The following is a 55628-nucleotide window of genomic DNA, read 5'->3' on the forward strand; positions in this document are numbered from 1 at the left end:
AACGATGTCTGGATTTAAGTCATACAGTTCATCCCAGCTTTTACTATTTAGGCCATTAATGGAATAACCACGGTTTGTTAATTGTTTAAGTGTATCAGGATGAACCTGTCCGCTCGGATGACTGCCTGCACTAAATGCTTCCAAACCGTCATTGCCGATAGAAGCTGTGATGCTTTGGGCTAGAATGCTGCGACAGGCATTATGCGTACAAAGAAAGAGTACTTTCATAATGTATTTCCCATGATTAGGCACAGCATGATTGGGCTCGTTGTGGACGATTCCCCATTTCCTCAAGTGCGATAATGTTATCCGCCAAGAAGTCTGGATTGTTTTGGAGTGTCTCAGACAAAACAGTGTGTATCCACTGAAAGAGCGCTTGATTGATGCTATAAAAAACCCATTGACCTTGTCGTCTGTCTGTAAGTAGTTCGCAATTTCGTAACTGAGCCAAGTGGCGAGAAATTTTGGGCTGACTTTCATTGAGAGCCTGCATAAGTTCACAGACACATAACTCTTTTTCTTGGTGAATCAGTAGGATGCATCGCAAACGTGTTTCGTCAGCGAGGCACTTGTAAAATGTTATAGGGTTCAAAGGATGCTCCTTTATGCTATGGGACCATAAGACAATTTAAGCTTTATGATATTGGCAATGCTAACATATATGTTTTTTAAAATATATGAAAATAAATATATATGAAAAAAAGATAAGATAGTGTTTTTGTCATCTTTCTGTCATGTACATCTTTCATTATGGACTTATTTAATTTTAAACAATCCACTTGTGAGGGTACTACTTATGAATAAAAGCAAACTTCTTATTGCCATGCTTTTAGGCGCCTCTTTAGCTGCCTGTGCTTCTACAGCGACAGAAACGTCTATGGCCGCCAAATACGATATCGACGGATTTAAAACACAAATTGAAGACGGTCGCCTTTGGGTGTTTGAGGACGGCTCTGAAGAATTGGCCTTCTTCAAAAAACACGGCGAGCCAGCAAAGCAGTTTACTAACATAGGTGCAGGCCCAGAAGGCATGACAGTGAAAGCAGCTAGCCAAGAAACCCTAGATAAGTATCTTTCTGCTTATAAAAAGTAAGTACAGGCATAGCGACTTCTTGGAAGATTGCTTGGCGTACAAAGACTAATAAGCCCCAACAGAACAAAATAGTTTTATTGGGGCATTTTTGTTTGAAGAAGAACTGGCGCATCATCAGCCCATCTCGCTAATAACCAAAAGCACCTTGATAGTCAAAGATCTAGATTTACTCACACAAATGGCAGCAAAAAAGCTAATCCATGTTGCGATCAATGTGACGACGCTAGATAACGATTTTTCACGTAGCACGACGCAAATATGGATTAGATGACAACAGATTAAGCTATCTGGATTGTCGTCATTTTGCGGTTCCGCCAAAAGAAGGCGATCAGATGGCGTTGTTTTAATTTAGTTAATCGCAGGGCAAAAAAATCCCCTAGACGAAAACGCCTAGGGGATGATTGAAACAACACATTCAGATTAGAGCTTGTTGTTAAATTGGCTTACCGCATCAACAACTTGCTTTGCGCCGACTTGGATATCGTTCATGACATCACCAGCGTCGTTAGACAGCTTTAGTGCTGTTTTCGCTTTTTCCATGCTTTCTTCGATCATGGATACGGCCTGTTCGGTGAGTTTTTTATTGTCACTTACCACTTTAATAATTTCTTCCGTAGCGGAACTGGTTCTGGACGCGAGCTGTCTGACTTCATCCGCAACAACAGCAAAGCCGCGACCTTGTTCACCCGCTCGTGCGGCTTCAATTGCTGCGTTAAGCGCAAGCAAGTTGGTTTGATCCGCTATACCGCGGATGCTTTCCACCAGTTCAGACACCTTCATGGACTGCGTATTTAACTCAAAAATACCCTGACCAGCAGTGCCCATTTGATGAGACAACTCATTCATTGTTTTAATGGTCGACTCAATAACCTGTTTCCCAGAGACCGCACTAGCATCGGTCTTCTTCTGAAATTTCGAAGGCAATTTCAGAGGTTTCTGAAATTGCAAACTCACGGTTCATTTGCTCAGTAATCACAGTCGCCAATTTAATGACCTTGTACAGTTTGCCACTGTCATCATGCACCGGATTGTATGACGCTTCTAGCCACACCACATTGCCACGACTATCAAAACGTTTAAATCGTTGGGACACGAACTTCCCAGATTTTAGCTGTTGCCAAAAATCCTTATAGGACTGTGACTCCGCTTCTTTAGGGTCACAGAACATTCTATGGTGCTGTCCAACGATCTGGCTTTTCGAATAGCCCATGCCTTTTAGAAAGTTGTCATTCGCATTTAAAATAATGCCATCTAAAGTAAACTCGATCACCGCAGAGGAACGGTGTAGTGCCGCTAACATGTCTTCTATTTCTTTAGATTGTGTAATGGTTTTGGTCAATTCAGCCGCATAGATTTCTAGTACGATGGAACCTTTTGACATTTTTTTAGGTTGAATTGTCGCGCGGTACCAAACCTCTTTTCCATTCTTATCTTCAATCTGTAAAGCACCATGCCAATGCTTCTTTTCGCTAATCGCCAACAACATGCTTTTACAGTGTTCTTTCTCTAACGACTTTTTATGAATCAGATCTTGAAGATGTTTGCCTATTATTTCAGTTTTAGCATAGCGACAGGATGCCAAGAATAATTCATTAACCTCTACGATTTTCCCTTCGGGTGAGGTCGAAAAATACAACATTTCTTGTCTAAGATCGGCTTGTGTTTCTTGAAATGAAGCAAGCTCTTCTTCTAACTCTGTAATTCGGGTCAATAATTTGTTGTTACCAAACAGCATTTGCTTCTTCCTTAGATATCTCATCAGAACTTTTTTAAAGGGTAGCGGATGTCATCGTAAAACACGAATATATTTCAACGATGGCTATAACTAAGTCGACCATAAGCACAAATATATCGCGTGTTTGGGTTACTCACAGTGCGGTCTTTTCTACGCTAATTTTAAGCTACTGTTCCGTCATATTTATGACAACCAACCCCATTCTGAAACAACCTCAAAATAATTGAAAAAAACGTTATGTAAATCACACATTACCGTTTATAAACATGTTTTAGTCCCCCCTATTTGGAACGTGTTTGCATGCCTAGTGATGACTTTATTGATGTACTGAAACTTCTTATTCGCGCCCCAAGTGTGGTGGGCGCCGAGCATTCGTTTTTCCGTGTGTTACAGCGCGAACTGGAAGAGCGAGGGGCAAAAGTCACTTGGTACGAAGGTTTGTTGGTTGCCCAAGGCAGCGACCCGTTTAGCACCATGTTTTCGGCGCACATAGATCGTCACGGTTTAGTGTGTACGGGCCCAAATGAATTCCAATACGCAGCGTTTGTGTCGGCAAACCGCACGGATTTATTGAATAACTCGGTTTCAGAAGAGTTGATGACAAAGGTCACCGAGCGCTTCAACCATGAAGAAATCTACGCTTATGAGCCTTGGTCAGGCGTTTACCGTGGCAAAGGCACCATCAAAAGCTCTTACGTTTGCGAATTCCGCAATAACTTAATTTTTGAAACCGAAGGATTAGAAGGCGTTGTTGCTGGAACGCCAATTGCGTTCAAAGATCAACTGCACATTGTCAACAATCGCCTAGAAGGTCAGCTTGATAACGTCATTTCAGCCGCCGCCTTGGTACATCTTTTTGATCATGGTTTTAAAGGCACCGCCTTTTTTACCGCCCAAGAAGAAGCGGGGAAAAGCTGGCGCTACTTACTAGAATGGTTCCGTCGTTTTGGTGGTTCAACCAACCGTCTATTCGTTGTTGATACCAGCCCCTTTCCAAATGTGAATTCAGCCAACGAGCAACTTCTTGTTCTTAGGGAAAAAGACGCCAACGCGACCTTCAACAAAGACAGCACCAAGCTTTTGGAAAAGCTGTGTGAAAAAAATAACATCAGTTACCTGTATAAAAACCGTTATGTGGAAAACGAAAACGCCAAACGTGCTGAGCAAGGCTTACCACCAAGCTCTCTTGGCAGTACAGAGCTTGGCCGCATTATCGCCGCATCGAATGGTTTGGTAGATGGCACAACGATTCAAATCCCAACCATTGGTTACCACACCATGCACGAATCTGCTGCAGTGGAATCGGTGGATGCGTTTCTGAATATGCTAAAAGTGGTGTCGAATATTTGATACGACCTTTTGGCATTAGCCAGCCACAGCAAAAGGAATAACAGGGCAATTGAGCACGATATCGGTTCGTTCGACAGTGACCAGGCCCTGATCTTCTGCCGTTAAGATAGCTTCTTCAGACGTCAGTTCTGTTGCCTTGCTTGGGTCTTTCCATACCACAACGTACATCAACCACAGTGGCGAGTAATGAGTGTCTTGGCTTTCATAACCTAATGGCTCTGGCACCGACGCAAACACGCTTTTCGACTGCTCGCCCTTAGGAAACGCATACACACGCTCCAAAACGGTTTTTACTTGCGGTGGTTTCGGGTAGATCGGCACCGCATCACGCAACCGCGGCGCGTAATTGGCATTTTTGGCCTTGGCAACGGCTTGATCAGATACATCGGTTGTTATGTAGAGAACTTCTTTATCATCATGCCAGCCATGCAACAATGGCAAACTTACGGTGGGCTGTTTAGGCACCGCACTACAAGCAGACAGTAAACTCACAATAACAACGGCCAAAACACTTTTCATTAACATGAATTTCTACATCCTTACTCAATTTAATACCTTAACTTTAGCCTAAATATTACTCTGCAGCGCCATCTTTCGCCGCGTATTTATAAACGGTATTGCGGCTAACACCGGCGGTTTTCGCGGTTTGCGATACATTGCCTTTAAACTCGCTCAATAGCCTTGGAATCAGCCGTTCTAACGGCCTCGATTTGATCCGACTGCGAGTTAGATTCTGTGAGATCAAACGATGGTGCAGCGTCTAGATCATCAAAAAAGTCGTCTGGCAAATGCCAATCTTCCAGCACGCTCTCATCCGCCATCGCCATGCCGACTTTGAGTACATGCGCAAGTTGGCGCATGTTGCCAGGCCATGGATGTCGCGCCAGCAAGGCCAGCATCTCCGGTGACAAAGCAGGACCAGGCTCTTCTTTTCGTAAACGCTCATGGAGGTATTGAATCAATTTCGCTTTGTCAGTTCGTTCACGCAAAGCGGGTAACTCTATGTTCAAACCAGAAATCCGGTAGTACAAATCTTGGCGAAAACGTCCTTCTTTTACTTCGTCTTTTAGGATGCGATTGGTGGCGGATATCAGTTTAATATCCACCGGAAACGCTTCAGTAGAACCCAACGGTGTGACTACTCTTTCTTGTAAAACACGCAATAAACGCGACTGCACAGCCATCGGCATTTCACCGATCTCATCGAGAAATAATGTACCACGATGGGCACGACGAATCAGGCCAATAGAGCCGCGATTTTGTGCGCCAGTAAAAGCGCCTTTTTCGTAACCAAAAAGTTCAGACTCAACTAGTTCTGCCGGAATCGCTGCGCAGTTTACTGCGACTAACATCTCTTTAGAACGAGAGCTATGATAGTGCAAACTGCGAACAAATATCTCTTTTCCCGCCCCTGTTTCACCATGAATCAAAATAGGAATGTCTTTTTCCATGATCTTATGAGCTTGACGAACAAGACGCTCTACACGCTCATCACCATGCTGCAATTCGGCTAAAGGAATCACATTATCGGGGATCTCAAGCGCGCCAATATCGTCTGTCTTTTTGACCTTTTCTGCTTTTTCAAGCTCTGGTTTTTTTTCATTCATAACAAGGGGTTCTGGCTGTATTGGTGCCACATAATCTGTGCGCCGACGGAAGTCAGGCACACGCATAATTTGTTGCACCGGCGGAATCACTTTGACGTAAAACTGATAGCGCCCCATGGCGATCAATTTCATGGGCAAACTGAATGGATGATGTTTGATTTCCCGCATTTGAATGTCAAACACTTGATTGATGTTCAGCAAAGCCAAATCGCGAGCCAAAACCACTTCGGCACGACGGTTAGCCGACACAATCGTGCCGTTTTCATCCAATACCAAAATACCCGACCAATGACTGTCCAAACTGACCACGTTGGTATTAAAGCTGAGAATAAAATGCTCTTGCTGAAAAGCCGAAAATATCAAGCGATTTTCCACGCTGAGCGACATGAGTTTCACCATGCCGAACGTGTGATCCTGTGGAAGGTACGCGTCTGAAGAAATGTCGAGCACGCCGACCAAATCGTTTTTTGTGTTGTAGATGGGCGAGGCCGAACCGACCATAAAACGGTTGGCGCGTAAAAAGTGTTCGTCGCGCCCCACTTGAATCGCTTCACCAGTGATCAAAGCGGTGCCAATGGCGTTGGTGCCGACGCCCATTTCAGTCCACTGATTGCCACCGATCAAGCCGTGTTCCGCAGCGCTGCCAAAGCGTGGTTGCCCCCATGTGTTCAACACGTGCCCTTGGCGATCCGCCAGAACAATCATGCAGGCGGAATTGCTGAGAATATTTTCATAGTAAGGCAGCACTTCGTTTTCAGTGGTTTCCAATAGGCTGCGATGCTGATCGATCAGATCCGTCAAAGTGCCTTTTGGCAAGGTTGCAAAGTCTGGACGGCTGCCATGCTCCAGACCAAATTGTTCACAACGATACCAAGACGCTTGGATTCGCTCTTTGTGTGACTGAGTTGTCATTGACTGCGGGTCTAGACTGCCGCGGCTCAGCTCGGCTTGTTGTTTTTGTTTTTCTTCGTCTTGCATTTCCAACTCCACAACAGCATGCAAAACCCCATACTGTGCACGAAATGTTCATTGTTTTAACGAACTGTAAACACTTTGAACACTCGTGAACAGCCCCTGTTCGAAAGTGAAAATCGCTTAAAAAGACCAGAAAACCAAAATAAGTCTATATTTTTCAATGGTTTAAATAAAACCAATCGTATAAAAATATTTTTGGCATGGCTTTTGTAATGTATTTACTCATCACGGTACGTTCGGTTTTGATCTTGTGCATGCCTGTTGGCGAATCACTTAAAAACAAACCCGGTCGTACACGAAAAAAATAACAACAAAAAAGGTACGTACAATGTCTCTGACGCTGCAGAATGTATCGCGCGTTGTTGAAGGCGAGACGTGGATCGACGATGTGAATTTGTCTCTCGAACCCGGCTCATTCAACGTTTTGCTTGGCCGCACGCTGTCTGGCAAAACCACGCTGATGCGCCTTATGGCCGGTCTTGATCGACCTACCAAAGGTAAAATCCTCATGAATGGGGTGGACGTAACAGGGGTGCCTGTTCGCGAACGCAACATTTCCATGGTGTATCAACAGTTCATCAATTACCCCAACCTCACGGTTTACGAAAACATCGCTTCGCCTCTTCGTTTGGCCAAAATGGATGAAAAAGAAGTCGACCGTCGTGTGCGTGAAACCGCCGAAATGTTACGCATCGATCCTTTCCTTGATCGTTTGCCATTACAACTGTCTGGTGGTCAGCAACAACGCACGGCGATGGCAAGAGCCTTGGTAAAAGACTCGCAAATCATCCTCTTTGATGAGCCTCTGGTGAACCTCGATTACAAACTGCGTGAAGAACTGCGCCAAGAACTGCGCGCCTTGTTCAAAGCCCGTAATTGCATCGCCATTTACGCCACAACCGAACCTAACGAAGCCTTGGCGTTGGGCGGTAACACCGCCGTTTTGAACGAAGGCCGCTTATTGCAAATGGGGCCAACCGCCGAAGTTTACCACCAGCCAAAAGACATCATTACCGCAGAAATGTTCTCTGAACCGCCCATTAACGTGGTTCCGGGCAAAGTCAGCGAAGAGGAAGTGACCTTCGATGACACCGTGCATTTTCGTTTAAACAGCGACTTGCGCCGTCTTGCGCCGGGCGATTATCAGTTTGGTGTACGCGCGTCTCACATTGGTTTGGTGCCACACTCTGACGACGATTTAGAGTTGCCAGTTCGTGTGGATTTAGCAGAGATCAGTGGCTCCGAAACCTTCCTACACGTGCACAATCCACACTTTGATTTAGTGCTTCATCTGTCTGGTGTTCATGCCTATCAAGTGGATCAAGAAATTAAGGTCTACTTCCCAACGCACAAGCTGTACGCCTTTGACGCTCAAGGCAAGATGGTGCATTCCCCAGCACGAATGAGGGATCAATAATCATGGCTTCTATAACCTTAAATGCCTTAGCGCATACCTATACCGACAATCCAACCAAACCCGAAGATTACGCCATTCGTGAAATGACGCATGTGTGGGAGCAAGGCGGCGCATTTGCTCTGCTAGGGCCATCTGGTTGCGGCAAATCCACACTGCTGAACATTATTTCGGGCTTATTGGAACCTTCCGATGGCGAAGTCTTGTTCGACGGCAAACGCGTCAATGAGCTGAAACCCGAAGAACGCAATATTGCGCAAGTTTTCCAGTTCCCAGTGGTGTACGACACCATGACGGTATTTGATAACTTGGCTTTCCCGCTGCGTAACATTGGCGTACCGGAATACAAGGTGAAGTCGAAAGTTTACGAAGTCGCCGAGATTCTTGAGCTGTCTGACCAACTGACACGCAAAGCCAAAGGTTTATCTGCGGATCAGAAACAAAAAGTCTCCATGGGCCGCGGTTTAGTACGCGACGATGTGTCGGCGATTTTGTTTGATGAACCACTCACCGTTATCGACCCTCAACTGAAATGGAAGCTGCGCCGTAAGCTCAAACAAATCCATGAACAGTTCAACATAACCATGGTGTATGTGACGCACGATCAGCTCGAAGCTTCTACTTTCGCGGACAAAATTGCCGTGATGTACAACGGGCAGATCGTCCAGTTCGGTACGCCACGAGAACTATTCGAAAACCCAGCGCACACCTTTGTTGGCTACTTTATTGGCAGCCCGGGGATGAACTTTTTTGACGCCGAGCTAAAAAGCCAAGGCGATCAAAAAGCGGCCTTGATGTTTGGCGATCATGAGATTTCCGTCAGCGATGCCATGCTAACCCGCTTACACGCCATGGGCGCAGACAAAGTCACCATGGGCATTCGCCCCGAGTTTGTGCATGTCTGGGACGGCAAAAACAACGACGCGTTCCCAGTGGATGTGGACTACGTGGAAGACCTTGGTACCTACAAAATTCTGTCTTTCTTATTCAACGGCCAAGTCATGAAGGCTCGCCTGAGCGAAGACCAGAAAGTGCCATCAGGTCAAATCTATGTGAGCTTTCCGGAACAATGGACCAAGGTCTACGTGGATGACTATTTGATCGACATCGCCGATCAAGCCGCTGTGAACGACACGGTTGAGGAGACTGACCATGCAAACTAAAGTTGAAAACAACAAGGCGTGGTTCCTTGTTCTGCCGGTTTTCTTGATCGTGGCGTTCTCTGCCATCATTCCATTAATGACGGTGGTGAACTATTCGGTACAAGATATTTTTGACCCTTACACGCGCTACTTTGTTGGCACGGAATGGTTCAAACAAGTCATGCTGGACAGCCGCTTGCACGAAGCATTACTGCGTCAATTCCTGTATTCCTTCACCATTTTGGCCATCGAAGTGCCATTGGGGATTTGCGTCGCCTTGATGATGCCGACCAAAGGCCGTGGCGCTTCGTTGTCGCTGATATTAGTGGCCATTCCTTTGCTGATTCCATGGAACGTGGTTGGGACTATTTGGCAAATTTTCGGCCGAGCAGACATCGGGTTGTTTGGTGCCTTTATGAGCGGCATCGGTGTCGATTATAACTATGCGTCAGACCCAACCGATGCTTGGTTAACCGTAGTGTTGATGGACGTGTGGCATTGGACGCCATTGGTTGCCTTATTGTGCTACTCCGGACTGCGCGCCATTCCAGAAGTGTATTACCAAGCGGCGCGTATTGATCAAGCGTCTCGTTGGGCAGTGTTCCGCTATATCCAGTTACCTAAGCTCACTAACGTATTGATTATTGGTGTGTTATTGCGCTTTATGGATTCTTTCATGATCTACACCGAGCCCTTCGTTCTCACCGGTGGCGGCCCTGGTAGTTCCACGACCTTTTTGAGTCAGTCCTTGGTACAGCAAGCCATCGGCCAGTTTGATCTTGGCCCTGCAGCGGCGTTCTCGTTGGTGTACTTCTTAATCATCTTGCTCGTGTGTTGGGTGTTCTACACCACCATCATGAACATGCAAAAAGACAAGTAGGAGCGGATTATGACTCAGTCATCTACAACACCTATCTCACACAATAAAGGCATTACCAAAGAGCAAGCCCCCGTGTATAGCCGTGCGGAACGAAAAGCACGCAATGCCAACCTTCGTGGTCGCTTTGGTTTGGTTCTGTACGTCGTTTTGTTGCTTTTACCCATCTATTGGTTGGTAAACATGTCCTTCAAAACCAACACCGAAATTCTCAGCGGATTGTCTTTCTTTCCGGCGGATTTCACCTTGGAGAACTACGCCAAAATCTTTGGTGACGCGACCTGGTACATGGGTTATGTGAACTCAATCTTTTACGTGTCCATGAACATGGTCATCAGTTTGATCGTTGCTTTACCGGCGGCGTACGCGTTCAGTCGCTATAAGTTCATTGGCGATAAGCACATGTTCTTTTGGTTACTGTCGAACCGTATGGCGCCACCAGCGGTGTTTTTATTGCCCTTCTTCCAGCTGTATTCGTCAGTGGGTTTGTTCGATACGCACATTGCTGTGGCCTTAGCACACTGCTTGTTCAACGTGCCATTGGCGGTGTGGATTTTGGAAGGATTTATGAGCGGCGTACCGCGCGAAATAGACGAAACCGCGTACATCGATGGTTATTCGTTCCCGAAATTTTTCATGCGTATCTTCATCCCCTTAATTCGCTCCGGTATCGGTGTGACGGCTTTCTTCTGCTTTATGTTCTCTTGGGTAGAGCTGTTGTTAGCGCGAACGTTAACGTCGGTCGATGCCAAGCCCATTGCGGCCATTATGACGCGAACCGTGTCGGCATCTGGGATGGATTGGGGGCTGCTCGCTGCGGCCGGTGTACTGACTATTCTTCCGGGTATGTTGGTCATTTATTTCGTTCGTAACCATGTGGCGAAGGGCTTTGCCCTTGGTCGAGTGTAAGGAGAATTACAATGGCTTGGATGTCTTGGACATTACCCACTGCTCTGTTTTTTATTGGTATTGCTGTGATTTTGGTCGGTATGACCACATGGCAAATACTCTCACCTTGTGTGGAACGTCGTGGCTTTTTGCCCTTGGCCACCACACGCGGTGATCGCTTATTCATTGGCCTGCTTAGCAGCGCTTTTATCCACCTTGCATTCGTTGCGTTAACGGATGTGAACATCGCGGTGGCAACCGCCCTGTGTGCATTTTGGATGATCATCCTGATGCGTTGGGGCTAGTCAGCGTCCTTATCAGTCGCGCTTATCAATAAGAACAATGGAATCTCTGGCAAGGAAGCCGCTTACAAAAACCAAAAAGAAACACCAAACTTAGTTGAGGTAAAACATGCACTACAATAAGAAAAAAATTGCACTCGCCGCCTTACCCTTTGCTGTTATGTTGCACTCTGCCAATATCTGGGCCGATGCATACTCCGACGCAGCAGAAAAGTGGGTAGACAGCGAATTCACCGTCTCCACACTGACCAAACAACAACAGCTTGATGAAATGCATTGGTTTACCGAAGCCGCGAAAAAATTCCGTGGCATGGAAATCAACGTCGCGTCTGAAACCTTAACGACTCACAAATACGAGTCTCAAGTGTTGGCAAAAGCCTTCCAAGAAATCACTGGCATCAAGGTCAATCATGACTTGATCCAAGAAGGTGACGTGGTCGAAAAATTGCAAACCCAAATGCAGTCTGGTCGTAATATTTACGATGCTTACGTGAACGATTCCGACTTGATCGGTACGCATTTCCGTTACGGTAAAGTCGTGCCTATCTCTGACATGATGGCTGGCGACGGTAAAAACTTTACCTCTCCTACGCTAGATCTTGCTGATTTCATTGGTTTGGATTTCACTACAGGGCCTGACGGCAAACTTTACCAATTGCCAACACAGCAGTTTGCCAACCTATATTGGTTCCGTGCCGATTGGTTTGCGCGCCCGGATTTAAAAGCTAAGTTCAAATCCATTTATGGCTATGAGCTGGGTGTACCAGTGAACTGGTCCGCTTACGAAGACATTGCTGAATTCTTCACTGACAAAGTGAAAAACATCGATGGCGAGCGTGTATACGGTCACATGGATTACGGCAAAAAAGACCCATCTCTAGGCTGGCGTTTCACGGATGCGTGGTTCTCTATGGCGGGTGCGGGCGACAAAGGCACGCCAAATGGATTACCCGTGGATGAATGGGGTATTCGTATCAAAGATGCGTGCTCACCAGTTGGTTCAAGCGTTTCTCGTGGCGGCGCAACCAACGGCCCTGCGGCCGTATACGCGACAACAAAATACGTTGAATGGTTGCGTAAGTACGCGCCACCAGAAGCACAAGGCATGACGTTCTCTGAATCTGGTCCAGTACCGGCTCAAGGCGGCGTGGCTCAGCAAATTTTCTGGTACACCGCCTTTACGGCTGACATGACAACCAAAGGCTTACCTGTTGTGAACGAAGATGGTTCACCAAAATGGCGCATGGCACCGTCCCCGGTTGGGCCATACTGGGAAGAAGGCATGAAGAAAGGGTATCAAGACGTGGGTGCTTGGACTTTCATGAACTCGACACCAGACGACCGTCGTCTAGCAGCCTGGTTGTACGCTCAGTTCACAACGGCAAAAACCGTTTCTTTGAAGAAAACACTCGTCGGTCTAACGCCGATTCGTGAGTCAGACATCAACTCTCCAGAAATGGCAGCAGCAGCGCCAAAATTGGGTGGTTTGGTTGAATTCTACAAAGGACCAGCGCGCAAACAGTGGTCACCAACAGGGATCAACGTGCCGGATTATCCTAAGTTAGCTCAGCTTTGGTGGCAGTACATTTCGCAAGCGGCAAGCGGCGAAGCCACTCCACAAGAAGCGCTTAACGGCCTAGCCGCCGCGCAGGATAAAGTAATGGAACGTCTAGAACGCGCTAACGTGCAACCTCTATGTGGACCAAAACTGAACAAACCGCGTGACGAAGCGTACTGGTTGGCACAACCAGGCGCTCCGAAAGCGAAATTGGCGAATGAAAAACCACAAGGCGTAACCGTCTCTTATGACGACCTACTGCGCTCTTGGGAATAATATTCGTTATGTGATTTTCCCAGCACTCTGAACGTTTGACCGGCCTTGGCCGGTCTTTTTTTGCTGTTAAGAAGCGGAAACGTCTGCGTCATACTGTCAATGTGTGGTGTGTTCGTCGTCCTTCATCAATGCTTTTAGCTCATCCTGTAAGCTTTCGATTTTTTCCGCCAATATATGCTGTTGTGATGAAGGGATTTGGGCTATGTCTTGAAGGGATACTTTTTCTAGATCTTCGAGCAGATTCACTAAACGTGCGATACTGTTATCTTTTCTGTTCATGCTGGTTCTCTCCATAGATGGCATGTGGAATGTCTAACAATAGACAATATTTTGGAAATTACTCTGTCATAAATAAGAAAATTTATGTAAAAAACGGAAAAACTCACCATAAAACTGACACGAAACAACTTCAATTCATGCCAGTTTACGTTAAACAATAGGGATTATGTTTATAGGTAAAGCTAACAGCCACCTTTTTTAGCTTGTCCTGGAGGGCAAAACTTACCCGAAGATCCGCTATCCTTGTGACCTTCATCACTCTTTGCTTCGATATCAATGCCAGCAAATTTCCCGCCCACTCGGTTTATCTCGCAACCGGTTAACGATACCAGACTGACTGCCATTATAAGTAAAGTGGCTTTCATTTTTATCTCCTCATTCTACGAATGGGCGAGCATAGCAAAGTACTTTTTTCTCAACTCCTAGCCTTACAAAGTCATGACTGTAATTTGCATTACCTAAAGATCGTTGACTGAATCCTTTCGAAGCCACCATCGATCAAACTAAAAGTTAATGAGTGGATCGAAAAAAACACTGCCTAATATCGGTCGCTAAAATAGGATAGGAATACCTACCAGAGCGCCTAATGGTATGATGGGTCTAAGAGACAAATCACAACGATGCTAACCCTGACAAGGACACCAATTCGATGACTGTACCTAAACAGGAAGACTTCCTAAACAAGGGTGTTCTTAAGCTCAACAATGTCATCGATGTTGAAAAGGTGGCTGATGTGCAAGCCCATTTTTGGCAGGAGGTTGACCGCAAGTTTGGCATTCAACTCGACGAGCCCAGTACATGGTTTTCCAATGCAAACAACCCTGTCGGAGACGCCCGTGCCAAACGGTTGAACGGCATGGGGTCGATAATGCGAGAGCTCAAAGCCTCGGGGAAATTAGACGATGTCGAGCGTGCGATCCAATCGGTTATCGATCAGGTATTTGTGGCTAATGCATGGCGTCCGTTAGATCTTTGGTATTCTTTGTTGAGTTTTCCTGGCTCAGAAGCGGTCTGGAATGTACCTCATAAGTCTTGGCACAGCGATGAGCCTTGTGTGGTTGGTGACGCTGAACCATGGAGCGTATTTGTCTTTGTGTTTCTAGATACTGTCACTGTAGACATGGGGCCAACAACCGTCATTTCTGGGTCTCATCGACGCGCGGAGCGTCTTGCAAAAACACTCGGGACATCCAATAACGAAGCATTAATAAACGCCTTTGAATCGGTGAACAGCGGATTGTTTGAGAATCCGAACGACGTAATCCTATTGCCTATGGATCAGGTGTTAGATCCCCTTGTTCAAGAAGACCCTTGGTTCCAAGCGCTGGTTAAAGAAGGCTCTCCTGATCAACGAATCCAACGATTCCTAGAAGAAGGCAATACGCTGCATGGCATCGAACAGAAAGCCATCCCATTGACCGGCGCAGCGGGCGACATCATCGTCATGGATCCACGCTGCCTTCACACCTTTTCTGCGAATGTGTCTAATCTTCCGAGACAAGTATTACGACTCGATTTTAGACGCCAATTATAATCTACCCTCCAAGGCTTTCATGACCACTATGACACGCAACGACAAACAGACAGATCAAACCGATGAGACGCTAGAGGCCGCAAGAAACGCGTTTGAAATCAGCGTATCTAACTTCTCTTCGGATCACACAGAAGTCGTTGAAAATATGCAAAAAGTAGTTGAAATATTACTGGCCAAAAAACAATTCGCCGAGGCGTTAAAAGAAATCGAGCAGTTAAAGACGCTGGCGACTTCGAACAAAAAGATCAAAATCGCCATGCTGGAAATGAAAGGACGCATTAAGCAGGTGGGCGCTAGATCCGGTTTTCGGTCTAGAGCCACCAAAAAATACGCAACGAAAAAACCTAAGAACGCTTAATCAAAGCGGAAACTAGAGGCTGTCCAGCCGCCAAAAAGCCCTTTATCGTGGTAGACGCACGTCGCTTTGCCTTTTTCAGCGGCACCAAGGGCAACCATGAGAGGAATCAAATGATCTTCTCGTGGATGACAAAGGCGGGCATAAGGGGCCTTGTCCCATTCCACTATGCTTGCACTGCGCTCAGCGGGCTCAGATTCTAATAAGGTTTCTTGCAACCACGCATCAAATTCCGTAGAGGGTTTGATGGCTTGTGGACCTCGTAACCCAAGGTTATGAAAACTCAATCCACTGCCGACAATTAAGACGCCTTCTTCACGTAAAGGCGCTAAAGCGCGACCTAACGCCATGTGTTCTTCTGGGTTTAGGTTCGATTTTAACGACAACTGAACCAATGGCATGTCAGCGTCAGGGTACATCACGGCCATAGGCGCAAACGCACCGTGGTCGAAGCCTTTTTTGTCATCCAGATCCACAGGAAATCCAGCACCTTTGATGAGTTCAGCGACGCGAGCCGCAACCTCTGGTGAACCCGGCGCTTGGTATTTGATCTCATAAGTATGCGCAGGAAAACCGTAATAGTCATATTCCATACCCGGTGCTGGATTGGACTGGACACCAAAGGTTTTGCGCTCCCAGTGACCAGAAATCATCAAAATGGCTTTGGGTTTCTCAGGCAATTCTTGTGTCATTCTGACCAAAGAGGCTTCAAGGTTTGCAAACATGGCGCGCATGTCTGTTATGTACGGCCAAGGGCCACCGCCATGGGAAATAAAATACGTGGGTAACATCATCATTCACCTCTAAAACTAGAATAATCCGCTATTTAGCAAGACGCTAAATACGCTTTATTTAATGCGATCAGTCTAGGTTGGTGACTTGGCTTGATCAATACGCATCCAGTTAACCCATCATTTCATTTTAATTAATAATTAAATCTGAAGTTTCATTTTTGTTTCTTTTAAATTAAAGAAATACCTATCATGACATCGCATTCAAATTTTAGTCTTGCGAAGAAACTTGCTGATTCAGCGGATAATCCGCAAAGCCCACCGCTAACACATCCAATGTCACGTTTTGAAAACGTTCCAGTAATAACGCTTCGGCTTCCATCAAGACATCGCTAATGGCTTGGTTTACCGCAATTTCAATAGGGCACGAGGTGTGTTCATCTGACAACCCAATGGTAAACACCGAGCTTTCGCCCAACGCATTATGAATATCCAACAGGGTGATCTCAGACAGAGGGGTCGATAATGTCCAACCGCCGCCGTGGCCTTTCACGGAGGTGACGTAACCCTTCTCTCGTAAACCCGCCATGGTTCGACGCACCACAACAGGGTTGGTATTGAGCATAGTGGCGATTTTATCGGAGGTGGCGGGCGCATCCAGCTGATCCATGTGAATCAACACGTGCAACATGCGGGACAAACGGCTGTCTTTTCTCATCAGTAATCTCATGGCGAATAACGATTGACGCATTCTAACTCAGTTTCTCACGAAACATTAAAAGTATCGTGAGTTGACTTTGGTATTTCATGTAACTTATGATGTTTCATATAAATCACCCACTTTCAAATGAAGGACTTATTCATGCCATTAGACGTTATTATCATTGGTGGAAGTTTTGCAGGATTATCAGCTGCGATGCAGTTGGCAAGAGGCCAAAGGCACGTCACCGTTATCGATGCTGGCGAGCCCAGAAACCGTTTCTCAGATGAATCCCATGGATTCTTTGGCCTAGACGGCGTCTCGCCTTTTGCCATTCAGCAAGAAGCCTACCGCCAATTACTTAACTACCCGACCGCCACCATAGTGCAAGGCAAAGCGACGACCGTCGAAAAACAGGCGCAAGGGTTCGATGTTACTCTGGAAGACGGCACACTTCTGAGCAGCAAAAAACTCATTCTCGCCACTGGGCTACGAGACGAAATTCCAGATATCCCCGGCCTGAAAGAGCGTTGGGGAGCGACGGTCATCCATTGCCCTTATTGCCACGGCTATGAAGTTCGCAACCAGCCACTTGGCGTTATCGCCACCAGCCCATTGTCCATTCATCAAGCTGGGATGATTCCCGATTGGGGGCCAACGACTTACTTTACCCAAGGCGAATTTGAGCCAGATGAAGAGCAACGAGCGTTTCTACTAAAACGCGGCGTTACCATTGAAAGCACGCCCGTGTTGGAAGTACTAGGGAGAGCGCCGGAGATGACATCAGTTTACCTTGCGGATGGTCGTACGGTACGCATTGCGGCGCTCTTTGTGGGGCCAAAAACACACATGTCGAGCCCCTTTGCCGAACAGCTAGGCTGCGAGTTTGAAGAAGGCCCAATGGGATTGGTCATCAAAACCGATGCGATGAAACACACCAGCGTCGACGGCGTATTTGCCGCTGGCGACGTGTCGAACCCAATGCAAAATGCCACGCTCGCCTCCGCGTCTGGCGTCATGGCCGGAGTGGGTGCGCATTTTTCGTTAATGCACGATTAGCCCTCTAAATCGAGTGAGGTGATCACACTGTTCACCTCACTTGCTTATTTCCAGCTAACGATTTTTCAAATGAAAACTTACTGTAATTAATGGCGTATTTTCTACACCCTTTGGTGTTCATTTGAGTGTTTCATTGCTGAGATACCGTCACATAAGTAAAGCTTACGTCATGATTGGGCAGAGGCGGTTCACGTCTATTTTTTTGCGCATTGTTGGCGGGGTTTTCAATCATAAAATTCCGCGTAATCTAACTAGCGAACAACACAACACTCTGTTCATTAGGAGAAAACAACATGATTACTTCTTTTAAAAAACGCACTTTATTCAGCGGCGCATTAATTGCTTCATCACTTGCCACTATGGCCTATGCAGAAACACCCAAACAAGGCATTACTTTTACACCCAGCATTGGCTACTACAACACAGATGGAAATCGACAAGCGGGCAACGACACCTCCTATTCCATTGGTGTCGGTTACCAAACCAACAGCCCTCTGGCATTGGAAGCGGTGTACTTACATTCAGACGCCAGCCGCAATGGCCGAGACAACGATTTAGATCAATATCGTGTGGACGGGCTCTACAGCCTACCTGCCTTCGACACCGTGAATTTAACACCTTACCTCGCGGCAGGTGTGGGCATAACGGATGTGGATGGAGACTCCAATAACTTACTGGTAAACGCCGGTGGTGGTGTGAAATACGCTATTAACAGCGACGTGGATCTTAGAGCAGACTTCCGTCTGGTGAAAGACATCGAAGACAACCATCTGGACAACGTAACGTCCATTGGTGTGCAGTACAGCTTTGGCATGCCGAATCAACAAACGACCAATTAATCGCACATGACATAATCGAATCATTCTCCCACATGGATGTGGTATTTTTTTGAACCGTCGATACAGACCAAAACGCCCAATGGTGACATTGAGCGTTTTGAGTTTTATCGATCAGGTTAAAAACTCACGGACACCCTGTGCGGCCAATCGGCCCGTCGCAAAACACGCCGTTAATAAATAGCCGCCCGTTGGCGCTTCCCAATCCAGCATCTCACCAGCACAAAACACACCGGGCATGGCTTTCAACATGAGTTTCTCATCGACACTGTTTTCACACACACCGCCCGCACTCGAGATCACTTCTTCAATGGGCTTGGTTTTGTAAAAACTTGCCGGCACGGCTTTTAAGCATCTCGCCAAAGTGTCAGGTGTCTGAAAGGCGTCTTTTGGAAATGCCTCGTACAGCAGCGCCGCTTTCACGCCGCTGATGCCCAAGGTGCGCTTCAAATACTTACTAAAGGATTCTTTTGGTTTCGTGTTACGCAGCTTTTGAATGACTTGCGCTTCACTTTGCAGAGGTAGGAAATCCATCAATAACGACGACCGACCGGACGCATTGATGCCGTCACGCAAATATTTAGAAAACGCATAAATCAGGCTGCCTTCCATGCCATCGCGGGTGACAATGCATTCGCCCTTTTTCGTCACGACACGTCCGTCTTCTAACGCAAAAGAAAACGCCACGTCTTTAAGAGGGCTGCCCGCAAACTTGGATTGTAAGTGCTCACTCCACTCGCTGTAAAAACCGCAATTGGCGCTTTGCAGAGGAGCGACATCAATGCCCTTTTCCGTCAACACCGGAAGCCAAGCACCGTCAGAACCCAACTTCGGCCAGCTCGCACCGCCCATTGCCAACACAATCGCATCCGCTTTTGCCGTCACGCTTTCACCAGCGTGATCAAAAACAACATCATTGACCGACAACGCGACCATTTTGTGGCGCATATGAAACTGCACACCCGCATCGCGTAAGCGTTTTAACCAGTTACGCAGTAATGGCGCGGCTTTCATGTCTTTGGGAAAAACGCGGCCAGAGGTACCAACAAAGGTTTCAATGCCTAACGCATGGATCCAATCGCATAAATCATCGGCATTGAAGTGACGAATCGACGTGTCCAGCCAATCGGCTTTGTCGTAGTAACGCTGAATGAATTCGGGGTACGCTTCGGAATGAGTGATGTTCATGCCACCCACACCCGCTAATAAAAACTTGCGGCACGCGCTGGGCTTAGCATCGTATACATGGACTTGATGACCTGCGGCACAAATCCCTTCTGCTGCCATCAGACCCGCTGGGCCCGCGCCAACAACAATGACTGTTTTTTGCGTTTGCACCGCATTTTGCATACTGACCCATACCCACTATAAAAAAACACGCATGATAAAGAATTTTCCCCCAAGCCCCAATGGCTAATCCACAAAGTTTAGGGTAATCGTTAGGACTTAGGTCGACTCTGCACTCCTGCGGTCAATGCCAAACGCATCGCTTCTTCCACGCCAATGTCCAGCTCTGTCAATCTATCGCGGGAAATATACAAGGTCATGCCGCCAATTTGATAACTCAATGGCACATAGACCCCCACCAGATCTTGGTCTGCAAACAATTGCTGTCCGGTTTTCTCACCAGTGATAAAGCCAATCACCTGCGCGCCATTCCATTCAATGGACACCACGCTTTTCATTTCCTTTTTTTCCGCCAAATTAAAGACCATCATCATGTCTTTAATCGCACCATAAATGGACTTCACTAACGGAATACGTTCGAAAATGTTATGGCTTAATTTCACCAAGTAGCGAATACCGTACAGGTTCACCAAAAAACCGGTTAACACCAACATGCCTAAGCTGGCGATCAAGCCTAAGCCGGGGAAATACAAGGCATCAGGAATCAGCAATAACAAGACCGGCTGAGCAATCGCCTCGCCCGTCGCCAACAACCAATAAATCAAATACACCGTTAACCCAATGGGCAAAACAGCCACTAACCCTTTTAATAACAAGGTAATCAATTTGTTCATTTTCATAAGGATCCTATTAAATTTTGTACAGCATACCGCAAGGTCTGTGCCACTCCTATGACTCTGACAAGAGTTGACGAAAAGATTGCCGAAACACTGTCAGCCTTATACCCTTTTGCACAATAACGACTTTATTGAGGTCTCTTACGGAGCAATAACATGAACTATAAACGCCTAGAAACCTTCGTCTGGGTTGCCTCGTTAGGCAATTTCCGTAAGGCCGCCGAACGACTGCACACCACACAACCCGCTATTTCAGCACGCATTTCAGGATTAGAAGAGGAGCTGGGCGTTAAATTGTTTGAGCGTGAAGGAGGCTCCAGTCCGATCACTCTGACGTCAAAAGGCAAAGAATTGCTGCCGTACATAGAGAAAATTCTCTATCAGACAGAGCAACTGAAAAAACGCGCCAATATTTCCAACGCTTACACAGGCGTACTGCGTTTGGGGGTGTCTGAAACCATTGTTAATACTTGGTTGCCCGATTTTCTCTCTCGTTTACACAATGACATGCCCAACCTAGACGTCGAAATGACAGTGGACATCACCTCAAACTTAACCACTGGAATTAAAGACAGATCCCTAGATTTAGGATTGCTCATGGGCCCCATTTCCGAACCCAACATTGTGAACCGAGCGTTGTGTACGTTTTCGCTGTCTTGGGTCGCCAGCCCCACATTAGAGCTACCTGATCGCTTGCTGTATTTAGAGGAATTGGCCAAATGGCCCATTATTACCTACGCCCGTGCCACCAAGCCTTATGTGGAAATAAACCAAAAATTCCGTGAACTGGATGGCGCACCTGCGCACTTCTTCGCCTCTACCTCGTTGGCCGCCTGCCGAAGTTTAGCCATTGATGCGGTCGGTATTTCTACCTTGCCGAACATTATGATTGCCAAAGAACTGGAAGCGGGCAGTCTGCAAAAAATTCGTGCGGTTTGGACACCCAGCGACCTGACCTTCACAGCGTCCTATTCCGATGAACCCTTCAACCCCATTGCAGAAATCGCCACCAACATCGCCGTGCTGGCCGCCGAAGAATACAATCAATAAGAAGAGACCGCGTCACAATGTCCAAACAATGAGAATGATAATGAAAACCATCTTGATTTGATCAACAAAAGACGGCAGCATCGTTGCATCTCAACTTTGTTGGTTAAAAAGGAAGTGTTAATGGATCATCAAATACAAGCGGTTTTAGAGCAATACCACCAGCGCATTCAGCAAGAGCGACAAGCCCCAAGAATAGAACCAAAAGGCGGCCGAGATGGCGGTCACGATCAGCGCATGAGAGCCGTAGGCCCAGACACTGGCCAATTACTCAACCTAGCTGGTTAAAAGCTTAAAAGCCCCCAATATCTTGGAAATCGGTACCTCGTTTGGCTATTCTGGCATTTGGCTTGCTGAAGCAGCCAAAGCAACGGGCGGTCGTGTGACCACACTTGAAATGCATCAATACAAAAGCGATTACGCCAAACAAAAAGCCACCGAGGCGGGGCTAGCAGACTATATCGACTTTCAGATTGGTGACGCGGTTGAACTTATTCAGCAATATGAGGGCAAATTCGACTTTATTTTATTGGATTTGTGGAAGGACATGTACGTTCCCTGCTTGGACGTCTTTTATCCAAAACTGAACCCTGGCGCCATCGTTGTCGCCGACAACATGATCCGGCCGGGCAATCAGGAAGTCAAAGATTACGGCCTTGCAGTAAGAGCAAAAGCCCACATGAGCGGAGTACTTCTGCCGGTCGGAACCGGTTTGGAAATCAGCCGCTATGAGCCCTCACCACATTATAATGCGCCTTAATACGCCACGATCGGTTCAACGCGTTTCGCCAATGCAAGTAGCGCCTTGTCCATGCCATTTGCGGCGGTGAGCATCAGCCCCATTGGCTCGTTTTTAAATCGAAACGGCAAGGAAATACTGCAACCGTTCAATACGTTGGCCAGCGATGTATTACGCAAGCACAACAAGTTAAGACGATCGTATTCCGCGTCCTCTTCTAAATCAGACAGTTTGGGCGCGACGACCGCCACGGTTGGCAATAGGAAAACCGTATTCGGCTCTTCTTTTGCCATTCGTTCAATAAAAGCCGCTCGCGCCACGAGCGTTTGCTGGAAGTCTTCGGCATGAAGGTTTTGGCACGTGCGATACGTGACGCCACTCGCGGGTCAATGTCTGCGTTTTCTAGATCGTAATCTTGACCATAAAACGCCTGACATTCAAACGCCGAAAACTGCCAAACAGGCAAGGTTTTATAGGTTTCTAGCGCATCAATAAAACGCCGCTCAATCGCCATGCCTGCGGCTTCAAGCTGAGATAATTTCTCGGCAAAACCTTTCTCAACGGGCGCATCCAAATCATTCATACCAAAGTTACTGGGTACCACTAGTTTTAGCGGAGAAGAGTCTGCGCTTCTGGAGAAATCCGCTGGCGTTGTTGTTGCAGACAATACCTGCCACAACAACTCGCACTCCTCTACTGTTTTGGCCATTGGACCGACCGAATCAAGTGAATCGGACAAGGGCAAACAGCCTTCTCTTGATACCGAGTGTTGTGAGGGCTTAAACCCCGTTAAGCCACAAAACGCCGCTGGAATGCGCAATGATCCACCCGTGTCAGTACCCAGCGCGGCATCCGCCACACCCAACGCCACCGATGCTGCGCCACCACTGGTTGAACCACCGGTAATGCGACCGGCCTGTATCGGGTTGTCAGGCGTGCCATAATGCGGATTCAAACCCAGCCCCGAATACGCCAGCTCGGTCATATTGGTGTGCCCCACGAAGCTCGCACCTGCTTTTCGTAACTGAGAGACCGCGACCGCGTCTTGCTCGGCGGGCGTATTATCTAAAAAAATCGATCCTGCTTGCGTCTTATAGCCTTGCACTTGAAACAAGTCCTTGATCGAAATAATCGACCCATTTAAAACGCCCTGTTGTGGCTCGACATAATCAAAAAGCTCAGTAAAAACGGACTGACCTTTTGTCTCAATAATGCCCAAGGAGCGCTTCCACTCAGCGATCAAATCTCGGCCTTGCCAAGCAACATTCGATGGTTTTGATTGCGTCATACATTCGCCTAGTGTTGATCATACATTGCGTCAAAAAGTACCGTTGTTGATCCGTTTCGTCAAAGGGAGAATAATCAGACGACAGCGCCTTGATAAAAAAATTGATCAAATTACCCAAAAAATCACGATTAGACTTTACGACCAAGCTAGATCTACTCTTAGACAATCCAATTGTGGCAAGAATAAGGAAAACATCCATGAACCCCACTCCGTCTCCGTTATTGCAACAAACCTATGATTTACGCCAAGCGATCCGCAGCAAAGCGCACACTGGGCCTACCAGCGGTTTGGTACAAGGCGCGATGCAAGGCAACGTGGTGATTTTACCGGCGGATTGGGCGAGCGAGTTTTTGCTTTACTGCCAAAAGAATCCAGTGTCTTGCCCTTTGATAGGCGTCTCTGAAGTGGGCGATTTCAACATGCCGGAACTGGGTCATGATATTGATATGCGCCACGACATTCCCGAATACTATGTGTATCGCAATGGCGAGAAAGTCGAAAGCCGCGCGGACATTGAAGACCTATGGCAAGACGACATGGTGGCTTTTGTCTTGGGTTGTTCTTTTTCGTTTGAACATGCGTTGTCACAAGCAGGGCTAACCCCGAGAAACATAGAAGAAGACGTTAATGTGTCTATGTTTGAAACCAACATTGCGACGGTGCCTGCGGGGCGTTTTTCGGTAATACCGTGGTGACCATGCGTCCTTATGTTCCAAAAGATGCCATTCGTGCCATTCAAATTACCACTCGTTTTCCCAAAGCGCACGGCGCTCCACTACACTTTGGTTCACCACAAGACATTGGCATTACGGATTTAGGCAAACCAGAGTATGGTGATGCTGTCAGTATCAAAGACGGTGAAGTCCCTGTTTTTTGGGCATGTGGCGTAACACCGCAGGTGGCGATTCGTAATGCAAAACCGCCTATTTGTATTACTCATGCACCGGGAAAAATGCTGGTGACGGATATTTTAGACATGGATCTGGCGGTGCTTTAGCCCATCATTTTTGAATGAGACAAAAGCACCTAGGTAGGCAAAATAATAAGAAATAACAGGCAACACACTACAACAACATCAAAACAGGAACGGAACAATGATGACATTAAATCGTGCTCTACTCATTGGTGGCGTCGCTATCAGTGGTCTTACTTCGACGGCGAGTTTTGCTGAAAAATGGCACATGCCAACACCTTACGGTGACGGTAACCTGCCCACTCAAATCGCTTATACTTTCGCGCAAGAAATCAAAGAAAACACCAAAGGGGAATTGGACATTACCGTTCACTCTGGTGGCTCTTTGGTGAAACACACTGAGATTCCTCGTTCGGTAAAACCGGCCAAGTGCAAATGGGCGAAGTTTTCTTGGGGATTCTTGGCAACGAAAACCCCGTGTATAAGCACGATAATATTCCCTTCTTAGCGACGTCTTTTGAAGACGCGAAAAAGCTGTGGGAAGCGGCGAAGCCAGCGGTCTCCAAACAATTGGATAAAGACGGTATGATGCTGCTTTATGCAGTAGCGTGGCCAGCGCAGAGCCTTTACAGCAAAGATCCAGTGAACAGTTTGGCCGACCTAAAAGGACAAAAGATGCGCGCTTACAGCCCATCAACGTCCCGCCTTGCGGATCTAATGGGAACCACCCCAACCACGATTCAAGTACCAGACATCCCACAAGCCTTCAGTACGGGCATCATTCAAGCCATGATCACCTCGCCATCCACCGGTGTGGATAGCCAAGCGTGGGATTATGTAAACAACTACACCGACGTAAAAGCGTGGATTCCTAAAAACATCATTGTGGTGAATAAACGCGCTTTTCGTCGTTTAGATAAAGCCACTCAACAAGTGATTTTGGACGCTGCAAAACACGCTGAAGCCGCAGGCTGGACAAAAGTAGCCGCACGCGCTGCGAAAGACAAAGCCACCTTAATTGAAAACGGCATGGTGGTTTCAGAGCCGTCTCCTCAACTGTTGAAAGAACTGCAAGCCATAGGCAAAACCATGACAGAAGAGTGGAAAGCAGAAGCGCCAAAAGAAGTCGGCGAGATCCTAACGCGTTACCAGAACTAATTAGCGATATAAATCCCCCACCTAACTGAAATAGTAAATACACCTCCCTCCTGCGAAGGGGGGCTGGGTGGGGATCAAAGAAAAGACGAACCACCCCTCCCTAACCCTTGACGATAAGGGGAGGGATTAGTCAATACGCCTCAAAAAGTGAACACTATGAGCCAATTAAAAGAAAAACTTTACCTCTGCTCTGGCCTGTTATCCGGTTTGTGCATCGTGGTTATTACGTTGCTTTTGTTAGCGCAGATCGTTGGTCGCTTATGCGGCTTTATTGTCCCCTCTGCGGAAGACTTTGCCGGTTACGCGTTAGCAGCATCCACCTTTCTTGGATTGGCTTACACCTTTCGTGAAGGCGGTCATATTCGTGTCACCTTACTGATTGAGCGCTTTTCTCCGCTGCCCAGAAAAATCCAAGAAGGCACTATTTTAGTCTTATCATTCTGCCTTTTATGTTACCTATCTTACGCATGCTCTTACATGGTGTACGAATCTTACATTTATGATGAAGTCTCTTACGGCTACATTCCCGTGCCGTTGTGGATACCGCAAACCACGGTTGCCATTGGCGTTGTTGCCCTCAATTTGGCCATTTTAGACGCTTTGATCATGGTGTTACGTGGCAAACAACCAACCTATAGCGAACAAGAAGACAGTTTGTCTTTGGAGGAAATCTAATGGATATGATGTGGATTTCTATCCTGCTGGCGTTTGCCATGCTCGCGCTTTTGTCGCTTGGCGTTTGGGTGTCTTTTACCTTAATCGCCATTGGTGGCTTGGGGTTAATTCTGTCTGAAAACTACCAAGTTGATCTCCTTTTCGCGACGTCCAGCTGGGGGCGAGTACCGCGTGGTCGCTGACCGCATTGCCCTTGTTCATTTGGATGGGCGAAGTGCTGTTTCGTACGCGCTTATCAGAAGATTTGTTCAAAGGTTTGTCACCTTGGTTAGGCGGTGTTCCGGGTAAATTACTGCACGTTAATATTCTTAGCTGCGGCATTTTTGCGGCGGTGTCTGGCTCTTCTGCGGCAACCGCGGCGACCATTGGTCGCATGACCTTGCCAGAGCTGCGCAAACAAGGCTACAGCGACCGTATGGCCATTGGCACCTTGGCCGGTTCTGGAACATTAGGCCTGTTGATTCCACCTTCCATCATTTTGATTGTGTATGGTGTGGCGGCGGAAGTGTCCATCGCCCGCTTATTTATCGCGGGTGCGTTGCCGGGATTGCTCTTGGTCTGTCTGTTTATGGGCTTTACCATGATCTGGGGTTACCTTCACAAAGACGAGTTACCCAACACCACCGGACACGAAATCAGCTGGTCAGCACGCATTAAAGGCTTGCGAAAGCTGCTGCCTGTTGTTGGCTTAATCGGTTTTGTTTTGGGTTCTATTTACGGTGGTATCACGACACCCACAGAGGCTGCAGCCATTGGGGTAACGGGCGCGCTCATTCTAGCCGCTTGCACGGGATCGTTAAGCCGTCACAGTTTCATGGACAGTTTATTAGGCGCGGTAAAAAGCTCCTGTATGATTGGCTTCATCTTGGTTGGCGCACACTTTCTTACGCTGGCGATGGGCTTTTTGGGCATCCCCAAAGCCTTGGCTTTATGGATTTCTGGCATGTCGCTATCGCCAATGGAATTGATCCTTTACCTTACGGTGTTGTTCGTGGTGCTAGGCTGTTTCTTGGATGGAATTTCTGTGGTAGTGCTCACAGTCGCGGTGATTCTGCCTATGGTGCAAGCCGCGAACATTGACTTGCTATGGTTTGGTATTTTCATTGTGTTGGTGGTGGAAATGTCGCAAATCACTCCGCCGGTTGGCTTTAACCTCTTTGTGATCCAATCACTAACGGGGAAAAATATTTTGTATGTCGCCAAAGCCGCTCTACCTTTCTTCTTATTGATTGGCGTGGCGATTTTACTGATCAGTGTGTTTCCAGAAATCGTTACCTATTTGCCAACCACCATGTCTCAAAAGTAACGGTCTAGACAGTCAACAAGCACAAGGAATAAAGATGAAATTAAATTGTGATATGGGCGAAGCGTTCGGCGCGTGGAAAATGGGCTTAGACGATAAAATCATGCCCTTTGTCGATCAAGCCAACATCGCCTGCGGCTTCCATGCTTCTGACCCATTGACCATGGCGAAAACCGTTGCCTTGGCGAAACAGCATAATGTCACCATTGGCGCGCACCCCGCTTACCCTGATTTGGTTGGTTTTGGCCGTCGTAATATGGACATCGCGCCAACGGAACTAAAAGCAATTATTCAATACCAAATAGGGGCACTAAAGGGCATTTGCGAAAGCCAAAATACCCAAGTGGATTACGTTAAACCACATGGCGCGCTATACAACACCATGATGGCGGATTTCACTGTATTGAACACCGTCATGCAAGCCGTCAGCGAACTAGACGCGACCTTACCATTGATGGTGATGGCCGTGCCAGAAGCGCCGGAAATCAAGGCGATGGCCAAAAAATATGGGCTGAGTGTTTGGTTTGAAGCCTTTTCAGACCGTTTATACACAGACGAAGGTCGACTCACGCCCCGTAAAGAACCCAATGCGGTTCACGCCAGTTTTGACTTAATCGAAAAACAAGTCGAGCAACTGTGCGAGTCGGGCACCTTAACCACTGCATCTGGCAAACAGCTTGCGATCCATGCGGATACCATTTGCGTGCATGGCGATGGCGCACATGCGCTGGATGCGGTCACTCGTATTCGCTCGTTGGTTGATAGCCTAACGCGGTCTCAGACAACGAAAACAGACGTGAAATAAATCATGAGTCGTGACGATTTTCCAAGCATAGACATGGTCAGCAATCAGGCCTGCTTACTGACCTTTAGTCAGGTGATTAGCGAAGCCACGTCTAATTACATCGCCCAAGTGACACAGGAACTGGTGACATTGGCAGGCATTGTCGATTTGGTGCCTTCCTACACCACGCTGTTGGTGGTGTTTGATGACGATCATTATGACCGCTTTGCGATTTTCAAAACCATTCGCCAGACCATAGAAGCCATTGACCCCACTAAGTTTTCGCTCAAAGATCAGCGCGAAGTGGTGATTCCCGTGTATTACGGCAAAGAGGTCGGGCCAGATATCGAAGACGTGGCCAAGCACTGCAATCTAAGCGTTGATGAGGTGATCAAACGGCACTGCGAAACAACGTATCGCGCCTATGCGATTGGCTTTACGCCGGGGTTTGCCTTCTTAGGCAATACACCCGATGAGCTTCACGTGCCAAGAAAAACCACCCCCCGCTTAAAAGTCCCCATTGGCAGTGTGGCGTTGGCCGAAAATCAGACCGCCGTTTACCCCAGTATCACCCCTGGAGGTTGGCAAATTATTGGCCGCACTCCCGTCAATTTGATCGATTGGGGCAGTAAAAACCTCGCGTTGATCGCCATGGGGGATTCGGTGCGATTTGAGCCTATCTCTCGGGATGAATTCTTAGTGCAAGGAGGTCAGCTCGATGGCTTTTAAGGTAATCAAACCCGGTTTGTTGGCGCTGATTCAAGACTTGGGCCGCCATGGCCATCAATCCATTGGCCTAACCACGGGCGGCCCCATGGACGAAGTCGCTTTTCGTTGGGGCAATGCATTACTGGATAATCACGACAACAGCCCTCAAATCGAAATCACCTTTGGCATGTTGACTTTGGAGGCACAAGCCGACACCAGCGTTGCGATCACTGGCGCGGATCTTGGCGCTACGCTAAACGATAGAAGCATCACGCCTTGGCAAACTTACGCCATTAAAAAGGGCGATATTTTGGCCTTCCACCAGCCAGTTTGGGGCTTGCGCGCTTATCTCGCGGTGAAAGGCGGTTTTCTCTGTGAGCCAACCCTCGGCAGTGTGGCGACGGTAATGCGGGAAAAAATTGGCGGTTTAACAGGCAAAGGCGACAAATTGCAAAAAGGCGATCGTTTGATATACCAAGCCGGCACAGAACACCAACAACGATCTGTACCACGCTTAGCCATTCCAGATTACAGCCAAACAGAAATTCCGGTGATTTTGGGCTATCAATACCAGTCTTTCTCCGTATTGGAACGGGCAAACTTTTTCTCTAGCGATTACAAGGTGTCGTCAAATTCAGACCGCATGGGTTATCGCTTGGAAGGTCAAGAAGTCCACAGCAACTTAAAAGGCATTATCTCCGAGGGCATTGCTTATGGGGCGATTCAGATCCCGAAAGATGGCCAGCCTATTGTCCTGCTGCAAGACCGACAAACCATTGGCGGTTATCCAAAAATGGGCTGTGTAACCCGCGTTGGCGGCAGCATTTTAGCGCAACAGAAACCGGGCGATATTATTCAATTTACGCCCATCACGGTCGATCAGGCCGAGCAAGAACGCCATTTGCAAATGGCGCGACTCGCCCAGTGGCGCTAGTTGTGGAGATTACGCCCTAATCAAAACCATCGTTAATTGATTAGGGCTTGCGCTCAAAAAATGCACAACCGTAACAAATCGCGACACATTCCACACAATTTCTTCCTTAATTTTTCAACCAAAAGCTCTACAATGATCTCATCTGATCGGTCTTTTTGATCTAGATCCGTTTTTTGAACCATTGCGTACATAAGCTATCTAATCAAAATACCGCACGATGGAGAAAAATAAAGCTATGGTCGTATCACGGCGCCGCATCGTTTCACTCATGATCACACTCAGTTGCTTGTGCATTACAAGCAACGGTTTTGCTGCGCAAATGATAAAGCTGGGGATGAGCGGTGCGTTTTCTGGTGACAATGCGTCCATGGGAGAAGATTTTAGTGCGGGTGCAAAAGCCGCGTTTGCACGGTTTCACGATGACACTGGCCGCACGATTCAGCTGCTCACAATGGACGATGCGTACGAACCTAGACGAGTCGCACCCAATGTCAGAACCCTAATCGAAGAAGATTTGGTGAACGTGTTGTTTGGCAACATTGGCACCCCCACCGTCACGGTCAGCGCGCCCATTGCACTGGAAGACAAAACACTGCTGTTCGCACCAGTAACCGGCTCTTCGGTTATCCGCCCTACCACGCCAGATCGGTATTTAATCAATTATCGCGCCAGCTATGAGGAAGAACTGACGGCCGTATTCGATACATTAGCCGCCGAATTTTCTTTGTCTCAAGATGACATTGCTCTTTTTAATCAACAGGATATGTTTGGCAGCGCAAGTCGCCAGCACCTCAACAAACTTATCAATAAACACAACATAGACCCAAAAAACGGCCTTTTCCAAATGGAATACTCACGCAACACCTTAGCGGTCGAAAGTGCCGTAGCGGACTTACTTATCCATCATCCGACCCCTAAAGTCGTGTTTATGGTTGGCAGTGCTGGGCCGAGCGCCAAGTTCATTCGGTTGGCCAGAGAATATGGTTTAGATCCTTTATTCGTCGGTATTTCCTTTATGGGCAGTCGACGCTTTGAACAGCTCTTGCAGGATATACCTGCCAGAGTTTTGGTGACTCAAGTTGTGCCTTTCTTCAACGACACAAGCCTTCCTCTTGTGGCCGATTTTCATCGCGACATGGCGCAATATTCACCTCAAGCGGAATTGAACTCACTCAGTTTGGAAGGCTACATCGCCGCAAGAATCTTTATTAAACCACTACCTGATGTCTTACCTACCGATCGTGAAAAAATTATTGACGGCTTAGAATCTCTAGGACAATTTGATCTCGGCATTGGTGTTCCGCTTACGCTTTCTCCCGATGAGCATCAAGCCAGTCACTCCGTCTGGTTAACTGAGCTAAAAGACGGTAAATTAAAACCAGTTCCTTTTAGCAAAGTACCTGAACTGTATAGTAATAATGCCAGCCTCTTAGAATAGGTAATCCTACGGAATGAATGTGTCGAGCAAACTACCCAAATCCAACATCCAATCCTTAGTCTGGCTGCTTACGTTTTTGGCGATGGCAATGACCATCGCCTTCACTATCATGCTCTCCACCGCATTAAACGACCTCAAAACAACCTACACAGACGCCAGAGCCTCGCAAGATGAATTATTGTTTGCGTCCTCGGAGCTCCGGGAGTTATTACCCGCCCATCAATATCGCTTACGCCAAGTATTAAAAGAAGACTATGCCGCCGTTTACCCACCAGCAGAACAAATAGACAGAATTGATAAAGCCATAGAAACACTCGAAAAAGCCGGCAAAAACGACCTAGAATTTAGCATTTTATCCGCCTCGCTAAACGCAGGACTCAATCAAATATTACAGCTCACCGTAGACATTCAAGTATGGAGCCGCCAACGAAATACCTTCCAGCAAAATTACCCCAGCCAAAAACACAAAGACGACACCTTACATACCTTGCAACAGATGCGAGACTTACTCGATACCGTAGAAGGAAAAATTCGCCTCAAAGAAGCCGTGATTCTGCATCGTTACAACAACAGTACAGGCAGCCAAAAGACCAACCTAGCGATTGAGTTCAGTGAAATGGGCAACGACCCACTGAATTACCAAATGCACCAAGTGATTCAGAACCTGTCGGATTTAAGAGTGTTTATTAATTTCATGCTAACGGAAGCCGTCAAAGACAACCTAAAGGATTTTAAAGACAATGGCGTCAAACCCATACTAGAACGCTTAAATCGCCTGCCTTCGCTGATGGAAAAAAACTACGAAAAAGAAGCCAAAAGCATGGCCATCTTGACCGAAAAACTGGCTCACAATCTGTTCGGACAAAAATATTACATTAATCAACAGCGCGGTGTCATAGTGCCCTCTGGTTTAGGCCTGTACCAAATGCGCTTTGACCAATTACAGCTTGAAAACGACCGAGGACAATTAGACCAACGTTTTTACAACGCCTTTCAAGACTTACCCAAAATGCTCGACTCCATCGGTGAACAAGTTCAACATCAGTCTCAAAAAACCAACCAGGAAGTAGAAAACCGACTCAACGATTTTGCTCAAAAAATGACATCAACCGCCATGATTGGCGTCATTGTCTTACTGGCACTTTCGGTGCTTGTATCCCGACGAGTGAAAAAGCAATTGGCGGATTTGATTGACAGTGAAAATCGCTTCCGCTCTATGTTCGAACTGTCTCCAGACCCTGTTTGGATTTTGAGTGGACACCGCATTGTCGAGTGCAACAGAGCCGCAGTCGAACAATTGGGGTTCACTCACGAACGTCAAATCAAACAAAAAACCATGGACGAGCTCAGTCCAATGAATCAGGCCGATGGCAGTCGGTCTTCCAATTCACTCGAAACCGTCATCAAACGGGTAGAAGATCGAGGTTACCATCGCTTCGAATGGCTTTTCACTGACGCGACAGAACAGCCACTCATCGCCGAAATCACCATGGCGAGCATTATGATCGCCAACCACCCAGCGACCTTGTGTACTTGGCATAATATTCAACAACGAAAACTGGCGGAGAACGCTCTAATTGCACACCGTGAACAGCTTGAAGTCGAAGTAAAAAACCGCACAAAAGAGCTCGAAATTGCGAAAAACACCGCCGAACACGCCAACAAGGCCAAAAGCGATTTCCTTGCCAATATGAGCCACGAAATTCGCACTCCAATGAACGCCATCATTGGCATGTCGCATCTGGCACTGCTCACAGAGTTAGACAACAAACAGCGCAATTACATCGAAAAAGTCAGCCATTCTGCTGAGTCTTTACTGGGAATTATTAACGACATTCTCGACTTTTCTAAAATTGAAGCCGGCATGTTAGAAATAGAGCGTATTCACTTTAGCCTGAATGATGTGTTTAGCGATGTCGCCAATATTTTGGCTCTGAAAGCGGAGGAAAAATCCCTCGAACTTTTATTCGATATTTCACCCAATGTACCGTCGCACTTAACTGGCGATCCAATGCGACTCCGTCAAATATTGCTGAACCTAGGCAACAACGCCATTAAATTTACACAGCAAGGTGAAATCGTCATTTCAACGCATGTTTTCAAACAAAAAGACAATATGGTTGAGCTGCACTTCAGCGTGAGAGACACAGGCATGGGCATCAGCCCAGAACAAAAAGCCAGACTTTTCCAATCCTTTTCTCAGGCGGATTCATCGACGACTCGCAAGTTTGGAGGAACGGGGCTGGGACTTGCCATTTCGAAAAAAATCACCGATCTAATGCAAGGGCATATCTGGGCAGAAAGTGTGGTCAACAAAGGCAGCACCTTCCATTTCACCGTCCCTTTTGAAGTCAGCCAGATGCCAGCACAAAAGCTGCCCAGTCTGCCGCTGTCCCATCGCGTGCTGATTGTCGACGACAATGATTCGGCTCGCGATATATTGCATCATATTATTGAAAACTTTGGGCTGCGCGCCACCGCGGTTCACAGCGGTCAGGACGCACTGGAAACTATCGCCGCCAATAAAGCGACAGACCCATTTACCTTGGTGTTGGTGGATTGGCAAATGCCCGATATGGATGGCATCGAAACCTGTCGTATTCTGCATGAACAACATGCGTCCGACGACGATTTCCCAACCCTCTTGATGGTCACCGCCTACAGTTTGGAAGAAGCCAAACGCGCCAGTAAAAATGTCAACATTGCCGGTTTCCTAACCAAACCAGTGACGCCCTCTTCATTGTTTGACGCGGTCATACAAGCGTCTCATACAGAGAAAGCACTCCCCATAAAGCAGACCTTCAAGACCCAAGTTGACGCCACTTCCTTGATTGGCGCACATGTATTACTGGTGGAAGACAACCCTCTTAACTTAGAGCTCGCGCAAGAACTGCTGCTCAGTCATGGCCTGACCGTTGACACGGCGAGCAATGGCCAAGAAGCGCTCGATCAGCTCGAAAAGAACACCTACGATGGCATTTTGATGGATTGCCAAATGCCGGTTATGGACGGCTATACCGCCACCAGACTCATCCGTCAAAACCCCACATACAAAGACTTACCCATCATTTCGATGACCGCCAACGCGCTTGCTGGCGACAAAGAGAAAGTCATTGAAAGTGGCATGAATGATCACATCTCCAAGCCGATCCAAGTCAACGCCATGTTTGATACCTTAAAAAAATGGATCACGCCAAGACAAGCCAAACTTCAAACGGCGCCAGCGGTCACGACCAACACCAATCATCGTGCCCTCACTCCTGCAGCACAACAGGACTTAGAACAGCTTGTCGGCATTGACCTCGCCATTGGCCTGGCGATTACTCAGCATGACATCGATTTTTTCTGGCGTTTACTGTTCCGTTTTTACGATTCTCAATCGGTCTTCATCTCGCAATTTAGTGAAAAATTTCAGCAAGAAGACAAAGAAGACGCCCTACGCATGCTGCACACATTAAAAGGCAACGCGGGAAATATCGGCATGATCGACCTAATGCACTGCGCGGCAGAACTAGAAGCGGCGTGTGAGCAATCAGAGACACATTTTGCCGATGCGCTTGCTAGACTAGAAAAAGAATTGCAGCGAGTGCTTCCACCTATTCTGGCTCAAAAGGCAAAACGCGCCAATTTAGGGTCAAACACACCGACTGCAACAAAAAAACGACAAAAAACGTCACCCGAACACTATCAAAGTTTATTAAATGCGCTGTACGATCTTTTAATGGACGACAAACTGGACGCAGATCTTGTGGCAGCCGAGTTAGAAATCATCACGGAAGAGTCGGAAAAAAGCGACATTATTCATAGTATTCGTCAGTCTATTACACGCTATGATTTTGAAGCGGCGTTAGAAAAATTAGAACAACTAATGCCAACGCAAGAGTAAACACACGACTTAACTCATTATAAAAGCGGATTCTTCCATGCCTAATCAAAGCCAATACAAACCTATCATTCTCATTGTGGACGACACGCCCGAGAACATCGATGTATTGGCAGCCACGCTGCGCAATGATTACGATCTCAAAATCGCCACCAATGGGAAGCGAGCGCTGCAAATCGCTCAACAAAGCAACCCCAAACCCGAAATGATTTTACTCGATGTCATGATGCCAGAAATGGATGGCTACGAAGTGTGCCGTCAGTTAAAAGCCAACCCCGTTACCTCTAATATTCCGGTCTTATTTGTGACCGCCAAAGCCAACCCATGCGATGAAGAGCAAGGTTTTGAACTTGGTGCCGTTGACTACATAACCAAACCCATCAGCCCGCCCAGAGTAAAAGCCCGCGTGCGTACGCACATAGCACTGTACAACCAAAGCCGTCTGCTACAGGAAAAAGTCAAAGAACGCACTCGTTCGCTTGAACAAAACCGGCTGCGTATCATTCAGCATCTTGGTCGAGCTGTAGAGTACAAAGACAACGAAACCGGTGCGCACGTCATTCGCATGAGCCATTACTCCAAATTGCTCGCAGAAGCGTACGGTGGCAACCCGGAATGGGTAGAAATGGTATTTAACGCCGCACCAATGCACGATGTGGGCAAAATAGGCATCGCCGATTCCATTCTTCTTAAACCCGGTAAGCTGAACGCAGACGAATGGGAAATCATGAAACAACATACGGTCTTCGGCGCGAAAATACTGGTTAATGGTGAGGACGACCCAATGCTCAAAATGGCCGAAGTCATTGCGCTCACGCATCATGAAAAATGGGATGGTTCAGGCTACCCACAAGGCTTAGTCGGCGACGCCATTCCTTTAGAAGGCCGCATTGTTGCCATCGCCGACGTGATGGACGCGCTGCTGTCAAAACGCCCATACAAAGCCGCATGGTCGCTTGAAGACACCTTGAAATACATGGACGAGAGCGCAGGTCAGCACTTTGACCCGGCTCTCATCAAGTTGTTGCATCAGGTCATGCCGGACATCGAGAAAATCCGCTCCGCCTATCCCGATGAAGAGCATTCATTCCAGGCAAAGTGCATTACTCCCAGATAAAGAATATTAAATAGTTTTTATTAATCAAAAGAACAGAAAATAACAATTTTAATAATAACTCCATTCTCCTTATTATGGATCTCGTTGGTAACGCAAACGATCTATCACTTAGGAGAAACACAATGATCAACACTCAAATCAAACCATTCAATGCAACTGCTTTTAAAAACGGCGAATTCGTAGAAATCTCTGAAAAAGACGTACTAGGCAAATGGGCCGTGTTCTTCTTCTACCCAGCTGACTTCACTTTCGTATGCCCAACGGAACTCGGTGACGTTGCAGACAAATACGAAGAGCTACAATCTCGCGGCGTTGAAGTATTCTCTGTGTCTACAGACACTCACTTCACTCACAAAGCATGGCACGACAGCTCTGAAACCATCGGCAAAATCAACTACTACATGGTAGGCGACCAAGCAGGCAACATCACCAATAACTTCGGTGTAATGCGTGAAGGCCAAGGTCTTGCTGACCGCGCGACTTTCTTGATCGATCCAGAAGGCACGATCCAAGCGATGGAAATCACAGCAGAAGGCATCGGCCGTGACGCTGAAGACCTACTTCGCAAAGTAAAAGCAGCTCAGTACGTTGCTACTCACCCAGGCGAAGTTTGCCCAGCAAAATGGAAAGAAGGTGAAGCGACGCTTGCGCCATCTCTTGACCTAGTTGGCAAAATCTAAGCTGACTTTAAAAGACCCTAAAAGGGGTCAGATCCCTTAATACCACATTAAGGGATCCCTTGAGGTGACACTCATCTTAAGGATCTGACCCCCTTTATTCTTTAAATCTCTACCGCAAGTACCTCAATCAAAACGGGTTTTACATCATGTTAGAAGCAAACATCAAACAGCAGTTGGGCACATACCTACAAAATATCGTTAATCCGATTGAGATTACTGTGTCCTCAAATGGTTCTGCGAAAGCAGAAGAATTACTTAGCCTAGCGCGTGAAATTACCGAGCTACGCAACGACAAAATTTCTTTATCTGTAGACGAGAATTCAGCAGGTCGTGCGCCACAAATGGCGATTGGTCCTCAAGGCCAAGCACCTCGCGTTCGTTTTGCAGGCATTCCAATGGGCCACGAATTTACCTCTTTGGTATTGGCTCTATTGCAAGCGGGTGGACATCCATCCAAAGCGGCTCAAGCCACACTGGATCAGATCAGAGGCCTAGACCGCGAACTTAACTTTGAGGTGTACATTTCCCTCTCTTGCCACAACTGTCCAGACGTGGTGCAGGCTGTCAACCTTATGGCTGTGCTTAACCCAAACATCACAGCCACAATGATCGATGGCGCTTTATTCCAAGACGAAGTGGAAAAACGCGAAATCATGGCCGTTCCGTCTGTATACCTAAACGGCGAATTGTTCGGTCAAGGCCGCATGACCTTGGACGAAATATTGAACAAAGTGGACACCAACGCGGCCGACAAACAAGCGGCCGCTTTATCAGAAAAAGCCCCTTACGACATGTTGGTCGTAGGTGGGGGGCCAGCGGGTGCTGCCGCCGCGATTTATTCAGCGCGGAAAGGCATTCGTACGGGCGTGGTTGCCGAGCGTTTTGGTGGACAAGTCAGTGACACCATGGCGATTGAAAACTTCATCTCTGTCAAAGCCACTGACGGCCCGAAATTGGTCGCAGGCCTTGAACAACACGTATTGGATTACGATGTTGATTTGATGAAAACGCAAAAAGCGGTTCGCCTAGAGAAGAAAGAATTCATTGAAGTAGAACTTGAAAACGGCGCCATTTTGAAGAGCAAATCCGTTGTGTTAGCCACTGGCGCACGTTGGAGAGAAATGAACGTACCGGGCGAACAAGAATACCGTAATAAGGGCGTAGCTTACTGCCCGCACTGTGACGGCCCCTTGTTCAAAGGCAAGAAAACCGCCGTGATTGGTGGTGGTAACTCCGGTATCGAAGCCGCGATTGACTTGGCAGGCATCACAGAACACGTGACGGTATTTGAATTTGCTGACACCTTGCGTGCCGACGATGTATTGGTGAAAAAAGCCAACTCATTGCCAAACGTCACCATCATCAAAAACGCCATGACCACAGAGGTTATTGGTGATGGACAAAAAGTCATCGGCCTAAAATACACAGACCGTTTAACGGACGAGTCACACCTTGTGGACGTAGCGGGGATCTTCGTACAAATCGGCTTGGTGCCGAACAGCGAATTCCTAAAAGACACATTGGAGCTGAGCAACCGCGGCGAAATCATTATCAATGCCCACGGCGAAACCTCTATTCCAGGTGTATTCGCAGCAGGCGATGTTACGACGACACCGTACAAGCAAATCATCATCTCCATGGGATCTGGCGCGACGGCGGCTCTTGGCGCGTTCGATTACTTGATTCGGAACTAGGCCGCGAAGAGAACCAGTCTTCAGCCAACCCGAACCGACCAACGCCCCTTGCTCCACGCGCAAGCGCGAAAAGTCGCTATAGGACGTTGGTTGGTTCGTCTTAACGAAACAAACAACTAGAGTTACATAAACCGCCCTCTGGCTTAACTGGATGGCGGTTTTTTGTGCTCCTGCAATTAAGTTAGAAAAATACCTCTCGGCGGGAATTTGTTTCAACTAAATTAACAATTAACGCATTGCGTACAAAAATAAGTACAAGTACAATTTCAAGTACTTACTTTAAGGGAGTACCCTCATGGATACATTAAGTTATTCAGCATTTAGAACAAATCTTGCTAGCACGCTTGATAAAGTGAATGACGATCACAAGCCCGTTCTCATTACTCGTCAGGGCGGCAAACCGGCTGTACTTATTAGTTTGGAAGATTTCCAAGCCTATGAAGAAACGGCTTATTTAATGGCAAGTCCAAAAAACGCCTCTCGTTTAAACGAAGCCATTGCCGAAGTGGAAGCAGGCAAAACTCAGACAAGGGAACTGATTGAGGAATGATTTTATCTTGGGCTGAAAATGCATGGCAAGATTATCTCTACTGGCAACAGAAAGATAAAAAAACACTTAAACGCATCAATACATTAATCAAAGACGTCACCCGACACCCCTTTGAAGGACTTGGAGATCCTGAACCACTAAAACATAACTGGTCGGGTTACTGGTCAAGACGTATAGATCGAGAACACAGACTTGTCTATAAAGTCGATGATAACCAGTTATTCATCGTTCAGTGTCGCTATCACTACTAGCCGCCCCCTTCTAACCATTGCCGCAAGGACGCCTAAAATGCAAAAAAATATTTTTTTAGATTGGTCGGAAAAACTGAAGTTTGACGGAGAGTCTTTTCCTAGAGACACATTAAACCGTGCTAAATACGCTGAGTTTTTAACCCATTTTCTCGTGGGACAAGGTTATGACACAACAAGAGAATCAGGCGATGAAAAGCGTAATTATGTACTGAACCTCAATTCCGAATGGGGGTCTGGCAAAACCTACTTTCTAAAGCGCTGGTCAAACGACTTAAAAAATAACTTCCCTGTGGTTTATATCGATGCATGGCAACAAGACTACTCTGATGATCCATTAATAACGGCGATTTCGTCCATCATCAAACAGCTTAGAGAACAGGCGGATATGCCTGAAAACAGCCCAAAGATTCAACTTCCAAAAAAAGCATTAGGGCTTCTAAAAGCGGCCGCTCCAGGCTTTGCCAGAAGTATGGCGAAACGCTACTTGGATATGGATCTCGCAGCATTTCTACAAGCTGACAATGACTCTGAACTGAAAGACGCCAAAGATGGCGAGGGGAACCCCATTGATCTAAGTGAGCTCGCCTCAACAATGGTGAAGCAACTTATTGATGAACATGATGGTAAAAAGAAAGCCATTGATGACTTAAAAATTCATGTGGCAAATTGGGTTAAAACGGTTACTGAAACACAAAAACTGTCCTATCCAGCCTTTATCTTTATTGATGAGTTAGATCGCTGCCGCCCAAGTTACGCTGTGGAAATGCTCGAAACCATCAAGCACATCTTTGACATCCAAGGCATTGTCTTTGTCGTCGCTACAGATACTGAACAACTGCAACATGCGGTAAAAGCCATTTATGGGGAAGGGTTTGATGCTCGTCTTTATCTTGGCCGCTTCTTCAATAGTCGCTTTAGCCTTAAAGCGCCAGACCTAAAAAGCTTTTGGAAGTACATACCGACATCAGCAAATTATCGGGCGAGTATCTAGCACACGCAGGTATTCAGATCCTTCCTCCCAACGATGATGCAAAAATTACGCTAAGCAATATTTCCGTGATTTTAGATGCGTTTAAAATGCCACCTAGAACCGCCATTCAAATCGCTGACCGTGTGGTCGCCACCATTTCCAACATGTCTAAAGGCTCTAAAATTGATATTTTGATGCTAACGACACTGCTGTGCTTTTATGAAGAAGATCATAAACGATTTAAAAGAATCATTGCTCGCGATCTAAAATACCAAGACAAAAGTGGTCAAGACGTTGAGCTTAAGGATTACATACAAGACCATTTTGGGGGCTGTGAGTCACTTATTAAAATGCAAATAAATCCAATGGAGCTTATACCTACACTCACTCCTTCAAATTACAGCCCTCGTGCAAACACTTATGGACCTGATATTTATGTGTTATCACTCAAGCTTTATCTAACAGAAGTCTTTTTAAAGCTTTTCAGCAGACCGAGCGTCCTATTCATAAGCCTCGATAGCTCACAGTATGATGAAAAAGTAGCTCCTATAAATGATCTATTTAAAACGTTAATTACAAATTCTAAAAATGAACCACAAAAAATAGGTTTGCTATGGTTCAAAATACTAAACATCCACTATCAAGTCGATTCCATTAAAGCCACAGAATATCGAGACTATGTCGAACTTGCATCCGCGTTAGACCTGATTGAAGAAGGCGCAGAACATGACTAACAAACACATTGGTTCTTCATTTGATGATTTCCTTGAAGAGGAAGGTATCTTAGCTGAAGCCAACGCTGTGGCTATAAAACGAGTGGTAGCTTGGCAGATTCAGCAAAAGATTGAACACGAACATTTATCCAAAACAAAAATGGCGCAGCTGATGAAAACAAGCCGCTCGGGGTTAGATCGACTGCTTGATCCAAGCAACACGTCTGTCACGCTTCATACCTTGGATAATGCCGCGAAAGCGTTAGGTAAAAAACTAAAACTAGAGCTTATCTAACCCCAAGGTACATTCCACAAACGCGCTGATGGCACTGGAAGGGTTGTCTTTGCGCGATACCAAGTAAGTTGGCGCGTTGGCGATGTCGGCTTCTATGGTTCTAAAAGCCAGCCCTTCGGTTTTATGAAGCGAAAGTAACGAGCGCGGTATCATGCCGATGCCCATGCCTGCAATGACGCAACCAATCATGGTGTAGTGGCTGGGGATTTCGATGATTTTTTCACACACTCGGCCTTGGCGTTTTAGCCAAGTTTCTAATCGATGCCGATAAGAACAACCTTTGCTGTAGCCAACCATGGTGAGGGATTCGGGTAATGTGTCTTGTGCTGCCCATGCTGCTGGCATGATGAGTACGAGTTCTTCGTCAAAACACTTAACGGCATGGATTCGTGGGTCGTCCGGTGGGTCTGACGCCATGGCAATATCCAATTCACCATCAATGACACGGTTAATCAATGGCATGGAGGCGGCGGTCATCAGTTCAATCTGTACCGCAGGAAAAGTGCTGTGATAGCGCGCCAGTAAGCTGGGCAAACGTGACGCGGCCGAACTTTCCATTGACCCTAAGCGCAATAGCCCTGCGGGTTCAGTATGGGTTAATTCGGCGATGGCGCTCTTTTGCAGCTGAAGTATTTTGTCTGTGTACTCCATGAGACGCAACCCGGCCGAGGTCACAGACAGGCGATTGTTTTCTCTTAGAAACAGGTCGAGTTTTAACTCGCTTTCCAATTTTTTTATTCGTGCGGTGACATTAGACGGCACTCGATTTAAGGCTTCGGCCGCCCGAGTGACGCCTTTGTGCTCGACAACGGCCTTGAACACCACCAAATCTGAAATATCCACAGTCTATAAACCTTCATTTTTTATGAATGTTATGTTCTTTATAATTCGTTATTAATGAAAGAAATATACCTCTATACTGTGAAAAATTCAAAGCGAAAGAGGCTTAGATTATGACTCAATCAAATGCAAAAATGCCTTCTGTGCCCTTGGCCGGGCTGGGGTATGCGTTGGCGGCGGTGGCGATTTGGACAGGTTTTATCTTGGTGTCAAAAGCGGGCGCTTTGGGGGCTTTAGCCTTACCTGACATGATGATGGTGCGTTTTGGTACGGCCTTTGTGTTGTTTTTTCCGTTTATTTGGCAACACCGTAAAACCATCTTGCAATGGCGTATGTTTGCCTTAGGCAGTATCGGCGGATTGGCTTACGCGCTGTCTGTGTTCAATGGTTTTCAATTGGCGCCCGCTACCCATGCGGCGTTACTGCTGCCCGGTTTGATGCCCATTATGATCGCGGTGTTTGCGTATTTTTTAGCGGGCGAGCGCCATTCTGTGTCTTCTTGGATCGGCATTGGTATCAGCAGTGTGGGGATTCTGGCTTTGTTGACCGAAACCATGCTGTCTGGCGCGTCATATTGGCAAGGCGATATTAGCTTTATTGTGGCGTGTGTGTTTTGGGGTATTTTCACCGTGTTATTGCGCCGCTGGAAATTCGCCCCTTGGCAAGCAACATTGGGCATCATTGCCGTCACAACGGGGCTGTTTGCGCCTGTGTATTTGCTTTTTCTACCGCATCATTTGGGTGAGGCATCATGGGAGATGATCGGTTTACAAGCCTTCTACCAAGGCGTGATGGCAACAACGGTACAAATGGTCTGTTACGGACGCGCGGTGCACAGTTTAGGGGCGACTAAAATGGGCGGATTGATGGCGCTGGTGCCTGTATTTGCCAGCGTCTTGGCTGTACCTTTGTTTGGGGAGTTATGGACCACCGGATTGACTCTGGCGCTGTTGTTCATCCTCACCGGTACGATGGTTGGGAATGTGCCCTTGGCAACGCTGCGTGCCTTTTCGGTCAAAAGGAAATGGGGCAAAGCCTAAAACAGAAGAGTCATGGTCTATTTGTCAAAAAAAGAGAAAGCCTTCGCTTTCTCTTTTTTGTGTTTTGATTTCGTTCAAAAACTACACAGACGATTTTTTCACAAATTGTGATTTCAGCATCATTTCACCGCCGCCATCCAGTTTGCAATCGATATCGTGATCACCGTCTACAAGACGCTTGATCGTTGCTTTGGTGCCGATTTTTAGCACCTGAGAAGAGCCTTTCACTTTAAGGTCTTTTGCCAAAGTGACTTTATCGCCTTCTTGCAATAAGTTACCGCCCATGTCTTTGATAATCAGAGCGTCTTCATCTACAACCACTTCATTTGGGTTCCATTCGTGCGCGCACTCTGGGCAAATCAGCATAGCTTGATCTTCATAAACGTAAGCTGAATCGCATTTTGGGCAATTTGGAAGACTCATATTTATCACTACCTTCTAACGTAAAACGGAATAATTTGACGCATTATAACCTCATTCTTAATAAGGTTTTTCATTACGAGGAAAAAAATTCAATTTTCTTTGTCACTCAGCGAAAGTACGAAAAAACATGGACAAGACGGCGCTTTTTCCCAACACTGGATACACAATAATAATCACCATTTAGCAAAGATAAGGATTCCCAATGATCACCCCTATTTACGCGGCCCTGCTGGTTTTTCTGTACATTTTTTTGAGCTTTCGAGTCATCAAGCTGCGAATGAAATACAAGGTGGGCATTGGTGATGGCGATCATCCCCTTTTGACTCGCGCGATTCGCGTGCACGGTAATTTTGCTGAAAATGTGCCCTTTGCTCTGCTGTTACTATGGATGTACGAAAGTCTGCCTGGGGCGCCGATTTTGGTTCATCTTATGGGCGCATTGTTGTGCATTGGACGCTTGATTCACGCTTATGGCGTCAGCCAAGAAAAAGAACCGCTGATCTATCGCCAAGGCGGGATGATGATTACCTTCTTTATTTTATGCACGACCGCCTTGCTGATTCTAGCGCATCTGCTTTTGGGATAGGGTTGCTCGCGTACCGATACACTGAACCTCATTTGACGCTAAACCGCCAAAAAAATTAAACCAACACCGGCTTCTTTGCGTACTAAAGTTAGTGAATAGCAATCAATAGGATGAAGCAATGAAGTTGGGCGTGGTTTGGTTCGGGGATGATTTGCGCTGCGCTGATCAAAGTATGTTGTGGCGAGCGGTTCAGGAAGTCGATTTCCTTGTGTGTCTGTATTGCGACGAGCCACATCAACAGCGCCCAAGCCGATACGCAACGCAAGGCATGTCGGCCAATCGTCGGCGCTTTCTGGAACAGGGGTTGAATCAGCTCTCTGCGCAATTAAATGCAATGGGGCAGACCTTGTTTGTGAGTTCCTTGGACGCTTTCAGTAGCCTAAACGTGCTGCTCAATGCGGTGCCCATTTCACACCTGTACCGCAATCATCATGGTGGCTGGGACGAACAACAAACTCTAAAACGCATCGCCAATCACTTCCCAGATGTGCGCATTCATTTAGACCACGGCTTAAGTCTGTTCACACCGTCTGAGTTGCCTTTTGAGATCACTGAGCTGCCCGATTCCTTTTCGAAATTCCGTCGCTTAGTCGAGAACGTCGATATTTTTACGCCTTTACCAAGCCTACAAAAATTGTCACCAATGCCAGATTTTGACATTGAATGCCTGCGACCTTGGCAACAAAAAACCATCGACAACCACAACACATTCACCGGCGGCGAACGCGCCGCTATGGATCAGCTCAGCGATTATTTTTCCACCGATCTGCCAAGCCAATACAAGGCTACCCGTAACGAATTAGACGGTTGGGAAAACTCCACCAAATTCTCACCTTGGTTGGCGCAAGGCAGTGTGTCAGCCAGACAAATCAAAGCCAGCCTAGACGTGTATGAGCGCGACCATGGCGCTAGCGAATCAACGTACTGGATTTATTTCGAACTGCTGTGGCGCGAGTATTTTCATTGGTACGCGACGCGCTATGGTAAACGCCTTTTTTTGCCCGGCGGCTTAACTGGAAAGCACACTCAAGGCAGTTATTACGCAGAACGCTTTCGCAAATGGAGCCAAGGCAACACGCCTTATCCCATCGTAAATGCCTGCATGAAGCAACTTAATGAAACAGGTTTTATGAGCAATCGAGGCCGACAAATTGCAGCCAGTTGCCTGATCTATGAACTGGGCATCGATTGGCGCTATGGTGCAGCGTATTTCGAAGAGCAATTACTCGATTACAGTGTCGGCTCCAATTGGGGGAATTGGCAATACATCGCCGGTGTTGGCGCCGACCCCAGAGGCGGTCGTCATTTCAATTTGCAAAAACAAACCGAACAATACGACCCGACTCAACAGTTTATTCAAAAATGGCAAGGTCACGTAGGTGACACGCAGTTGGATTCGGTCGATGCGGCGGACTGGCCTATTTATCCTGCACAATGAGTCACCAAAACATGACCACTGAACATGCGCCAAAACCCGTTGTGGTGTGGCTAAAACGCGACTTACGACTCAGCGATCATCCGCCGTTGGCGTCAGCCATCGCATCGGGCAGTCCCGTCATTCTGCTCTATATTCTTGAGCCCAGCCTCATTGCCGACCCCCATTACGATGAGCGTCATTGGCGCTTTGTCTGGCAGTCATTAGAAGACATGCATCACCAGCTTGCCAACCATGGTGGCCACCTGCATATCGTTTGGCAAGACGCGCTATCTGCCCTTGAATCGCTGCATGAAACCACGCAATTTGGCGCGTTATTCAGTAGCGAAGAGATTGGCATTGGCGTCACTTTTGAGCGCGATTTGCACATTAAAGCTTGGTGTCGCCAACAGCAAATATCTTGGCAAGAATCGCCGACTGGCGCTGTTTTTCGTGGACTACATAATCGGGAAACGTGGGACGAAGATTGGCAACAAATCATGCGAGCTCCCTTAGCAAACATCGACCTTAAAGCGATAACCTGGTACGACATTGACACACCCACGCCAGCCATCCCAACCTCATGGCAAACCCCACAAAAAGGCATCCAAACGGGCGGTTCTACACTGGCTTGGAAAACCTTAGAGAGTTTTTATGAAGGTCGAGGAAAAGACTATTACCGCGCCATTTCCAGTCCGCTGAGCAGCCGATCGGCCTGTACTCGGCTGTCGCCTTATTTAGCGTGGGGCAATATCAGCCTAAGAGAAGTCTATCAAGATCTCCTGTCCCGTTGGAAAACCGCGGGCTGGAAGCGAACGCTCATTGCGCTGAGTTCACGACTGCACTGGCACTGCCATTTTATGCAAAAGTTCGAGAGCGAATGCCGTATGGAATATCAGCCAGTCAACCGCGCTTACGAGCAATTTCCTTATCGCCAAGACGATCGTGTCGAGGCCGACTTGCTTGCTTGGCAACAAGGCCGAACAGGCTGCCCGATGGTTGATGCGTGCATGCGCGCGTTACACAAAACGGGCTACATCAACTTTCGTATGCGTGCCATGCTGGTCAGCTTTCTGTGCCATCACCTCAATATTGATTGGCGTTTGGGGACACACCATCTCGCAAGGCTGTTTCTCGATTTTGAGCCCGGTATTCATTACCCACAGTTGCAAATGCAGGCCGGTGTCACGGGGGCAAATACCATTCGGATTTACAATCCGGTTAAACAAGCGCAAGACCAAGACCCTGACGGAGCGTTTATTCGCCGCTGGGTGCCCGAGTTGCAGGAAGTGCCCGCACCTTTGATTCACTCACCTTGGAAAATGTCTCCCATGGAAGAGGCACTTTATCGGTGCTCGATTGGTAAAGATTACCCCGCGCCTCTTGTTGACCTTAAAGAAGCCGCCAAAGCGGCGAGAGACAGGCTGTGGGGCTATCGCTCACAACCAAACGTGCTGCAAGAAAAACGTCGTATATTAGCTACCCATGTGCGCTCGAACCGTCACAAGAAAGTCAAACAGACCACACCAAAAGAAGCCACATGACACCCTGAAGTCAATCCGTTATTCCTGTTGATAAGACGCAATCCAAGACGGAATATCCGTCACTGGTATGGCTTTTGAATAGTAAAAACCCTGCGCGTATTCACAGCCAATACTCGCTAAAAATGCTTGTTGTTCTGGCGTTTCAATACCTTCTGCAGTCACCGTTAAATGGAATGATTTTGCGATTGAAACAATGGCTTCCAGCATCAAGCGGCCACTTTCTTGCTCGGATTCGATTACGAAACTGCGGTCGATTTTTAGGTTATCCAAAGGCAATTTGCCCAAGTAACTCAAAGCGGAATAACCTGTCCCAAAGTCATCTAAACAGATTTTGATTCCCGCCTCACGCAACGCAGAGGCGTTTGACTTCACCTGATCGCCAATGGTGAGCAAGGCATCTTCCGTGACTTCCACTTCGATCGATTTAGGGTCAATGCCCAGTTCGTGTATCTTTTCAATCAGCTCATCAATGATGCGCTTCATGCCAAAACTTTTTGCAGAGAGGTTAATCGCCACTGGCGTTTCGGCATGAAATAGAGAAGGATTGGCTTTGATGATAGACAAGGTTTTGTTCATCACACACTTGTCTAACTCGATCAACAAGTTCAACTCTTGCGCGGTTTCGATCACTTCCCAAGGCGGAACAAGGCCATAGTCATCACTAAACCAACGCATTAGAGCTTCATAACCAGCAACACGATTATGCTTAAAGTCGATTTTGGGCTGAAAATACACATCAATGTCGGCATGCTTAATCGCTTTAATGAGCGCTTTTTGGATGCCTTTTTTACGGTCTGCGGCGTGGTGGATTGACTCGTTATAACAGGACAAAAACAACATATTTTGACGGGAATATTCGATGGCCATCAACGCGCACTCAACCACGTCACTGAAGGTGTCTTTGTGTTTGGAAAAATACGCACTGCCAACACGAATTTCTGAGCTTATGTCCCCGACGGTACGCTGTAATTCTGTGTGCAACGCGGTGGCTTTTTGCTCTACTTGCTGCGCCAAATCTTGCGTAGCGTCCACAGCGAAAATAAGCAAAAATCGGCTGGCTTGTAAACGGCTGCAATGCAAATAACTGACTCGTTCTTCTAAGGAACGTGCCAATTCTTCCAACATTTTATCGGCCAAGACTTCTCCATTCAATTTTCGAATACGATCGAAATCTGTCAGTTCAAACACCATAAAACAAAACAAGGTGTTTTCGGCTTGATTGCTGTCAAAAAGCTGTTGGACATAATCAAGCTGTGGCAGTTTAGTCACTGAGTCAAAGTTTCTTAGGAAGAAAGCTTCGTTGGCGGCGACGATTTTTTCTGACACATCGATGCCCACCCCTTGAATGTGGCAACCTATGTTGTCTTTGACTAATTTAAAGCGCCATTCCACTTCCGTATGAGACGAAGAACCTTTCATCATCAAGGACATTTTTAATTCATTTTTAAAACCGTTCTCAGACAACGAAAACAGCAACTTCGCGTCTCTTTTTGAAGACCCTGCCACGCATCCCAAAAAGTCATCCCCGGCGAGTTGGTGTGTATGAAATTGCTGAGAAAAGGACTTATTGGACAGGATAATGGTGCCTTCCAAAGAGATCCGAATAATAAAAAGTCCTTCAGAATCAAACACATTTCGATAACGAACATCCACTCGTTCTAATTGTTCGACCACATTTCGATACATAGATAAATCATGACAGATACCAACAAAGAAAGGCTGACCTTCTGGTGTTTCAGCTCGTCCGACCGATAAATGCATTTGGAAAAGTTGCCCGCTCTTTTTCATTGCGGTCACTTCACGGCCTTTGCCAATGATCGCGGCTTTGCCAGAGTCTAGATAGTTTTTCAGGTAGCCGTCGTGTCGGTCTGCGTCACTTTTTGGCATCAATATGGACACGTTCTGTCCAAAAACGTCGGCTTCGCTATAACCAAAAAGCAACTCAGCCGAAGGCGAAAAGGATTGAATAATGCCTCGTGCATTTATAATAATGATGCCATCCGCAGCCGCTTCAAACAGTGCTTTGTAAAGGGAGCCTTCCTTGTCTATCGCCATAATCTGTTACTTGAACCTTTTCACCAATTCGTACAATGCTTGAGTGGATTCTGTCGAGCGTAAAAGAGACGCTTCGGTAGCTTCCATTTCTTGTGTGTTTTCGTGCCCTAACTTCGCGATCTTGTGTACTTGATGACTGGTTTCTTCAATCACAATAGATTGCTGCTGAGTGGCAGCGGCCATTTGTAATGAACGCGCAGCGATCTCGCCGACAACCACATTGACCTCTTTTACCAGCTCGTCTTCTACGGCCACTTTGTTTAGGCTTTCTTTCGACATCATCACGCCTTCTTCGGCCACTTTGGAGGTTGCTTTCACACCATTTAGTAGGTCTTCTATGGCTTTGTCGATTTCCTGAGTTAATGATTGTGTTTTGGATGCCAGATGCCGCACTTCATCGGCCACCACGGCAAACCCTCGACCATGCTCACCCGCGCGCGCGGCTTCGATAGCCGCGTTCAAGGCCAATAAATTAGTCTGTTCAGCAATTTGATCAATCAAATTACTCGACGTGGATATTTTCTCCGCCAGCGCCGCCACGCGATTTACCGACTCGCCAATGCTCATTACCGTGGCGTTTAATGTCTCAATCGATAGCCTTGCGTCATTGCCTGCAATCGCGGCGTTTTGAGTAATATCAGACGCTTTGCTCGCGTACTCCGCCGTTTCTGCAATATTGTGCGACACTTCTGAAATAGTAGACGACATTTCCGTCATTGAGGTCGCGATTAAGTCGGTTTCCTCTTGCTGGTGCTGTATTTTGGCTTTGGCATTGGAAATAGAAGAGTAGGACACCTTCATCTCTTTTTCGACATCAGAAGCGCCGTTTTCAATTCGAGTAAGTATGGTGCCCAGTCTGGAATGTAAACTTTTAATACCTACTGAAATATCACCAATAGTGGAAGATTGGCGGGTATAAGTCGCCGTTGCGACAGGGTGTTTGAATGCGGCTTTGCCTAGTTTATGTTGTAAATACCTTAAAAAATGCCCTTGTTGGCGCTTTAAAACCACAACATACACAGACAATAAAAATGCGAATACCATCAACGCGCTTTCGAAAGAGCTTAGCCATGCGGTTAAGCCAATAATCAGCGCGGATAATGCGAGCAAAATGTTTTCGAGATTAAACAGCCCGCCAACATTCACACTGGATTTATTCTCTCGCATTTTGCGATAAACGGTTTCCGCTCGCTTCACATCGTCTCGTTTAGGGCAAATGCGAACCGATTCGTAACCCACCGTTTGGCCATTTTCTGTGATCGGCATGACATACGCATCGACCCAGTAAAAATCCCCGTTTTTACAACGGTTTTTTACCAACCCCATCCAAGGAAGACCTGCTTTTAGCTGCGTCCACATGACGGCAAATGCCGCAGGAGGCATGTCAGGGTGCCGTACCAGATTATGAGGCTGACCTATTAATTCATCGCGACGGTAACCGCTGACGTCAACAAACGCCGCATTACAGTCCACTATTTTTCCTTTTAGGTCAGTCACGGAAATAAGTTTAACGCCTTCAGAAAAAGTACGTTCGGTATTTGAAACGGGTACGTTTTTTCTCATATTCTCTCAACGCTTATCATTATTGTTGGGTTATAAGTTCAATAACGAAAAACCATTACTTTGACTTATATTAGAAAACGGCACTATATAGGAAATAACAAAAATACATAGATATTTAGCTAGTAAGTGATGTTTTATTGATTTATATCATTTTATTTAACTCATTATCCAAATGGGAGTCATTGTCATTTATCTAATTTTGTGATTTGACTATCATTTCTTTTCAAATCACTACAATTAGTTACATTTATATCTTTTCAGAAACGCCTTTTTCAATCGATTGTGCCTACCCTTCAGCTAGGGCATAAAACCAAAAACGGATTGCCTGCGTAATAACATTTATCAAAACAATGAAGTACAAAGGCTGAGTAAATTGAGCAACGCTTATCACACACTGCGCGTCACCCTTGGCGATCAACTGAACGCCGCGCACTCTTGGTTCAAACAGCAGGATCAAGGCGTGCTTTACTTGATTGCCGAGCTGCACCCAGAAGCGACCTATGTGAAACATCACATTCAAAAGCTCTGTGCGTTTTTCCTTGCCATGGAGCGCTTTGCCAGCGCCCTAAAAGAGAACGGCCATGAGGTGTGTTATCTGACCTTAGATGATACGCAACAACAGCCTTTAGATGAGGTCATTTTATCGCTGGCCAAACAGCATAATATTGGCCATGTTGAGCTGCAGCGTCCTGATGAATACCGTGTTCTCCAGCAATATCACGACTTGATCACCACCAGCACCCAACCCAAATTTAGCATGGTCGACAGCGAGCATTTTTTATTGCCCTTCAACGACATTCCGAATTTTTTCCAAGCAAAAAGCACCGTTAGGATGGAACACTTCTATCGCAAAATGCGTCAGCGCTTTAATATATTGATGGCAGGCGATAGAGAACCTGAAGGCGGCCAATGGAACTACGACAACGCCAATCGCAATAAACTCAAAGCCAAAGACCTCGCCGACATTCCAGAACCTTTGTGTTTTCAGCACGATGTGACGCATTTACTTAAGCGCATACAACATCACCAAATCCCATCTATTGGCAAAGCGGAATCTAGTCTGCTTTGGCCTGTGACAAGCCAAGACGCATTGAACTTGCTCACGTTTTTCTGTGAACATTTGCTACCAAACTTTGGCCGCTTTCAAGACGCAATGACAAACCAAACACCACACAGCTGGAGCTTGTACCATTCCCGATTGTCGTTTGCACTGAACGTCAAATTGATCAGCCCAAAACACGTCATCAAAGCCACGGTTGCGGCTTATCACGAAAGCGACACCATCGACATTGCGCAAATAGAAGGGTTTGTAAGACAAATTCTCGGTTGGCGTGAATACGTTCGTGGCATGTACTGGATTAACATGCCGGATTATCAACAGCAGAATGCGCTACGCGCCGAAAGAGACTTACCCAGCTATTTCTGGACAGGACACACCAACATGGCGTGCCTTGCCAGCGCCATTGGGCAATCCCTCGATTACGCTTACGCCCATCATATTCAACGACTGATGGTGACGGGCAATTTTTGCCTGTTAACAGAAATCCAGCCAGAACAAGTGGACGAGTGGTATTTGGGGATTTATGTGGACGCACTCGAATGGGTAGAACTGCCGAATACGCGAAGCATGAGCCAATTTGCCGATGGCGGCTGGATTGCCTCCAAACCTTACGCGGCCAGTGGCAGTTATATGCAGAAAATGAGCGATTACTGCAGAGATTGCCACTACAAGGTAAAAGAAAAAACCAGTGAGGAATCTTGCCCGCTCAACAGCTTGTATTGGCGTTTTATGGTCAAACATCGAGAGCGTCTCGCCAGAAATCCTCGCATCGGCATGATTTACGGCAACTGGGACAAACAAGACGACGCGCAAAAGCACGCCGTCTTAGAAAGAGCCGAATGGTGTTTAGAAAACATTGAAGCGCTGTAACAGCGTTCTTCAACGCTCAAAAAATCTCACGAATATGCGCTATACGACATTTATAACTAAGCAAACTGATTAACGGATAATTCCACCATTAAATCACTGCTGATTTTTTCTAGCGCGGCTTCTAGGTCAGCCAAAGGCAGGTCATTTGGCACAGCCAGCACCATGTCCGTTTTGAACAGCATATCGGAACTCATCGGCGCTGGTTCACACGTAGTGGTGAGTTCTTTGACGTTAACCATTAATGAATGCAACACTTGAGACACTTCTTTGACGATCCCAGGACGATCATTGCCAACCACGGATAACGACAACGTTGAACCCTCTGATGCGTTTTGATTAGCCAGCTCAACGGTGACATGCAGTCCCAGTTGTTCAAAGTTACGCAACGCACCGACCAGCGCTTCCTGATGTTCCAACGGCACAGACAGGGTCAGGATACCGGCAAACTTATCGGCCAAATGCGCCATGCGACTTTCTAACCAATTACCATGATGACGTGCGATGGTGTCGGAAAGACGCTCAACAATGCCTGGACGGTCTTCGCCAATAAAGCTCAATACAAGGTGCTGCGACATACACTTCTCCATCAATATTATTAGAATTATTCAGAACAGCTTAAATGAAGATTACTTCAATTCCCCAAGAGTGCCAAGAAAACCCCAAAACAGAGTAAACAGTCCAAGCTCAATGCTAGCGGGGCTCTGCCTGGGCTTGCTTGCGCAAAAACCAAAAGCCCAAACCCGCCGCGATTACGCCAGTCACACTGCCCATCCCAATCGCCCATCGCGCACCCAAAAAGTCAGCGATCCAACCGACCAAAGGCGCACCCAACGCAGTACTACCTAATGCCGTCGCTAATACCACCGCCATGACACGACCACGATAACGTTTTTCAGTGGTCACTTGCATATACGACGCCGTCGAGGTGGTAAACAATTGCAAGCTCAGACCGAGCAAAATCAACAACACTGCAAACGCCCAAAACGACGTACTGATCGCCACCAAAAAGCAACTCACGGCAAACATCGCCGCCACATAAATCATAAAACGGAACGACGGCGACGAGCGACGGCTGGCGGTCACCATCGCCCCCGTTATGGAGCCAATCGCCATCATAGAAATCAAGAAACCGTATTGATCCGCATGGCCTTGAAAGACATGCACCGTCATCGCCGATAGATAAACCGAGAAATTCATTCCCAAGCTGCAAATAAGAAAGGACATCACCAGAATCACCGCCATTTCACGATGCTGCCAAATATAACGAAAACCATCGAGAAATTTCGCCACATCGGGAGAGGCTTTCGTGTTGTCAGCTTCGACTTTGGGCAAACGTTTTTTGAAGCGATGCAAGGCGATCAACAAAGGAATAAACGACAAAACATTGATCATAAATACCCAGCCGGTACCGATCAGAGCGATCAAAATCCCCGCCACCGCAGGGCCTACCAAACGAGCCGAATTAAAGGACACGGAATTCAGCCCAACCGCATTCGACAACTCTTTTCACTAACAATATCTGAAACAAACGCATGTCGCGCAGGCGCATCAAAAGCAGCAACACAGCCCAACGCAAACGCACACGCACACACTTGCCACAACACAACATGACCACTAACACCAACAACCCCAGTATCAACGCCAAAGCCGCCATCAAACTTTGGGTAATAAACAGCAGCTTACGGCGGTCCATTCGATCCGCTGCCCAACCGGTAATGGGCAACAACAAAATTTGCGGCGCAAATTGCAAAAACACCACCAGTCCCACCGCGGAGGCGTTTTTATCTGACAGCTCCGCAATCACAATCCAATCTTGCGCGGTGCGTTGTAGCCAAGTCCCTAGGTTGGAAACAATCGCCCCACCAAACCACAGCTTATAATTCGGATTAGACAAAGAACGAAATGCATTACTCAACACAGGCTCCTTATAGGTTTAGCATGACGTGTGAATTTGACATTAAATGGCATGCTTTCACCGGTATATTACGTGGAAAACACCGTAAAAAATGGCGTTGCTGCAAAAGATCTTTTTACAATCAACTTGTCACATTCTATGCTGTGAATAGATCATTTCTAAAGGTTTTACCCCAAGCGTCTAATTACAATAACTACTAGCAGGTAATTCATCGTGATATTCAACAATATGTCGTTAAAATCGCAATTCGTGTCCGTTATTGCTTTGCCCTGTTTGGTGCTCTTACTGGTCAGTTGGGCGGGTCTAAGCGGCCTTTCCAGCGCACAAGAACAAACCAAACAACTTGCCCAGAACACCAGCGCGCCAATGCGTTCTCTGGCGGAAGTGGCATCGCGCATCCCTCGCATGCGAGTCGGCATAGACATCATTCTGCTGCAAGAAGT

The 55628-nt window shown here is 47.0% G+C and carries 57 protein-coding genes and 3 pseudogenes; 39 read left to right on the forward strand and 21 right to left on the reverse strand.

Features of this window, described 5'->3' with window-relative positions; translation table 11 throughout:
* Together N5P32_RS17205 and N5P32_RS17210 are read right to left on the reverse strand one after the other, a co-directional pair.
* Nucleotides 1-228 (reverse strand): arsenate reductase/protein-tyrosine-phosphatase family protein (locus N5P32_RS17205; RefSeq protein WP_457920491.1); only part of this gene is annotated, 228 nt, incomplete at its 3' end.
* A 16-nt stretch (nucleotides 229-244) separates the two neighbouring features.
* Entirely contained in the window at nucleotides 245-592 is a 348-nt protein-coding gene (locus N5P32_RS17210; protein WP_265730239.1) for an ArsR/SmtB family transcription factor, read from the reverse strand.
* A gap of 204 nt (nucleotides 593-796) precedes the next feature.
* Between N5P32_RS17210 and N5P32_RS17215 the strand changes: the two genes are divergently transcribed.
* Complete coding sequence (locus N5P32_RS17215; RefSeq protein WP_265730240.1) at nucleotides 797-1093, forward strand: hypothetical protein; 297 nt, start codon at nucleotides 797-799, stop codon at nucleotides 1091-1093.
* A 420-nt stretch (nucleotides 1094-1513) separates the two neighbouring features.
* On the opposite strand, the gene N5P32_RS17220 is transcribed toward N5P32_RS17215, so the two are convergent.
* Complete coding sequence (locus N5P32_RS17220; protein WP_409371115.1) at nucleotides 1514-2047, reverse strand: methyl-accepting chemotaxis protein; 534 nt, start codon at nucleotides 2045-2047, stop codon at nucleotides 1514-1516.
* Entirely contained in the window at nucleotides 1983-2828 is an 846-nt protein-coding gene (locus tag N5P32_RS17225; protein ID WP_265730242.1) for a PAS domain-containing protein, read from the reverse strand. Before N5P32_RS17225 ends, N5P32_RS17220 begins: the two co-directional genes overlap by 65 nt.
* A gap of 300 nt (nucleotides 2829-3128) precedes the next feature.
* On the opposite strand from N5P32_RS17225, the gene N5P32_RS17230 reads away from it, so the two are divergent.
* Complete coding sequence (locus N5P32_RS17230; protein ID WP_265730243.1) at nucleotides 3129-4178, forward strand: zinc-binding metallopeptidase family protein; 1050 nt, start codon at nucleotides 3129-3131, stop codon at nucleotides 4176-4178.
* A 15-nt stretch (nucleotides 4179-4193) separates the two neighbouring features.
* On the opposite strand, the gene N5P32_RS17235 is transcribed toward N5P32_RS17230, so the two are convergent.
* Nucleotides 4194-4703, reverse strand: coding sequence for a DUF7482 domain-containing protein (locus tag N5P32_RS17235; RefSeq protein WP_265730244.1), 510 nt, complete (start codon nucleotides 4701-4703; stop codon nucleotides 4194-4196).
* 49 nt (nucleotides 4704-4752) lie between these two features.
* Nucleotides 4753-6763 (reverse strand): annotated as a pseudogene (locus tag N5P32_RS17245) (sigma-54-dependent Fis family transcriptional regulator).
* 325 nt (nucleotides 6764-7088) lie between these two features.
* On the opposite strand from N5P32_RS17245, the gene N5P32_RS17250 reads away from it, so the two are divergent.
* The 6 genes from N5P32_RS17250 (at nucleotide 7089) to N5P32_RS17275 (ending at nucleotide 13217) form a co-directional block, all read left to right on the forward strand.
* A complete protein-coding gene (locus tag N5P32_RS17250) occupies nucleotides 7089-8177 on the forward strand; it encodes an ABC transporter ATP-binding protein (RefSeq protein WP_265730247.1) in 1089 nt (362 codons plus the stop codon).
* A 2-nt stretch (nucleotides 8178-8179) separates the two neighbouring features.
* Nucleotides 8180-9337: an ABC transporter ATP-binding protein gene (locus N5P32_RS17255; protein WP_265730248.1), complete on the forward strand. Its 1158-nt coding sequence runs from the start codon at nucleotides 8180-8182 to the stop codon at nucleotides 9335-9337.
* Nucleotides 9327-10196 carry a carbohydrate ABC transporter permease gene (locus N5P32_RS17260; RefSeq protein WP_265730249.1) on the forward strand — a complete coding sequence of 290 codons (870 nt, stop codon included), beginning with the start codon at nucleotides 9327-9329 and terminating at the stop codon, nucleotides 10194-10196. The genes N5P32_RS17255 and N5P32_RS17260 overlap by 11 nt, the downstream gene beginning before the upstream one ends.
* A gap of 9 nt (nucleotides 10197-10205) precedes the next feature.
* Nucleotides 10206-11102: a carbohydrate ABC transporter permease gene (locus N5P32_RS17265; RefSeq protein ID WP_265730250.1), complete on the forward strand. Its 897-nt coding sequence runs from the start codon at nucleotides 10206-10208 to the stop codon at nucleotides 11100-11102.
* An 11-nt stretch (nucleotides 11103-11113) separates the two neighbouring features.
* Nucleotides 11114-11386 (forward strand): DUF2160 domain-containing protein, encoded by a 273-nt coding sequence (locus tag N5P32_RS17270; RefSeq protein ID WP_265730251.1) that lies wholly within the window; start codon nucleotides 11114-11116, stop codon nucleotides 11384-11386.
* A gap of 106 nt (nucleotides 11387-11492) precedes the next feature.
* Entirely contained in the window at nucleotides 11493-13217 is a 1725-nt protein-coding gene (locus tag N5P32_RS17275; protein ID WP_265730252.1) for an ABC transporter substrate-binding protein, read from the forward strand.
* 96 nt (nucleotides 13218-13313) lie between these two features.
* On the opposite strand, the gene N5P32_RS17280 is transcribed toward N5P32_RS17275, so the two are convergent.
* Both N5P32_RS17280 and N5P32_RS17285 read right to left on the reverse strand, forming a co-directional pair.
* On the reverse strand, nucleotides 13314-13496 hold the full coding sequence (locus tag N5P32_RS17280) for a hypothetical protein (RefSeq protein WP_265730253.1): 183 nt from the start codon (nucleotides 13494-13496) through the stop codon (nucleotides 13314-13316).
* Nucleotides 13497-13678: 182 nt separating this feature from the next.
* Entirely contained in the window at nucleotides 13679-13861 is a 183-nt protein-coding gene (locus tag N5P32_RS17285; RefSeq protein ID WP_265730254.1) for a hypothetical protein, read from the reverse strand.
* A 284-nt stretch (nucleotides 13862-14145) separates the two neighbouring features.
* On the opposite strand from N5P32_RS17285, the gene N5P32_RS17290 reads away from it, so the two are divergent.
* Both N5P32_RS17290 and N5P32_RS17295 read left to right on the forward strand, forming a co-directional pair.
* Entirely contained in the window at nucleotides 14146-15030 is an 885-nt protein-coding gene (locus tag N5P32_RS17290) for a phytanoyl-CoA dioxygenase family protein (RefSeq protein ID WP_265730255.1), read from the forward strand.
* A 19-nt stretch (nucleotides 15031-15049) separates the two neighbouring features.
* Nucleotides 15050-15388 (forward strand): hypothetical protein, encoded by a 339-nt coding sequence (locus tag N5P32_RS17295; protein WP_265730256.1) that lies wholly within the window; start codon nucleotides 15050-15052, stop codon nucleotides 15386-15388.
* Here the strand turns inward: N5P32_RS17295 and N5P32_RS17300 are convergent.
* Both N5P32_RS17300 and N5P32_RS17305 read right to left on the reverse strand, forming a co-directional pair.
* Nucleotides 15385-16182 (reverse strand): DODA-type extradiol aromatic ring-opening family dioxygenase, encoded by a 798-nt coding sequence (locus tag N5P32_RS17300; RefSeq protein WP_265730257.1) that lies wholly within the window; start codon nucleotides 16180-16182, stop codon nucleotides 15385-15387. The two genes, N5P32_RS17295 and N5P32_RS17300, sit on opposite strands and share 4 nt — an antisense overlap.
* A gap of 205 nt (nucleotides 16183-16387) precedes the next feature.
* Nucleotides 16388-16867: an Rrf2 family transcriptional regulator gene (locus tag N5P32_RS17305; RefSeq protein WP_265730258.1), complete on the reverse strand. Its 480-nt coding sequence runs from the start codon at nucleotides 16865-16867 to the stop codon at nucleotides 16388-16390.
* A gap of 111 nt (nucleotides 16868-16978) precedes the next feature.
* Between N5P32_RS17305 and N5P32_RS17310 the strand changes: the two genes are divergently transcribed.
* Both N5P32_RS17310 and N5P32_RS17315 read left to right on the forward strand, forming a co-directional pair.
* Nucleotides 16979-17875 (forward strand): NAD(P)/FAD-dependent oxidoreductase, encoded by an 897-nt coding sequence (locus N5P32_RS17310; protein WP_265730259.1) that lies wholly within the window; start codon nucleotides 16979-16981, stop codon nucleotides 17873-17875.
* Between the two features lie 293 nt (nucleotides 17876-18168).
* Nucleotides 18169-18714: a porin family protein gene (locus N5P32_RS17315; protein WP_265730260.1), complete on the forward strand. Its 546-nt coding sequence runs from the start codon at nucleotides 18169-18171 to the stop codon at nucleotides 18712-18714.
* Between the two features lie 111 nt (nucleotides 18715-18825).
* Here the strand turns inward: N5P32_RS17315 and N5P32_RS17320 are convergent, their stop codons facing one another.
* Entirely contained in the window at nucleotides 18826-20061 is a 1236-nt protein-coding gene (locus N5P32_RS17320) for a TIGR03862 family flavoprotein (RefSeq protein ID WP_265730261.1), read from the reverse strand.
* Nucleotides 20062-20150: 89 nt separating this feature from the next.
* Complete coding sequence (locus tag N5P32_RS17325; protein WP_265730262.1) at nucleotides 20151-20738, reverse strand: DUF502 domain-containing protein; 588 nt, start codon at nucleotides 20736-20738, stop codon at nucleotides 20151-20153.
* A 153-nt stretch (nucleotides 20739-20891) separates the two neighbouring features.
* Between N5P32_RS17325 and N5P32_RS17330 the strand changes: the two genes are divergently transcribed.
* The 3 genes from N5P32_RS17330 (at nucleotide 20892) to N5P32_RS17340 (ending at nucleotide 22542) form a co-directional block, all read left to right on the forward strand.
* Nucleotides 20892-21785: a LysR family transcriptional regulator gene (locus tag N5P32_RS17330; RefSeq protein WP_265730263.1), complete on the forward strand. Its 894-nt coding sequence runs from the start codon at nucleotides 20892-20894 to the stop codon at nucleotides 21783-21785.
* A gap of 120 nt (nucleotides 21786-21905) precedes the next feature.
* Complete coding sequence (locus N5P32_RS17335) at nucleotides 21906-22070, forward strand: hypothetical protein (RefSeq protein WP_265730264.1); 165 nt, start codon at nucleotides 21906-21908, stop codon at nucleotides 22068-22070.
* Nucleotides 22071-22092: 22 nt separating this feature from the next.
* Nucleotides 22093-22542 carry an O-methyltransferase gene (locus N5P32_RS17340; protein ID WP_265730265.1) on the forward strand — a complete coding sequence of 150 codons (450 nt, stop codon included), beginning with the start codon at nucleotides 22093-22095 and terminating at the stop codon, nucleotides 22540-22542.
* Here the strand turns inward: N5P32_RS17340 and N5P32_RS17345 are convergent.
* On the reverse strand, nucleotides 22539-22781 hold the full coding sequence (locus N5P32_RS17345; protein ID WP_265730266.1) for a hypothetical protein: 243 nt from the start codon (nucleotides 22779-22781) through the stop codon (nucleotides 22539-22541). The genes N5P32_RS17340 and N5P32_RS17345 overlap by 4 nt on opposite strands.
* A complete protein-coding gene (locus tag N5P32_RS17350; protein WP_265730267.1) occupies nucleotides 22739-23809 on the reverse strand; it encodes an amidase family protein in 1071 nt (356 codons plus the stop codon). The genes N5P32_RS17345 and N5P32_RS17350 overlap by 43 nt, the downstream gene beginning before the upstream one ends.
* 536 nt (nucleotides 23810-24345) lie before the next feature.
* On the opposite strand from N5P32_RS17350, the pseudogene N5P32_RS18100 reads away from it, so the two are divergent.
* From N5P32_RS18100 to N5P32_RS17440, 18 genes and pseudogenes are all read left to right on the forward strand, one after another.
* Nucleotides 24346-24806: pseudogene (locus N5P32_RS18100) on the forward strand (D-glutamate cyclase family protein).
* Between the two features lie 97 nt (nucleotides 24807-24903).
* Nucleotides 24904-25230, forward strand: a complete 327-nt coding sequence (locus N5P32_RS17360; protein WP_265730268.1) for a type 2 periplasmic-binding domain-containing protein — start codon at nucleotides 24904-24906, stop codon at nucleotides 25228-25230.
* On the forward strand, nucleotides 25200-25880 hold the full coding sequence (locus tag N5P32_RS17365) for a TRAP transporter substrate-binding protein (RefSeq protein ID WP_265730269.1): 681 nt from the start codon (nucleotides 25200-25202) through the stop codon (nucleotides 25878-25880). The genes N5P32_RS17360 and N5P32_RS17365 overlap by 31 nt, the downstream gene beginning before the upstream one ends.
* 156 nt (nucleotides 25881-26036) lie before the next feature.
* Nucleotides 26037-26555 carry a TRAP transporter small permease gene (locus tag N5P32_RS17370; RefSeq protein ID WP_265730270.1) on the forward strand — a complete coding sequence of 173 codons (519 nt, stop codon included), beginning with the start codon at nucleotides 26037-26039 and terminating at the stop codon, nucleotides 26553-26555.
* Nucleotides 26555-27861 (forward strand): annotated as a pseudogene (locus N5P32_RS17375) (TRAP transporter large permease). The gene N5P32_RS17370 and the pseudogene N5P32_RS17375 overlap by 1 nt, the downstream one beginning before the upstream one ends.
* A gap of 34 nt (nucleotides 27862-27895) precedes the next feature.
* Nucleotides 27896-28663: a 5-oxoprolinase subunit PxpA gene (locus tag N5P32_RS17380; RefSeq protein WP_265730271.1), complete on the forward strand. Its 768-nt coding sequence runs from the start codon at nucleotides 27896-27898 to the stop codon at nucleotides 28661-28663.
* Nucleotides 28664-28666: 3 nt separating this feature from the next.
* Nucleotides 28667-29371, forward strand: coding sequence for a 5-oxoprolinase subunit PxpB (gene pxpB, locus N5P32_RS17385; RefSeq protein WP_265730272.1), 705 nt, complete (start codon nucleotides 28667-28669; stop codon nucleotides 29369-29371).
* Nucleotides 29361-30284: a 5-oxoprolinase subunit C family protein gene (locus tag N5P32_RS17390; protein WP_265730273.1), complete on the forward strand. Its 924-nt coding sequence runs from the start codon at nucleotides 29361-29363 to the stop codon at nucleotides 30282-30284. Before pxpB ends, N5P32_RS17390 begins: the two co-directional genes overlap by 11 nt.
* A gap of 235 nt (nucleotides 30285-30519) precedes the next feature.
* A complete protein-coding gene (locus N5P32_RS17395; protein WP_265730274.1) occupies nucleotides 30520-31722 on the forward strand; it encodes an ABC transporter substrate-binding protein in 1203 nt (400 codons plus the stop codon).
* A gap of 19 nt (nucleotides 31723-31741) precedes the next feature.
* Complete coding sequence (locus N5P32_RS17400; protein ID WP_265730275.1) at nucleotides 31742-35608, forward strand: response regulator; 3867 nt, start codon at nucleotides 31742-31744, stop codon at nucleotides 35606-35608.
* A gap of 37 nt (nucleotides 35609-35645) precedes the next feature.
* Complete coding sequence (locus tag N5P32_RS17405) at nucleotides 35646-36722, forward strand: response regulator (RefSeq protein ID WP_265730276.1); 1077 nt, start codon at nucleotides 35646-35648, stop codon at nucleotides 36720-36722.
* A 122-nt stretch (nucleotides 36723-36844) separates the two neighbouring features.
* Complete coding sequence (gene ahpC / locus N5P32_RS17410) at nucleotides 36845-37402, forward strand: alkyl hydroperoxide reductase subunit C (protein ID WP_265730277.1); 558 nt, start codon at nucleotides 36845-36847, stop codon at nucleotides 37400-37402.
* 146 nt (nucleotides 37403-37548) lie between these two features.
* Complete coding sequence (gene ahpF, locus N5P32_RS17415; RefSeq protein ID WP_265730278.1) at nucleotides 37549-39096, forward strand: alkyl hydroperoxide reductase subunit F; 1548 nt, start codon at nucleotides 37549-37551, stop codon at nucleotides 39094-39096.
* 295 nt (nucleotides 39097-39391) lie between these two features.
* Nucleotides 39392-39646: a type II toxin-antitoxin system Phd/YefM family antitoxin gene (locus tag N5P32_RS17420; RefSeq protein ID WP_265730279.1), complete on the forward strand. Its 255-nt coding sequence runs from the start codon at nucleotides 39392-39394 to the stop codon at nucleotides 39644-39646.
* The gene (locus N5P32_RS17425) at nucleotides 39643-39897 is read left to right on the forward strand and encodes a Txe/YoeB family addiction module toxin (protein ID WP_265730280.1); all 255 of its coding nucleotides are present in this window, start codon (nucleotides 39643-39645) and stop codon (nucleotides 39895-39897) included. The genes N5P32_RS17420 and N5P32_RS17425 overlap by 4 nt, the downstream gene beginning before the upstream one ends.
* 37 nt (nucleotides 39898-39934) lie before the next feature.
* On the forward strand, nucleotides 39935-40888 hold the full coding sequence (locus N5P32_RS17430) for a KAP family P-loop NTPase fold protein (protein ID WP_265730281.1): 954 nt from the start codon (nucleotides 39935-39937) through the stop codon (nucleotides 40886-40888).
* Entirely contained in the window at nucleotides 40843-41601 is a 759-nt protein-coding gene (locus tag N5P32_RS17435) for a hypothetical protein (protein WP_265730282.1), read from the forward strand. Before N5P32_RS17430 ends, N5P32_RS17435 begins: the two co-directional genes overlap by 46 nt.
* A complete protein-coding gene (locus tag N5P32_RS17440; protein WP_265730283.1) occupies nucleotides 41594-41875 on the forward strand; it encodes a Fis family transcriptional regulator in 282 nt (93 codons plus the stop codon). The genes N5P32_RS17435 and N5P32_RS17440 overlap by 8 nt, the downstream gene beginning before the upstream one ends.
* Here N5P32_RS17440 and N5P32_RS17445 read toward each other — a convergent pair.
* Nucleotides 41861-42718 carry a LysR substrate-binding domain-containing protein gene (locus N5P32_RS17445; protein ID WP_265730284.1) on the reverse strand — a complete coding sequence of 286 codons (858 nt, stop codon included), beginning with the start codon at nucleotides 42716-42718 and terminating at the stop codon, nucleotides 41861-41863. The two genes, N5P32_RS17440 and N5P32_RS17445, sit on opposite strands and share 15 nt — an antisense overlap.
* A gap of 110 nt (nucleotides 42719-42828) precedes the next feature.
* On the opposite strand from N5P32_RS17445, the gene N5P32_RS17450 reads away from it, so the two are divergent.
* Nucleotides 42829-43755: a DMT family transporter gene (locus tag N5P32_RS17450; protein ID WP_265730285.1), complete on the forward strand. Its 927-nt coding sequence runs from the start codon at nucleotides 42829-42831 to the stop codon at nucleotides 43753-43755.
* Between the two features lie 81 nt (nucleotides 43756-43836).
* Here N5P32_RS17450 and N5P32_RS17455 read toward each other — a convergent pair whose 3' ends face one another.
* Nucleotides 43837-44178: a zinc ribbon domain-containing protein YjdM gene (locus N5P32_RS17455; RefSeq protein WP_110574595.1), complete on the reverse strand. Its 342-nt coding sequence runs from the start codon at nucleotides 44176-44178 to the stop codon at nucleotides 43837-43839.
* Between the two features lie 202 nt (nucleotides 44179-44380).
* On the opposite strand from N5P32_RS17455, the gene N5P32_RS17460 reads away from it, so the two are divergent.
* From N5P32_RS17460 to N5P32_RS17470, 3 genes are all read left to right on the forward strand, one after another.
* A complete protein-coding gene (locus tag N5P32_RS17460; RefSeq protein ID WP_265730286.1) occupies nucleotides 44381-44764 on the forward strand; it encodes an MAPEG family protein in 384 nt (127 codons plus the stop codon).
* A 118-nt stretch (nucleotides 44765-44882) separates the two neighbouring features.
* Nucleotides 44883-46202, forward strand: coding sequence for a DASH family cryptochrome (locus tag N5P32_RS17465; protein ID WP_265730287.1), 1320 nt, complete (start codon nucleotides 44883-44885; stop codon nucleotides 46200-46202).
* A gap of 11 nt (nucleotides 46203-46213) precedes the next feature.
* Complete coding sequence (locus N5P32_RS17470) at nucleotides 46214-47722, forward strand: cryptochrome/deoxyribodipyrimidine photo-lyase family protein (RefSeq protein WP_265730288.1); 1509 nt, start codon at nucleotides 46214-46216, stop codon at nucleotides 47720-47722.
* Nucleotides 47723-47740: 18 nt separating this feature from the next.
* Here N5P32_RS17470 and N5P32_RS17475 read toward each other — a convergent pair whose 3' ends face one another.
* Both N5P32_RS17475 and N5P32_RS17480 read right to left on the reverse strand, forming a co-directional pair.
* A complete protein-coding gene (locus tag N5P32_RS17475; protein ID WP_265730289.1) occupies nucleotides 47741-49777 on the reverse strand; it encodes an EAL domain-containing protein in 2037 nt (678 codons plus the stop codon).
* A gap of 6 nt (nucleotides 49778-49783) precedes the next feature.
* Nucleotides 49784-51340 (reverse strand): methyl-accepting chemotaxis protein, encoded by a 1557-nt coding sequence (locus tag N5P32_RS17480; RefSeq protein ID WP_265730290.1) that lies wholly within the window; start codon nucleotides 51338-51340, stop codon nucleotides 49784-49786.
* A 373-nt stretch (nucleotides 51341-51713) separates the two neighbouring features.
* On the opposite strand from N5P32_RS17480, the gene N5P32_RS17485 reads away from it, so the two are divergent.
* Nucleotides 51714-53270, forward strand: coding sequence for a cryptochrome/photolyase family protein (locus tag N5P32_RS17485; RefSeq protein WP_265730291.1), 1557 nt, complete (start codon nucleotides 51714-51716; stop codon nucleotides 53268-53270).
* Nucleotides 53271-53326: 56 nt separating this feature from the next.
* On the opposite strand, the gene N5P32_RS17490 is transcribed toward N5P32_RS17485, so the two are convergent.
* The 3 genes from N5P32_RS17490 to N5P32_RS17500 all read right to left on the reverse strand — a co-directional run bounded on the left by N5P32_RS17490 (nucleotide 53327) and on the right by N5P32_RS17500 (nucleotide 55185).
* Complete coding sequence (locus tag N5P32_RS17490; protein WP_265730292.1) at nucleotides 53327-53845, reverse strand: glycine cleavage system transcriptional repressor; 519 nt, start codon at nucleotides 53843-53845, stop codon at nucleotides 53327-53329.
* A gap of 115 nt (nucleotides 53846-53960) precedes the next feature.
* Entirely contained in the window at nucleotides 53961-54743 is a 783-nt protein-coding gene (locus tag N5P32_RS17495) for an MFS transporter (protein WP_265730293.1), read from the reverse strand.
* Nucleotides 54733-55185, reverse strand: coding sequence for an MFS transporter (locus N5P32_RS17500; protein WP_265730294.1), 453 nt, complete (start codon nucleotides 55183-55185; stop codon nucleotides 54733-54735). Before N5P32_RS17500 ends, N5P32_RS17495 begins: the two co-directional genes overlap by 11 nt.
* A gap of 213 nt (nucleotides 55186-55398) precedes the next feature.
* On the opposite strand from N5P32_RS17500, the gene N5P32_RS17505 reads away from it, so the two are divergent.
* Nucleotides 55399-55628, forward strand: a 230-nt coding sequence (locus N5P32_RS17505) for a Tar ligand binding domain-containing protein (protein WP_265730295.1), incomplete at its 3' end; no start/stop codon positions are given.

This window comes from Marinomonas pontica (assembly GCF_026191375.1).
Classification (GTDB): Bacteria; Pseudomonadota; Gammaproteobacteria; order Pseudomonadales; family Marinomonadaceae; genus Marinomonas; species Marinomonas pontica.

What these genes read in the sequence shown, in the direction of transcription:
- N5P32_RS17215 (WP_265730240.1), top strand. Translation starts at nt 797, where the DNA reads ATGAATAAAAGCAAACTTCTTATTGCCATGCTTTTAGGCGCCTCTTTA.
- N5P32_RS17225 (WP_265730242.1), bottom strand. Translation starts at nt 2,828, where the DNA reads ATGCTGTTTGGTAACAACAAATTATTGACCCGAATTACAGAGTTAGAA.
- N5P32_RS17230 (WP_265730243.1), top strand. Translation starts at nt 3,129, where the DNA reads ATGCCTAGTGATGACTTTATTGATGTACTGAAACTTCTTATTCGCGCC.
- N5P32_RS17235 (WP_265730244.1), bottom strand. Translation starts at nt 4,703, where the DNA reads ATGTTAATGAAAAGTGTTTTGGCCGTTGTTATTGTGAGTTTACTGTCT.
- N5P32_RS17250 (WP_265730247.1), top strand. Translation starts at nt 7,089, where the DNA reads ATGTCTCTGACGCTGCAGAATGTATCGCGCGTTGTTGAAGGCGAGACG.
- N5P32_RS17255 (WP_265730248.1), top strand. Translation starts at nt 8,180, where the DNA reads ATGGCTTCTATAACCTTAAATGCCTTAGCGCATACCTATACCGACAAT.
- N5P32_RS17260 (WP_265730249.1), top strand. Translation starts at nt 9,327, where the DNA reads ATGCAAACTAAAGTTGAAAACAACAAGGCGTGGTTCCTTGTTCTGCCG.
- N5P32_RS17265 (WP_265730250.1), top strand. Translation starts at nt 10,206, where the DNA reads ATGACTCAGTCATCTACAACACCTATCTCACACAATAAAGGCATTACC.
- N5P32_RS17270 (WP_265730251.1), top strand. Translation starts at nt 11,114, where the DNA reads ATGGCTTGGATGTCTTGGACATTACCCACTGCTCTGTTTTTTATTGGT.
- N5P32_RS17275 (WP_265730252.1), top strand. Translation starts at nt 11,493, where the DNA reads ATGCACTACAATAAGAAAAAAATTGCACTCGCCGCCTTACCCTTTGCT.
- N5P32_RS17280 (WP_265730253.1), bottom strand. Translation starts at nt 13,496, where the DNA reads ATGAACAGAAAAGATAACAGTATCGCACGTTTAGTGAATCTGCTCGAA.
- N5P32_RS17285 (WP_265730254.1), bottom strand. Translation starts at nt 13,861, where the DNA reads ATGAAAGCCACTTTACTTATAATGGCAGTCAGTCTGGTATCGTTAACC.
- N5P32_RS17290 (WP_265730255.1), top strand. Translation starts at nt 14,146, where the DNA reads ATGACTGTACCTAAACAGGAAGACTTCCTAAACAAGGGTGTTCTTAAG.
- N5P32_RS17295 (WP_265730256.1), top strand. Translation starts at nt 15,050, where the DNA reads ATGACCACTATGACACGCAACGACAAACAGACAGATCAAACCGATGAG.
- N5P32_RS17300 (WP_265730257.1), bottom strand. Translation starts at nt 16,182, where the DNA reads ATGATGATGTTACCCACGTATTTTATTTCCCATGGCGGTGGCCCTTGG.
- N5P32_RS17305 (WP_265730258.1), bottom strand. Translation starts at nt 16,867, where the DNA reads ATGCGTCAATCGTTATTCGCCATGAGATTACTGATGAGAAAAGACAGC.
- N5P32_RS17310 (WP_265730259.1), top strand. Translation starts at nt 16,979, where the DNA reads ATGCCATTAGACGTTATTATCATTGGTGGAAGTTTTGCAGGATTATCA.
- N5P32_RS17315 (WP_265730260.1), top strand. Translation starts at nt 18,169, where the DNA reads ATGATTACTTCTTTTAAAAAACGCACTTTATTCAGCGGCGCATTAATT.
- N5P32_RS17320 (WP_265730261.1), bottom strand. Translation starts at nt 20,061, where the DNA reads ATGCAAAATGCGGTGCAAACGCAAAAAACAGTCATTGTTGTTGGCGCG.
- N5P32_RS17325 (WP_265730262.1), bottom strand. Translation starts at nt 20,738, where the DNA reads ATGAAAATGAACAAATTGATTACCTTGTTATTAAAAGGGTTAGTGGCT.
- N5P32_RS17330 (WP_265730263.1), top strand. Translation starts at nt 20,892, where the DNA reads ATGAACTATAAACGCCTAGAAACCTTCGTCTGGGTTGCCTCGTTAGGC.
- N5P32_RS17335 (WP_265730264.1), top strand. Translation starts at nt 21,906, where the DNA reads ATGGATCATCAAATACAAGCGGTTTTAGAGCAATACCACCAGCGCATT.
- N5P32_RS17350 (WP_265730267.1), bottom strand. Translation starts at nt 23,809, where the DNA reads ATGACGCAATCAAAACCATCGAATGTTGCTTGGCAAGGCCGAGATTTG.
- N5P32_RS17360 (WP_265730268.1), top strand. Translation starts at nt 24,904, where the DNA reads ATGATGACATTAAATCGTGCTCTACTCATTGGTGGCGTCGCTATCAGT.
- N5P32_RS17370 (WP_265730270.1), top strand. Translation starts at nt 26,037, where the DNA reads ATGAGCCAATTAAAAGAAAAACTTTACCTCTGCTCTGGCCTGTTATCC.
- N5P32_RS17380 (WP_265730271.1), top strand. Translation starts at nt 27,896, where the DNA reads ATGAAATTAAATTGTGATATGGGCGAAGCGTTCGGCGCGTGGAAAATG.
- pxpB (WP_265730272.1), top strand. Translation starts at nt 28,667, where the DNA reads ATGAGTCGTGACGATTTTCCAAGCATAGACATGGTCAGCAATCAGGCC.
- N5P32_RS17390 (WP_265730273.1), top strand. Translation starts at nt 29,361, where the DNA reads ATGGCTTTTAAGGTAATCAAACCCGGTTTGTTGGCGCTGATTCAAGAC.
- N5P32_RS17395 (WP_265730274.1), top strand. Translation starts at nt 30,520, where the DNA reads ATGGTCGTATCACGGCGCCGCATCGTTTCACTCATGATCACACTCAGT.
- N5P32_RS17405 (WP_265730276.1), top strand. Translation starts at nt 35,646, where the DNA reads ATGCCTAATCAAAGCCAATACAAACCTATCATTCTCATTGTGGACGAC.
- ahpC (WP_265730277.1), top strand. Translation starts at nt 36,845, where the DNA reads ATGATCAACACTCAAATCAAACCATTCAATGCAACTGCTTTTAAAAAC.
- ahpF (WP_265730278.1), top strand. Translation starts at nt 37,549, where the DNA reads ATGTTAGAAGCAAACATCAAACAGCAGTTGGGCACATACCTACAAAAT.
- N5P32_RS17420 (WP_265730279.1), top strand. Translation starts at nt 39,392, where the DNA reads ATGGATACATTAAGTTATTCAGCATTTAGAACAAATCTTGCTAGCACG.
- N5P32_RS17425 (WP_265730280.1), top strand. Translation starts at nt 39,643, where the DNA reads ATGATTTTATCTTGGGCTGAAAATGCATGGCAAGATTATCTCTACTGG.
- N5P32_RS17430 (WP_265730281.1), top strand. Translation starts at nt 39,935, where the DNA reads ATGCAAAAAAATATTTTTTTAGATTGGTCGGAAAAACTGAAGTTTGAC.
- N5P32_RS17440 (WP_265730283.1), top strand. Translation starts at nt 41,594, where the DNA reads ATGACTAACAAACACATTGGTTCTTCATTTGATGATTTCCTTGAAGAG.
- N5P32_RS17450 (WP_265730285.1), top strand. Translation starts at nt 42,829, where the DNA reads ATGACTCAATCAAATGCAAAAATGCCTTCTGTGCCCTTGGCCGGGCTG.
- N5P32_RS17455 (WP_110574595.1), bottom strand. Translation starts at nt 44,178, where the DNA reads ATGAGTCTTCCAAATTGCCCAAAATGCGATTCAGCTTACGTTTATGAA.
- N5P32_RS17460 (WP_265730286.1), top strand. Translation starts at nt 44,381, where the DNA reads ATGATCACCCCTATTTACGCGGCCCTGCTGGTTTTTCTGTACATTTTT.
- N5P32_RS17465 (WP_265730287.1), top strand. Translation starts at nt 44,883, where the DNA reads ATGAAGTTGGGCGTGGTTTGGTTCGGGGATGATTTGCGCTGCGCTGAT.
- N5P32_RS17470 (WP_265730288.1), top strand. Translation starts at nt 46,214, where the DNA reads ATGACCACTGAACATGCGCCAAAACCCGTTGTGGTGTGGCTAAAACGC.
- N5P32_RS17475 (WP_265730289.1), bottom strand. Translation starts at nt 49,777, where the DNA reads ATGGCGATAGACAAGGAAGGCTCCCTTTACAAAGCACTGTTTGAAGCG.
- N5P32_RS17480 (WP_265730290.1), bottom strand. Translation starts at nt 51,340, where the DNA reads ATGAGAAAAAACGTACCCGTTTCAAATACCGAACGTACTTTTTCTGAA.
- N5P32_RS17490 (WP_265730292.1), bottom strand. Translation starts at nt 53,845, where the DNA reads ATGTCGCAGCACCTTGTATTGAGCTTTATTGGCGAAGACCGTCCAGGC.